Origin of the sequence: Paeniroseomonas aquatica (assembly GCF_030409335.1) — a bacterium.
Classification (GTDB): Bacteria; Pseudomonadota; Alphaproteobacteria; order Acetobacterales; family Acetobacteraceae; genus Belnapia; species Belnapia aquatica.
The window spans coordinates 1-55639 of record NZ_JAUFPN010000001.1; the positions used below are offsets into that span (position 1 = coordinate 1).

Sequence of the window (55639 nt, forward strand, 5' to 3'; positions counted from 1 at the left end):
GGGCGGGCGGCCGGGCGACCGGCGCCGGCCGGCTGCGCCGTGCCTGCGCCGCCGGGACGGCACGGCGCTGGCCCGCCTCGGCGGCCTGGCCACTGGCGCGCGCGGCCGCCGCCTGGGGCGCGAAGGAAAGTCCGGCGAGCAGGACGGCGACGAGGGCGAGCCGCGCCGAACGGCGGGCGGCGGAGACATGGGCGCAGGAGGAAAGGTCGCGCTGCGGGGGGGCAGCGTCGGCATCAATGCGGGTCAATCGAATGGTCTCCCTGGGGGGTAGCGGGAGGTCTGAGTCTCCGGGTGCAGCGGCGAGGGTTCGGCAAGTGACGCCGCGGCGGGGGGAGCCGCGGATCGCTCCAGGTCTAATCGACCGTACCGTACCGATAGTTCCCCTGCCGCCGCCCCGGCATCCGATGGCGCGACGATGCTTGGAGGATACCTTACCTGTAGTTGAATTTCCTCGGCTTGCGCCTTTTGTCCTTAGGTGGGACTTGCGCCCCCGGCGGCTCAGCGCATCCGGGCGCGGTCCTCCCAGGCGCGGCGGCGCGCCTCCTCCTCCATCCGGCCCTCCTCCCAGGCGCGGCGGCGCGCCTCCTCCTCGCGGCGGTGCTCCCGGGCCTCGCGCCGCGCCTCGGCCTCCTGCCGGCGCGTCTCCCAGTCCTGCCGCCGGGCCTCCTCCGCCCGGCGCCGGTCCTCCCAGGCGCGGCGGCGGTGCTCCTCCTCGCGGCCGTACCCGCCCTGGCGGCGGTCGCCGTCCCAGTCGCGGCGGTCGCCGCCGCGGCCGCGCTCCGCCTCGATCCGGGCGCGGTCCTGGTCGACCCGGAAGCGCTCCTCCTCGGCCCGGCGCCGGTTCTCCTCGTCGAGGCGGCGGTTGCGGTCGTCCTCGCGCCAGGGCTGGGCCTGGGCGGCGCCGGTCAGGGCGGGGGTCAGGGCGGGGGCCAGGGCGGCAAGCAGTAGGGCACGGCGATCCATGGCGGGGCATCCCTGTGGTTGTTGCGGCGGCAACGCGCTTGACCACGCCGCGGCGGCATCGGCATGGTCGCGGCATGGCCAAGCCAAGGCGGCGCCCGGCGCCGCAGCCGGCGCCGCCCGGGCTTGTGCCGGCGCGGCCGGACCGGCAGATAGGCGGCAGCATGACCCGGCGGGAGGTTCCCGATGCCTGACCCAGACACCAAGACCATCCCCCGCCTGAAGCCCGAGCTGAAGGTCGAGCGGCCGAAGCTGCACAAGGTGCTGCTGGTGAACGACGACTTCACCCCGCGGTCCTTCGTCGTGACCGTGCTGCGCACGCAGTTCCGGCTGGACGACAGCCAGGCCCAGCGGGTGATGATGACGGCGCACCAGCGCGGCGTCTGCGTGGTGGGCGTCTTCACCCGCGAGCTCGCCGAGGAGAAGGCGACGGCGGCGACCGACATGGGCCGCCGCCAGGGCTATCCGCTGCTGTTCACGACCGAGCCGGAGGAGTAGCCGCCCCGCCTCAGTCCATCGCCGCATGCGCCGGGTCGGCCGCGGCGGCCCTGGGCGGCCGCTGCATCAGCGGCAGCAGCACCAGCATCGACAGCGCCAGCACCATCAGCAGCCAGAAATCGTCGGCATAGGCGATGATGCTGGCCTGCCGCGTGATCTCCTGGTTCAGCAGGGCCGCCCCCTGGGTCGTCGCCGGGTTCCACCACTGATGCACCGCCGGCAGGTCGAAGGCCCGGTTGAGCGGCGAGGCATGCATCGCCAGGTCGGCATGCACCACCTGGGTGTTGCGCGTCAGCATCGCCGCCATGGCGGAGATCCCGATCGCGCTGCCGAGGTTCCGCATCAGGCTGATGAGCGAGGTCCCGTCGGTCCGCAGCTTCGGATCCAAGGTGGCGAAGGCCACCAGGTTCAGCGGGATGAAGACGAAGCCCAGGCCCATGCCCTGCACGATGGTCGTGGTCACCAGGGTGAACATCGAGACGTCGGGCGTCCAGCGCGTCATCTCCCAGAGCGTCCAGGACAGCATCAGCACGCCGACCGCCATCACCTTGCGCGGGTCGATCACACTCGCCAGCCGCCCGGCCAGGAACATCGCCGCCATGGTGCCGAGGCCGCGCGGCGCCATGGCCAGCCCTGCGGTGAAGACCGGGTAGTCCGCCAGCGTCTGCAGGTAGGGCGCCAGCAGCGCCGAGGTCGCCAGCAATATGGCGCCGACCGCGAACATGATGCCGAGCCCGGCGACGAAGTTGCGGTTGGCGAAGATCGGCGGCGGGATGAAGGGGCGCTCGGCGGTCGCCATGTGCACGACGAAGAGGTAGATGCCCAGCCCCGCCAGCACCGCCTCGACGATGATCTCGGTCGAGCCGAACCAGTTCAGCAGCTCGCCGCGGTCGAGCATGATCTGCAGCGCGCCGATCCCCAAGGCCAGCACGCCGAAGCCGAACCAGTCGAAGCCATGGCCGCGGGCGTTCTCCTCCCGAGGCAGGAACAGCCAGAGCCCGAGGAAGGCGAGGATGCCGAAGGGCAGGTTCACGTAGAAGACCCAGCGCCAGTTCCAGCTCTCGGTCAGCCAGCCGCCGAGGGTCGGGCCGAGGATGGGCCCGACCATCACCCCCATGCCCCAGATCGCCATGGCCGAGCCGCGCTGCTCCGGCGGGTAGATGTCGAGCATGGTCGATTGGCTGAGCGGCACCAGCGCCGCGCCGAAGGCGCCCTGCAGCAGCCGGAAGAAGACCATCTGTGGCAGCGACTGCGCCGCGCCGCACAGCACGGAGGCCAGGGTGAAGCCGCCGACCGAGGCGAGGAAGACCGCCCGCCGGCCGAACCGCCCGGCGAGGAAGCCGACCGGCGCGGTCAGGATGGCGGCCGCGGTGATGTAGCTGGTCAGCACCCAGGTGATCTGGTCCGAGGTCGCCGCCAGCCCGCCCTGCATGTAGGGCAGCGCGACATTGGCGATGGTCCCGTCGAGCGCCTGCATCAGCGTCGCCACCATGGCGCAGACCGTGATGATGGCGCGGTTCGGGACCTTCTCGCCCGGGCCCACGGCGGCCATCAGAAGATGTCCGACAGGTGCCGCACATGCCCCGTGTCGATGGAGACCACCGCGCTCATGCCCGCCCGCAGCTGCGGCCCGCCTTCCGGCTGCTCGACCCGGATCCGCACCGGGATGCGCTGCACCACCTTCACCCAATTGCCGGAGGCATTCTGCGCCGGCAGCACGCTGAAGGTGGAGCCCGAGGCCGGGCTGATGCTCTCGACCGCCGCCTTCCAGGTCACCCCGGGATAGGTATCGATCGTGACGGTCGCCGCGTCGCCCGGCTTCACATGCGTGAGGTCGGTCTCCTTCGGCAGCGCATCCACCCAGACCTGCTCGCCCGAGACCAGGGCGAAGGCCGGGGTCGCGGCGCCGAGGTACTGCCCGGGCTGCAGGGTCGAGACTTGCGTGACGATGCCGGAGAAGGGCGCCCGCAGGGTCGCGTGGTCGAGCTGGCGCTGCGCCTCGGCCAGCCTGGCCGCGGCCTCGAGGTAGTCGGGGTGCTGCTCGACCGGCGCATCCGCGGTGCCGCCGAGCTTGGCGAGCTGGACCTTGGCCTGGGCGCGCAGCGATTCCAGCGTCTGCTGCGCCTGCTGCAGCCCGTAGCGCCCCTGGTCGTAGGTCGAGCGCGAGACCGCGCCGCTCGAGACGATCTGGGCGCTGCGGTCGAAGGTCGCCTGTGCCAGCTGCACCGCCGCCTCCTGCGCCGAGACGTCGCGCTGCAGCCGGGTGTAGTCGGCCTGCATCGCCGCCAGGTTCAGCCCGGTCTGCTGCAGCTGCGCCTTCGCCTGGTCGAGCGCGTGGCGGAAGGGCGCCTCATCCAGCTGCACCAGCACCTGGCCGGCGGCGACGCGGTCGCCCTCATGCACCGCGATGCGCTGCACGATGCCGCTCACGTCGGTCGCCAGCAGCAGCCGGTCGGCCTGGACATAGGCGTCGTCGGTGCCGGCGTAGCGGCCGCCGTTCAGCCAGAACAGGCCGGAGCCGACCACCACGGCGACGACGCCGCCGGCCATCAGCGCCGGCCGCAGCCAGCGCGGCCGCCGCCGCGGCGCCTCGGCCACCGTCTCGGCCGGGGCGTCCGGCGTCTCCACGCGCATCGATCCTTCGGGCATTGTCGCTCTCTCAGGCAGCCGCGCCGGCGGCGTCGCTCTCGGCCCCGGCCAGCAGGTTGGTCTTCATCGCCAGCAGGGCCGCCATGGCCGCGGCGCGCTGCGCCTCGGGCAGGCCGCGGGTCGCCGCCGCGTCGAAGGCGCGGCGCGCGGCATCGATCTCGGCCAGCGCCAGCGCCGCCTCCGGCCGCAGGTGCAGCCGCCAGCAGCGGCGGTCGGCCGGGTCGGCCCGGCGCTCGATCATGCCGCGCGCCGCCAGCCTGTCGACCAGCCGGCCGACGGTGATCGGCTCGACCTCGAGCAGCTCGGCCAGCTCGCGCTGGGTCAGCCCGTCGTGCCGGCGCAGCCGGGCGAGGATCATCCACTGCGCCCGGGTCATGCCATGGGCGCGTGCCCGGCGGTCGGCCAGGGTGCGGACCAACCGGGCCACGTCGGTCAGCAGGATCAGCAGGTCGTCGGGCGGCGGGGAATTCGGCATCGGGGGTCACTCACGCGGCTGAAGATAAGCCACGTTATCATAACCGCAAGACCGGGTCGCGGTTGCCATGCGCTCGGCGCATCCCGCCGATGCGCTCAGCCCCGGCGGAAGCCCTCCCGGTCCGCGGTGACCAGCGCCGCCATCCGCCGGGCGGCGTCGCGCAGCCAATCCGCCGGCAGGCCGGCCAGCGCCGCCCGCACCGCCGCCGCCGCTGGCATGCAGGTTGGCCATCTCCCCGCCCATGGCGCCGAGCAGGGCGGCAGGGCATCGATCCCCGCACAGAATTTGGCCCGGGCGGCCGGCTCCGGCGCGGCGAAGGCGCGCAGCGCCACATGCGCCTCGTCCAGCACGAAGCCGCGCGGCGTCGCCAGCCGGGCGGCATGGCCCGCCAGCACCGCCGCCGCCGCCTCGCGCGAGCGCGGCGCGGCGCGGTGGGCGCCAGCAGGGCGCCGTCGTCGAGCCCGTTCACCCCCGGGCCAGCCGCCCCTCGGCATCCCGCCAGGTGCCGAAATTGGCGAGGTGCGCGTCGCCGCTGCTCGGCACCGACGGCGCCGCCGGCAGGCCGAGCGAGGGAGACTGCGCGGCGAAGCGGAAGCAGGTGGCACGGAGGAAGGCGAAGGCACCCTTCGCCATCTTCCGCCGCCTGGTCGCCAGCGCCCCCGGCACCACCGCGCAGTGGCGGCCGAGGCCGCGATGGAGTCAGTACTCGAACTCATACGAAAGCCCCACCCGGTCCCCCGCCGGCCCGGTCGCGGTCTGGCCCTCGAGCTTGATGTTCGGGGTGATCTCCACCTGCACCCCGACCCCGGTCTGGCCGCCGTTGGTGCCCTGCCGCACCCCGAGGAAGACCCCGGGCGCCACGTAGCGACCGGCCTCGACCGCCGCGGCGTTGCTGCCCTCGGCGCTGCTCACCCCGAGCCGGTCGAGGCCGAGCGCGTTGCGCACCCGGTCGAGCGGGTTCGAGCCGCCGCCGACGCCGGTGAGCTGCGCCAGCGCCGCCGCGAGCTGGGCGATCTCGAAGGGGCTGAGGTTGCCGGTCGCGCGGTCGAACAGCAGCCGGGCCAGCACCTCGTCCTGGGGCAGTTCCGGCGAGGAGGTGAACTTCACCTCCGGCGCCGTCGGGGTGCCGGTGATGGCGATGGTGATGGTCGTGCTCCGCACCGTCGACTGCGCCGCCAGGTCGAGCTGCGGCACCAGCGTGCCCGAGACGAAGCCGATGTTGCCGCGCTGGAAGGTCAGCTTCCGCGTGAGGATGTCGAGTGTCCCGCGCTTCAGGGTCAGCGCGCCCGAGGGCACCGGCGCGGCGGTGGTGCCGCCGACCTGGACCTCGCCGCCCATCTCGACGTCGATGCCCCGGCCGCGGATGAAGACCCGCTGCGCCACCACCTTCACCGCCAGGCTCAACGGTGGCCCCGGCGGCGGCGGGTGGGCGACGGGCGGCGGCGGCCGCACCACCCCCGGCGGGGTCCGGCCGCGCTCGCGCACGTTGGTCAGGGTCGGCACGCTGGCGGGCAGGGTGTTCGGCACCCGGATCTCCGCCTGGTCGATCCGCACCTCGCCGGCGATGGCGCCGCCGCCGGTCAGCGGCCCGGTCACCCGGAGGTCGGCGCCGATGGTGGCCGTCACCAGCTCGGAGTTCACCGGCCGGGCATTCCGCGCCCGGATGGTCAGGTCGGCCGGGAAGCCCGGCGCGCCGGCATCGACCGAGCCGGTGACGCCGATGGTCCCGCCGCCGACGGTCCTGCCCTCCAGCCGCTCGATCACCAGCCTCGTGCCGTCGCCGGTGACCACGCCGCCGATGTCCGACAGCCGCACCCCGGTGCTGGCATTGCGGTAGTCGCCGCCGCTCAGCGTGGCCCGGCCGCCGAAGCGCGGCGCGCCGAGGGTGCCGTCCGCGCGCAGGGCGAGGGCCAGCCGCCCGGTCGCCCGGTCGGCGCCGGCGGCCAGGAAAGGCCCGGCCAGCGGCGCCAGGTTCAGGCTGCCGTCCAGCGTCGCCGCCAGCGCCCCGCCCGGGCCGAAGCCGCCGGGGGCGAAGGCGCTCGGCAGCCGCGCCGTCGCGGTGATGCTGCCGGCCGGCCCGGCGCCGATCTCGGCGCGGGCCTGGGTGGTGTCGCCGACCATGCTGCCCTCCGCCTTCAGGGTCAGCAGCGGCAGGCCGCGCGCCCAGTCGGCGCCGAGCCCGATGCCGGTGCCGGCGAGCGTGCCCCGTATCTCCGGCCTGGCCACCGGCCCGGTCGCCCGCACCTCGCCGCTCAGCATGCCGCGCGGGGCGAGGTCCGGGGCGAAGCGCTGGGCCAGGGCGAGCGGCAGGGCGGCGATGGTCAGCCCCATGTCCGCCCGCTCCGGCCCCCAGCGCCCGGCCGCCTGCAGCCGCCCGCCCTGGCCGATGGCCAGCGCCAGCCCGGCCACCTCCACCCCGCCGTCGCCGCCGAGCTGCACCCGCGCCGGGCCGGCGAGGCGGATGGTCTCCTCCATCGCCCTGGCCTCCAGCGCCGCGAGGTCGAGCCGCCAGCCGCCATCCGCCGCCGTCACCTTACCGCGGCCCGAGAGGTCGCCCGCCGTCGCCCGGCCGCGGAGCGTCCAGTCCAGCGCCTGCGGGGTGCCGGCGACCGTCGCGGCGAGACTGCCTTCCTGCCCGGCATAGCCGAGGCGCGGCGCATCCAGCTTCAGGTCGAAGCCCTGCACCCCGTCGCGCGGCGCCAGCGCCGCCTCCAGCACCAGCCGTCCGGCGAGGCCGGCGACGCCGGCCAGCCGGCCGAGCGGCGCCAGGTCGGTCGCCTCCAGCCGGGCGGTGCCGTCGAACAGCTTCGCCGCCGCATCGAGCCGGCCGGTCGCGGTCAGCCGGGCCGGGCCGAGCCTGGCCTCGGCCGCTTCGATCTGCACCGCCTCGCCGTCGGGCCGGCCGCGGAAGTCGAGGCTCACCGGCATCCCGTCCAGGGTTGCCACCAGCCTAGCGGTGCCGCGCGGCGCCGAGGCCGGGGTCGCCACCTGCGCCTCGAGCTTCAGCGCCTCCAGCACCCGTCCCGCCGCGGCGATCCGCCCGGATTGCGCCGAGACGGTCAGGTCGGGGTCGGCCAGCCGGCCGGCGGCATGGACCCGCGCCTCCAGCGCCCCCTCCGAGCCGGCGCCGAGCACCTCCAGCCGCGGCAGCGAGGCCTCGAGGTCGAGGGCGATCGGCTCGGCCAGCGTTCCCTTCGCCGCCAGCCGTCCCTCGGCCCCGGTCAGCACCGCATCGAGGCTCGGGCCGGGCAGGGCGGCCTGCAGCGCCAGCCGCGGCGCCGGGCCGAGCACCGCATCGGCCTGGGCGACGCCGGTCGCCAGCCCCTGCGGCTGCGCGGTCAGGTCGATCGCCGGGGCGGCGATGGTGCCGGTGACCTGCGCCTCCGCGGCCACCCCGGTCCAGGCCAGCCCGGCCGGCAGCAGCGCGCCGAATTTCCGGGATTCGACCAGGGCCAGGACCAACCGCAGGTCCAGCGCCTCGGTGCCGAGATCGACGCCACCCTTCGCCGTCACCGTCCCGGCCGGCAGGGCCAGCGACAGGTCCCGCAGCGCCAGCCGCCGGTTCGCCGGCAGGTCGGCATCGAGCGCGAAGCCCAGCGGCATCGCCAGCGGCCGCAGCTCGGCCGGCAGCAGCGGTGCCGCCCGGGCCTCGCCGCGCAGGGTCGCGCCGAAGCCGCCATCCGGCGTCGCCCGCACCATCCCCGATGCCTGCAGCCCGACCGCCTCGCCGATGCCCGCCCGCAGGTCCAGCGCCGCGCCCGAGGCCGGGCCGTCCAGCGTCATCGCCAGGTGCAGCGGCGCCTCGCCCCAGCCGCCTTCGGGCGGCGGGATGAAGCCCGCCACCAGCCCGCCCGGCGCCTCGTCGAAGGTCAGCCGGGCCGAGAGCCGGTCCGCCGCCGGGGTCAGCGCCAGGTTCAGCGATGCCCGGGCCTCGGCGTCCAGCCGCCGCAGGTCGAGCGCCGCCAGCAGCCCGCCCGATTCCAGCCGGGCATTGCCGTCGAGTGCGAAGACCGCCGCCTGGCCCAGCACCGGGGCGCCGAGCTCGATCCGGCCGATCGCCAGCCGGTCGAGCGCGACGGCCACGGGCAGGCTGGGCAGGCTCGGCAGCACCGTCTCGCCCGGCGGCGTGGGCGGCGCCTCGGGCCCGGCCGCCGGCAGCCGCGCCAGCGCGACCCGCGCCGCCTCCAGGCGTTCGACGCGCAGGGTGCCCGAGAGCAGCGCCGTCAGGTCGAGCGCGACCTGGCCGTCCTCCAGCACCACCCATTCGCCTTCGGCATCGGCATAGCCGAGCCGGGCGAAGCCGAGCCGCCCCGGCAGCGGCCCGCGCAGCCCCTCGATCCGCAGCCCGGGGACGAAGCCCGCCGCCTGGCGCTGGAGGAACTCCCGGCCGCCCTCGGTATTCACCCAGGCCAGCCCGCCGGCGAGCAGCGCCACCGGCACGAGAATCAGCAGCGCCAGGGCGCCCATCACCCATTTCACGATGCGCATGCTCAGAACGCCTGGCCGATGCCGACGTAGAGACCGTAGCCGGAGGAACCGGGCTGCCGCACCACCGGCAGCGCCACGTCGGCCCGCACCGGGCCGATGGCGGTGTAGTAGCGGACGCCGAGGCCGGCACCGACCCGCAGGTTCGAGGTATCCGGCAGCGAGGAATTGCTGACCGCGCCGGCATCGACGAAGGCGACGGCGCCGAAGTCGCCGTAGACCCGCTGCCGCCACTCGAGGCTGCCCTCGACCAGGCTGGCGCCGCCATTGGGCCGGTTGCGCTCGTCGCGCGGGCCGATCGACTGGTAGTCGAAGCCGCGGACCGAGCCGCCGCCGCCGGCGTAGTAGCGCAGGTGGCGTGGCACGTCGGCTCGGCCGGCGCCGAGCAGCGAGCCGAGGCCGCCGCGCACCGCCAGGATGCTGCGGCGGTCGCCCAGCACGTCCCAGTAGGTGCTGGCGACCAGCCGCAGCGGCACAAAGGGGGCATTGTCCCGCAGGCTGTAGGAGGGGGTGACGGTGCCCTCGGCGCGCCAGCCCTTGGACGGGTCGAGCAGGCTGTCGGTGCCGTCGTAGCGGCCGCCGAACAGCACGCCGACGATCTGGTAGGGGGTCAGCGTCCCGCCGGGCGGGCCGATGCTGCCGAATTCGGCGGTCGGCCCGGCGCGGACCGTCCATTGCTCGGTCAGCCGGCGTTCGAGGAACAGCGAGGCGGTGGCGGCGTCCCGGTCGTAGGCCTCCAGCCGCTCGCGCAGCGCGCCGATGCTGGCGACCAGCGTCAGGTCGCGGCCGAAGACGCCGGGGCTGCGGTAGGTCGCGCCGGTGCGGTAGGTCATCTGGTCGAGCGCGCCGCCGGTGCCGATCCGCGCCACCTCGCCCTCGATGCGCAGCCGCTCGGCGCCGCCGAACAGGTTGCGGTGCTCCCAGTAGACCTTCACCGTCGGGCCGTAATTGGTCTCGTAGGCGGCGGTCACGCCGACCGCGTGCCGGGCCCGCTCGCTGACCGTGAAGGTGGTCGGCAGCCGGCCCTCGGCATCGAGCCGCTCCGCCGCCCGGGCCCGGACCGAGCCGAAGGGGCCGAGCGCCATCATCTCCCGCCGCGCCTTCTCGAGCGTCGCCGGGCTGTAGGGCTCGCCGGCGATCCGCCCGGCCTGGCGGCGCAGGAAGTCGGGGTCGACGCCGACCGCGCCCTCGACCACCGGCGGGGCGAAGGTCGCCGCCGGGCCGGGCGCGAGCCGCCAGGCGATCTCCATGGTCCTGGCGCCGTGGTCCACCGTGGTGTCCCGCCCGGCCTGCACCGCCAGCGGATGCCCCGCGGCCAGCAGCCGGTCGAGCAGGATCCGCTCCGCCGCCAGCACCGGCTCGGCCCGGGCGACGTCGCCGGGGGCGATGCCGAAGGGGGTGGCGACGGCGGCATCCACCACCGGCTGCTCCGCCGGCTCGGTGCCGCGCACGGCGATGCTGGAGACCCGGTAGGCCTGGCCGGGCTCGACCGTGATCCGCACCGGCACCGGGGTGCCCCGCGGCGCCGCCTCGAGCCGGGCGAGCAGCTCGGGGTCGCCGAGCGGGGTGCCGTCGATGGTGATGCGGGCGACCCCGGCCCAGTAGCCCTCCGAGCGCAGCGCCTGCTGCAGCCGCTCCCGGTCGCCCTCGGCGCGGCCGAGCACGCCGCCGACGCTGGTCGGCGCCTGCTCGCGCAGGCTGACCAGCTGGGACACCGCCGAGAGCGCCGCATCCAGCCGGGAATCGCCGCTCGGCACCACCTCCACGGCATAGGGCAGGGTCGCGTCCGCCGGCGGCATCGGTGCCGGCTCTGGCGCTTGTGCCCTGGCCTGGGCCAGGCCGGCGAGCAGGAACAGGGACGGCAGGGAGCGGAGGAATCGTTGCACGGCGTTCAAGCGATTTCCTGGCGCAAGGGTTTCCCGGCCGCGCCGCTTTCGCCGCGCCGGGGGCCGGCGGCACGGGACGGCGGCGCCGGCGTCTTGCCACGGATGCCGCCGCGGCCGAAGCCCCCCCCCCAAGGGGCCAACCCGGGCGCCATGCCAGACGCGGCGGAACCCGTTGGCGCGAGCCCGGGCGGGGAGGGGTTCTCCCGGCCGGAATCCCCATTAGGATATGGGCATGGATCAAGCCCTTGCCGAGACCCTCACCGGGTGGCGCCGCCACCTGCACGCCAACCCGGGGCTGACCCTGCACGAGGGGCAGACCGCCGCCTTCGTGGCGGAGAAGCTGCGCGCCATGGGCGTCGAGGTGACCGAGGGCGTCGGCGGCCATGGCGTGGTCGGCACCCTCCGCCGCGGCAAGGGCGGCGCCTCGAACCGCTCGGTCGGGCTGCGCGGCGACATGGACGCGCTGCCGATCCAGGAGCTGAACGCCCTGCTGCCGCACCGCTCCACCATCCCCGGCGTCATGCATGCCTGCGGCCATGACGGCCATACCACCGCGCTGCTCGGCGCCGCGGCGCTGCTGGCGGCCGACGAGAGCTGGACCGGCACCATCCAGCTGGTCTTCCAGCCGGCCGAGGAGGGCGGCGGCGGCGCCCGGTCGATGATCGCCGACGGGCTGTTCCAGCGCTTCCCGATGGAGCGGATCTTCGGCTGGCACAATTGGCCGGGGCTCGAGGCCGGGACCATCGCGGTGCACGACAGCGCGGTCATGGCCGCCGGCGCCCGCTTCGAGATCATCTTCGAGGGCCATGCCGGCCATGCCGCGCTGCCGCACCTGACGCGCGACCCGATGATCGGCGCCGGGCACTGCATCGTGGCGCTGCAGTCCATCGTCGCCCGCAACATCGACCCGATGCAGGCCGCGGTCGTCAGCGTGACGGTCGCCGAGGCCGGGGAGGCGCAGAACCAGGTCGCCGCCCGCGCCACGCTGAAGGGCACCGCCCGCTGGCTGACCGCCGAGACCGGGGAGGCGATCGAGACCGGCATGCGCCGGATCGCCGCCGGCATCGCCGCCACCTTCGGGCTGGAGGCCGAGGTGGTCTTCAAGGTCGGCGTCGCGCCGACGGTGAACCACCCGGCCGAGCGCGAGGCCGCCGCCGCCGCCGCCGGCGCCGTCACCCGGGTGCGGCGCGACCTGCTGCCGGCCATGACCGGGGAGGATTTCTCCTTCTTCCTGCAGCAGGTGCCCGGCGCCTTCGTCTGGATCGGCAACGGCCCCGGCGAGGGCGGCCGTGAGCTGCACAACCCGGCCTACGACTTCAACGACGCCATCCTGCCGGTCGCCAGCGGCTTCCTGGCCGAGGTGGCGAAGCGGGCGCTGGCCGGGGATTAGCTTGCCTTCGGCCGGTTTGTTAGGATATTGATCCTATGTCGCCGCCCTTCCCACGTCCGGGGCGGGGCCCGGCGGCGGGGTCGCCCAATTCCTCAATTCTAAAATTTCCGCGCCTTTTTGCCGGTTTCTCAAGGGGTTGAGGCCCGGCTGTTTTACGGATTTGAGCCGAATTGAGCGGAGTTGAGCCGAATTGATCGGCGCCCAGGCCCCCTCGGCCGGACGGATTCGCCGGCCGACCCGCGCCGGGCTATCCAGCCCGGATGGCTCCCGCCCCCCCGTCCTGGCGCCCGCTGACCCCGGCCGACCTGCCCGCCGTGCTCGCCCTGGCCGCGGCGATGCACCCGGGCTACCCCGAATCCCCGGCGGTCTTCGCCGACCGGCTGGCGCTGGCGCCGGGCTTCTGCCGCGTCCTGCCCGGCCCGGAGGCGCCCCTGGGCTACGCCATCGCCCATCCCTGGGCCGGCCCGGCGCCGCCGGCCCTGGACACGGTCCTCGGCGCGCTGCCGCCGCGGCCGGACCGGCTGCACCTGCATGACATCGTGCTGGCCCCGGCGGCCCGCGGCACCGGCCAGGCCCGGGCGGTGGTGGCGGCGCTGCTGCAGGCCGCCGCCGCCGCCGGCCTCGCCGGCGCCAGCCTGCTCGCGCTGCCCGGCAAGGCTGGGTACTGGGCCGGCCTCGGCTTCGCGCCGGACCCGCTGCCGCCCGGCCCGGCGCTGGCCAGCTACGGGGCCGGCGCCCTGCCCATGGCCCGGCGCCTCAGCCGAGGCGGGCCCTGAGCCAGGCGGCGGCCTCGGCCACCGCCCGCTGCGCCGCGCCGACCGAGCCCACCGCCCGCAGGAAGCCATGCACCGTGCCGGGGAAGACCCGGCTCTCGACCGTGACGCCGGCGGCGCGCAGCCGGGCCGCCATGGCATGGTTCTCATGCGCCAGCACGTCGAGCTCGGCGATGTGCAGCAGGCAGGGCGGCAGGCCTTCGAGCCCGGCCCGCAGCGGCGCCGCCAGCGGGTTCAGCCGGTCGGCCGGGCGGGGGGCATAGGCCTCCCAATAGAAGCGCATGCGTTCCTCGTTCAGCCCGTAGCCGCTGGCGAATTCGCGGTAGCTTGGGGTATCGAGTCGGCTGTCGAAAACGCCGTAGTTTAGCAGCAACCCGCGCAGCGGGACCGGTGCCGGCCCGTCGCGCAGGGACAGCGCGAGCCCGGCGGCGATATTGGCCCCGGCCGAATCGCCGCCGAGCACGATGCGCGCCGGGTCGAGCCCCCAGGCGGCACCGCCCGCCGGGCCCTCGGCGGCGATCCAGCGCAGCACCGCCTCGCATTCCTCGAGCGCCTGGGGGAAGACCGCCTCCGGGCTCAGCGCATAATCCGGGCCGATGACGGCGCAGCCGGCGGCGACGGCGTATTCGCGCATCAGCCGGTCGTGGGTGTCGATGCTGTTCCAGACCCAGCCGCCGCCGTGGACATAGAGCAGCACCGGATGCGGCCCCGGCCCGGCCGGCAGGTGCACCCGGCACTGGATCCGCCGGCCGCGCACCGGCAGCCAGCGGTCGCCGCTGACCGCGGGCTGCGGCCCGCCCTCGCAGAGCGGCAGGTTCAGTGCCTCGGTCAGGGCGCGCGGGGTGTCGAAGGGCAGCGCCAGCCGGATCGGCGGCAGGGCGGCGGCGCGGTCCTCCATCATCCGGTTGAAGGCCGCCATCTCCGGGTCCATCCGTCGATCCATCGCCATCGCTCCCTCGTCCTGCCCGGCCAGTGGAAAACGCCGCCGTCGCGGCGGCAAGGGACTATGCTTGCGGCGACCCTCCTCCAGGACCATGCTGCATCGCACCATGCCCGAGATGATTCCGCGCAGCGTTACCCCGGGCTACCAGGCCCGCGCCCTCTTCCGCCCCCGCAGCCTGGTGCTGGTGGCCGATCCGGCCCAGCCCGAGGCGGCGATCCTGGCCGCCAACATCGCCGCCGGCGGCTTCCAGGGCACCGCCTATGCCATCGGCCCGGAGGTGCCCGGGCTGGTCCCGGCGGCGGACATTGCCGGCCTGCCGCAGCCGCCCGACCTCGCGGTGCTCTGCCTGCCGCCGGCGGCGCTCGAGCCGGCGATGGCGGCGCTGGCCCGGCGCGGCTGCTTCGCCGCCATCGTGCCCGGCCCGGCCCCGGGGCTCGCCGCCGTCTCGGCCCGCACCGGCGTGCGGGCGCTGGGCCAGGGCAGCTTCGGCCTCTGCATCCCGGCGATCGGGCTGAATGCCTCGCTCTCCCATATCGCACCGAGCCCGGGGCGGCTGGCGCTGGTGACGCAGTCGGCGGCGCTGGCCCGCGCCGTGCTGGACTGGGCGGCGGCGGAGAAGCTCGGCTTCAGCCATGTCATCGGCATCGGCGGCAATGCGACGCTTGGCTTCGCCGCCTCGCTCGACTGGCTGGCGCGGGATGCCGGGACCGGCGCGGTGCTGCTCGACCTGCGCCGGGTGCGGAACCGCCGGCAGTTCGTCTCGGCCGCCCGGGCCACCGCCCGCACCCGGCCGGTGCTGGCGATCCGCGCCGGCAGCCGCGTCGCCGATCCCTCCGGCCTCGCCGATTCGGTGATGAATGCGGCGCTGCGCCGGGCCGGGGTGCTGCGCGTCTCGGGGCTGGAGGATCTGCTCTCGGCGGCCGAGACCCTGGCCCGGGTCCGGCTGCGCCCGGTCGCCACCCCGGCCGGCGGCGCCCTGCCGCAGACCCGGATCGGCGTGGTGACCAATGGCATCGGCCTCGGCCACCTGGCGGCTGATGCGGTCATCGCCGCCGGCGGCCAGCTGGCCGAGCTGCGGCCGGAGTCGCTGACCGCCTTCTCCCTGCTGCTGCCGCCGGGCTGGGGGCCCGGCAATCCGATGTCGCTCGGCCCCGCCGCCGGGCCGCGGCTGGCCGAGGCCGCCGCCATGCTGGCCGGGCTGCCGGAGGTCGACGTGGTGCTGGCCCTGCATGCCCCGGCGCCGGGGGAGGCGCCGCCGGGCGCCGCCGATGTCGCCGCCGAGGCGATGATCGCCGCCGCCCGCGCCGGGGCCGGCCGGGCGGCGCCGATCCTGGTCGGCTGGACCGGCCAGGCGACCGCCGGCCGCCAGCGCCGGGCCATGGCGGAGGCCGGGCTCGCGGTCTTCGCCACGCCGGAGGCGGCGGTGCGCGGCGCCCTGCATCTGGCCGCCGACCGCCGCAACCGCGCCGCCGCCGCCGAGCTGCCCTCGCGCGAGGTGCTCGAATTCGCCGCCGACCGCGGCGCCGTGCGGCAGGTCTTCGCGGCCGCCCGTGCCGCCGGCCGGCTGGAGCTGACCGAGGAGGCGGCGCTGGCGGTGCTTGCCGCCTATGGCATCCCGACGGTGCCCGGCCGCCGCGCCGCCGGCCCGGCCGAGGCGGCGGACGCCGCCGCCATGCTGGGCTTCCCGGTGGCGCTGAAGATCCTCAGCCCCGACGTGGTGCACAAGAGCGATATCGCCGCGGTGGTGCTCGGCCTCGCCAGCCCGCGGGCGGTGCGGGAGGCGGCGGCGGCCATGCTGGCCCGGGTGCGGGCGGCGCGGCCGGAGGCGCGGATCGAGGGTCTGCTGGTGCAGCGCCAGGCGGCCCGCGCCCTCGAGCTGCGGCTGCGGCTCGGCGAGGATGCAATGTTCGGCCCCTGGATCGGCTTCGGCCAGGGCGGCACCGCGGCCGACCTCGCGGCCGACGAGGCCTACGACCTGCCGCCGCTGAACCTGGCGCTGGCCGGGCAGCTCATCGGCCGGTCCCGCACCGCGCGGCTGATGGCGGGCTACCGCGACCACCGGCCGGCCAATCGCGGCGCCGTGGCGGAGGCGCTGGTGCGGCTCTCCCAGCTCGCGGTCGACTTCCCCGAGATCGCCGCGCTCACCATCAATCCGCTCTTCGCCGATGCCGATGGGGTGCTGGCGGTGGATGCGGCACTCGCCCTGCGCCCGGCGGGGGAGCATTCCGAGCTCTCCATCCCGCCCTATCCGGCGGAGCTCGCCCGGCCCTTCCGGACCCGCGCGGGCGAGGTGCTGACGATCCGGCCGATCCGGCCGGAGGATGCCGCGGCCCATGCCGAGGCCTTCCACCGGCTGGACCCGGAGGATGTGCGGCGGCGGTTCTTCTCGCCGCTGAAGGAGATGTCGCCGGCGCTGGTCGCCCGGCTGACGCAGATCGACTACGACCGCGAGATGGCCTTCATCGCCACCCGCCAGGCGGCCGACGGCACCGACCAGACCGTGGGCGTGGCCCGGCTGATCCGCGACCCGGGGGCGGCGGCCGCCGAATTCGCCGTGGTGGTGGAGCAGGCGATGAAGGGGCAGGGGGTGGGCCGCCACCTGATGGAGCGGCTGTTCGAATGGGGCCGCAGCGTCGGCGTGCAGGAGGTCGCCGGGCACGTGCTGGCCGACAACCGCCCCATGCTGGCCTTCGTCCGCGGCCTCGGCTTCACCCTGAAGCGCTCGGCCGAGGAGGAGGAGGTGATGGAGGCGCGCCTCTCCCTCTAGCCGGCCCCGTCAGTCGGCGCGGGCGGTGCGGATCAGTTCGCGCACCCGGGCGGCGGCGGCGGCGCCCTTCAGGGCGTCCCGCCAGGCGGCCTCGGCGACGCGCTGGTGCACGGCGATCGCCTCGTCCGCCGCGGTGATCATGGCGACGCCGAGGCCGGCGGTCGGCTGGGCATCGGGCGGGAAGGGGCTGCCGACCACATGGGCGCGGTCGCGCCCGCGCAGTACGATGAAGGCGCCGGAGGGGTCGGGGCCGTTGCTGAGGCCGAGCTGCAGGCCGATCGGCACGCTCTCCATCAGGCTGGCGATGCTCTCGGCCTCGGCCACGGCGGCGACCCGGCAGCGCGAGCGGCTGCGGTCGGGCAGCGGGATCCCGGCGGCGACGCCATCCTGCAGCAGGCGGCGCAGCGAGGCCTCGGACAGGATGCCGATGATGTTCGGCCGCCGCTGCTGGTGCAGCTTCTTGCGCGCGGTCAGCAGGCCGAGCGCCTGGTCGGCCATGGCCCGGGCCGGCACCCGGTCCGGCGAGGCGTCGGCGGCCTCGGTCCAGGCCTCGGCCAGGGCGCCTTCGAAGGCATCGGTCGAGACCTGGTAGCAGAGGGCGCCGCCGACCATGAGGATCTGGTCGGCCTGTTCCTCGACCTGGCGGAGCCGTTCCTGGAAGGCGATCGGGCGGGAGAAGTACTCGACCCCGATTCCCAGCAGCGAGAGCGGCGAGATCTTGAGCAGTTCCGCGAGGCGCCGGATGGTATCCAGCTTGATGACCTCGCCCTTCTCGTAGCGGTAGAGCGCCGCGCGGGAGACGCCGAGGCGCGCTGCGATCTCTTCGGCCCTGAGGCCCGATTCCAGGCGATAGGCCCGCAACTGCTGCCCGATATCCGCAAACCGCATCATCGCCTCCGACTCTTCCCGCACACCGGATTTTCCGGCCCAGAGAGTGAGCCTGGAAAAAGGTTAGGTTTTTGAGAAGACATCTCATGCCTCTGGCGGCACGCCAAAAACCTAGTCCCTCGCGCGTCGCAAAATCAAGCGCTGGGAACCATTGCGGCATCTCGGGCCGGTCTGCAAGCGCTGCGGGTGTGAACGGTGAATTTTCTGCCCGCCCTGCGTGTGGTGAGGCGGCGGGGGCCGCAGCGACCCCCGCCGTTCAGGACGTCAGTCCTGATCGGGGGCGACCGGGTGCGCCGCCATGGTCTCCAGCGCCTTGACCAGGCCGGAATGGTCGAGCTGGCCGCCGCCGGCGGCGACGCAGGCGGAGAAGAGCTGCTGCGTGGAGGCCGTGTTCGGCAGCGCCACGCCCAGCTCCCTGGCGGAGGTGAGCGCCAGGTTCAGGTCCTTCTGGTGCAGGGCGATGCGGAAGCCGGGGGCGAAGGTCCGCTTGATCATCCGCTCCCCGTGCAGCTCCAGGATGCGGGAGGTGGCGAGCCCACCCATCAGCGCCTGGCGCACCTTGGCCGGGTCGGCACCGGCCTTGCTGGCGAAGACCAGCGCCTCGCCCACCGCCTCGATGGTGAGTGCCACGATGATCTGGTTGGCGACCTTGCAGGTCTGCCCGGCGCCGGTGTCGCCGACCAGGGTAACGTTCTTGCCCATCTTGTCGAACAGCGGCCGGGCGCGGTCGAAGGCGGCCTGGCTGCCGCCGACCATGATGGTGAGGCTGGCCTGCTTGGCGCCGACCTCGCCGCCGGAGACCGGGGCGTCGAGGTAGTCGGCGCCCTTGGCCCGCACCTTGGCGGCGAAGTCCTTGGTCGCGGTCGGGCTGATCGAGGACATGTCGATGACCAGCTTGCCGGCCGAGAGCCCGGCGGCGACCCCGCCGGGGCCGAAGAGCACGGCCTCCACGTCGGGGGTGTCGGGCACCATGATGATGGTCACCTCGGCCGCGGCGGCGACCGCGGTCGCGTCGGCGGCGACGGTGCAGGCGCCGCGCAGCTCGGCGTCGAGGCTCTTCCGCTCCGGCACGGTGATCTCGTGGCCGGCCGCCTTGAGGTGCAGCGCCATGGGCTTGCCCATGATGCCGAGGCCGATGAAGCCGATTTTCATGTGGTCGTGTCCTTCTGGAATGTCGAAGAGGGGCGGGCCGTCCGATGGCCGCAGCGCCGCAGGGCGCGAAGGGCTGAATCGGCCGGCCGCGTCGGCAGGCGCATCACTGTCATGGGCGGGCCGTCCGATGNTCGGCAGGCGCATCACTGTCATGGGCGGGCCGTCCGATGGCCGCAGCGCCGCAGGGCGCGAAGGGCTGAATCGGCCGGCCGCGCGGCCGGGCGCATCACTTGTACGGCGCGAACCAGCCGAGGCCGGCCTCGGTCTCGCCGGCGGGGCGGTACTCGCAGCCGATCCAGCCGCGGAAGCCGAGCCGGTCGATCGCCTGGAAGACGAAGGGCCAGTTGACCTCGCCGGTGCCCGGCTCGTTGCGGCCGGGGTTATCGGCGACCTGCATGTGGGCGATGATCGGCAGGTGCTTCTCCACCCGCTTGACGATGTCGCCCTCGGTGATCTGGCAGTGGTAGAGGTCGAATTGCAGGCCGAGCTTCTCTGGCCCGACGGCCTCGATGATGGCCGCGCCCTCGGCCATGGTGTTGAGGAAGAAGCCGGGGATGTCGCGGTGGTTGATCGGCTCGATCACCGGCTTCACGCCCAGCTTGGCGCATTCCTCGGCGGCCCAGGCGAGGTTGGCGGCATAGGTCGAGAGCAGCGTGTCGCGCGGCACGCCGGCGGGGGCGAGGCCGGCCATCAGGTGCAGCCGCGGGCAGGAGAGGGCGGCGGCATAGTCGAGCGCCCGCTTCACGCCCTCGCGGAATTCGGCCTGGCGGCCGGGCAGGGCGGCCTGGCCGCGCTCGCCCTTGGCCCAGTCGCCCGGCGGGGCGTTGAACAGCACCTGGCTGAGGCCGTTGTCCTTGAGCCGGGCGGCGATCTCGGCCGCGGGGAAGTCATAGGGAAAGAGGAATTCCACCGCCTGGAAGCCGGAGGCGCGGGCGCGCGCGAAACGGTCGAGGAAGGGAACCTCGGTGTACATCATCGAGATATTGGCGGCGAAGCGCGGCATGGTCCCCCCGGGGCTTGGATGGAGCGCAAGCTAGCCAGCGGCCGGCGCCCTGGCTACAGCAAGGCGAGGCGCGCGCCGGCCAGCCGCCGAGGATACGCAACGACGATGACCGACCTGCCGATGCCTCCCCCGCGCCCCGCCACGCGGCCGTTCAGGCCGGAAGGCTTCAACGCTGCCCGGGTCCTCGGGCTGATCGCCGTGCTGGGCCTGGCCTTCGCCTGCCTGCTGGTGCTGCGCCCCTTCCTGTCGGCGCTGCTCTGGGCGGCGATCCTGGTCTATTCCACCTGGCCCGCCTACCGGATGCTGCGCGAGCGCGCCGGGCTCTCGGCCGGCTGGGCGGCGGGGCTGATGGTGCTGGCGGAATTCCTGCTGATCGGGCTGCCGCTGGTCTTCGCCACCCCGACCCGGCGCGAGGACATCGAGGGGCTGCGCAACGCGGTCGAGACCTTCCTCACCCAGGGCATGCCGGGCTTGGGCGACTGGCTGGGCCGGCTGCCGCTGGTCGGCGGCTATTTCCGGGACCACCTGGAAGGCGTCGACTTCGGCTTCTCCGGCATCACCGACCTGCTGAGCCCCTATGCCGGGACCCTGGCGCAGAACGCCCTGGCGGTGCTGCTGGCGGTGCTCTCGGGCCTGGCCGAGGTGCTGGTGGCGATCTTCCTCGCCTTCTTCCTCTACCGGGACGGGCCGGCGATCGCCCGCCGGGTGGAGGCGGCGCTGGAGCGGCTGGCCGGGGAGCGGACCCGCCAGCTGGTGGCGCTGACCGGGGACGTCACCCGCGGGGTGGTCTACGGGCTGCTCGGCACCGCCCTGGTGCAGGGGATCATGACCACCTTCGGCCTGTGGATCTCCGGGGTGCCGCGGCCGGTGCTGCTCGGCGTCATCGCCGGGGTCATCTCCATCATGCCGGTCGGGGCGCCGGTGGTCTGGATTCCCGCCACCCTCTGGCTGTTCAGCCAGGACCAGACCGGCTGGGCGATCTTCCTCGGGCTCTATGGATTCTTCGGCATCAGCAGCGCCGACAATGTGATCCGGCCCTGGCTGATCTCCCGCGGCGCCGACCTGCCGCTGCTGCTGACCCTGCTGGGCGCGCTCGGCGGGGTCTTCGCCTTCGGCTTCCTCGGGCTGTTCCTCGGGCCGGTCCTGCTCGCGGTCGGCTACTCCCTGCTGAACGACTGGGCCAAGGATGAGGCGAAGCCGGGCGGAACGGCCGGCTGAAACCCTTCCACCGCCCGGGGCCGCAGCCTATAGGGCGGGTTGATCCGGAAAACCGGGCTGGCGTGGGAGACAGTGGGATGCGTGATCGGGCGCGGGGGCTGGCCCTCGCTTTCGCCTTGGGGATGGCCTGGGTCGCCGGTGCCGGGATGGCGCCGGGCGCGGCGCAGGCGCGGAGCGTCCGCTGGGCCGCCAGCGGCGACCCCAATACCATGGATCCGCACAGCCAGAATGTCGGTACCGTGACGATGGTGCTGCAGCAGATCTACGACCCGCTGATCAAGCGCGAGCGCGACCTGTCGCTGGCCCCGGGCCTCGCCACCGCCTGGGTGCAGGCCGAACCGGGCCGCTGGCGCTTCACCCTGCGCGACGGGGTGAAGTTCCACGAGGGCGAGGCCTTCGGCGCCGAGGACGTCGCCTTCTCCCTGCAGCGGGCGCTGCAGCCGACCAGCAATTTCGGCATCTACGTCGACACCATCGAGCGGGCGGTGGTCGTCGACCCGCTGACCGTCGATATCCTCACCAAGACGCCGGACCCGATCCTGCCGAACAAGCTCGCCAGCGTCTTCATGATGTCGAAGGCCTGGGCCGAGCGGAACAATGCCGCCCGGCCGCAGAACACCCGGGCGCGGGAGGAGCTCTTCACCACCCGCAACACCAACGGCACCGGCGCCTACCGGCTGGCCAGCCGCGAGCCCGACGTCCGCACCGTGCTGGCGCGGAACGATGCCTGGTGGGGCTGGGCGGTCGAGGGCAATGCCGGCAACGTGACGGAGATCGTCTATCGCCCGATCGCCTCGGATGCGACCCGGGTGGCGGCGCTGCTCTCGGGCGAGGTCGATTTCGTGCTCGACCCGCCGCTGCAGGACCTCGGCCGGCTGCGCGCCGCGCCGGGGGTGAAGGTGCTGGAGGGGCCGGAGGTGCGCAGCATCTTCCTCGCCATGGATCTGTCGCGCGACGAGCTGCTCTATGCCGACGTGAAGGGCACCAACCCGTTCAAGGACATCCGGGTGCGCCGGGCGCTCTATCAGGCCATCGACATCCAGGCGATCCACCGCACCACCATGCGCGGCCAGAGCGTGGTGACCGGCACGCTGTTTCCCGAGCAGGTCAATGGCTACGCGAAGGAGGAGGACGTGCGCCTGCCCTTCGATGCCGCCCGCGCCCGGGCGCTGCTGGCCGAGGCCGGCTATCCCCAGGGCTTCGCGGTGACGCTCGACTGCCCGAACAACCGCTACATCAACGACGAGCAGATCTGTCAGAACATCGCCGCCATGTGGTCGCGCATCGGGGTGCGCACCGCGGTGAAGTCGCAGCCGCTGGCGCCCTTCTTCGCCCAGGTGCAGCGCGACGACACCAGCATCTACCTGCTCGGCTGGGGCGTGCCGACGCTCGATGCGCTCTATTCCTTCCAGTCGCTGCTGGCGACTAGGGCCGGGGCGCAAGGGGACGGCATCTGGAACTACGGCCGCTATTCCAACCCGGCGATGGATGCGTTGATCCAGCGCATGAAGGTCGAGACCGGCGAGACGCGGCAGGCGACCATCCGCGAGGCGCTGCGGCTCTACCGGGAAGACATCCCGCATATCCCGCTGCACCACCAGATGATCCCCTGGGCGATGCGGTCCAACATCACCATTCCCCACATGGCCAACAACCAGCCCTACTTCCGCTGGGCCGTGGTGAACTGAGAGGCCCCGTTGTTCGCCTTCATCATCTCGCGCATCCTGCAGGCCATCCCGGTGATGGCGGCGGTGGCGCTGATCAGCTTCGCCATGTTCGCCTATGTCGGCGACCCCGTCTCGATCATGCTGGGGCAGGACTTCACCGAGGCGCAGCGCCAGGCGCTGGTCGCCAGCCTCGGCCTCGACCAGCCCTTCTTCGTGCAATTCGCCAAATTCGTGGCGAATGCGGCGCAGGGGGAATTCGGCCTGTCCTACCGTCTGTCGCGGCCGGTGGCCGAGCTGATCGCCGAGCGGGCGCCGGCGACGCTGGAGCTGGCCTTCTGCGCGGCGGTCATCGCCATGTGCGTGGGCGTGCCGATGGGGGTCTATACCGGTCTGTATCGCAACTCCTGGCTCAGCCGCTTCTTCCTGACCTTCAGCCTGGTCGGCGTCTCGCTGCCGACCTTCCTCATCGGCATCCTGCTGATCCTGGTCTTCTCGGTCTGGCTCGGCTGGCTGCCGAGCTTCGGGCGGGGCGACGTGGTCCAGCTGGGCTGGTGGAGCACCGGCTTCCTGACGGTCTCGGGCCTGAAGGCGCTGATCCTGCCCTCGATCACCCTCGGGCTGTTCCAGCTCACGCTCATCATGCGGCTGGTGCGGGCGGAGATGCTGGAGGTGCTGCGGACCGACTACATTAAATTCGCCCGCGCCCGCGGGTTGCCGAACCGCGCGGTGCATTTCGGCCATGCGCTGAAGAACACGCTGGTGCCGGTCATCACCATCGCCGGGCTGCAGCTCGGCGGCATCATCGCCTTCGCCATCGTGACGGAGACAGTGTTCCAGTGGCCGGGGATGGGGCTGCTCTTCATCCAGTCGGTCGGCGCGGCCGATATCCCTGTCATGGCGGCCTACCTCATGCTCATCGCGCTGGTCTTCGTCGTCATCAACCTGGTGGTGGACCTGCTGTACTATCTGGTGGACCCGCGGCTCCGGGTCGACCGCGCCGCGGCGAAGGGGGCCTGAGCCGATGGCCGCGCAATCTGGCCCCCTGGGCCGCATGCTCGACAGCGACCTCTGGTGGTCCTTCAAGCGCTCGCCCGTCACCGTCGTCTCGGCGGTGGTGGCGCTCATCTGCATCCTCGGCGCGGTGCTGGCGCCGCTGCTGGCGCCGCACGACCCCTTCGACCTGGCGACGCTGAACCTCGGGGACGCCTTCAAGCCGCCGGCCTGGAGCCAGGACGGCGACATGGCCTTCCCGCTCGGCACCGACGACCAGGGGCGGGACGTGCTCTCGGCCATCATGTACGGCGCCCGGATCTCGCTGCTGGTGGGCGTCTGCGCGGTGGTCTTCTCGACCATCGTCGGCGTCGCGGTCGGGCTGGTCGCGGGCTACGTCGGCGGCGCGGTGGACGGGCTGCTGATGCGCATCGCCGACATCCAGCTGACCTTCCCCAGCATATTGATCGCGCTGCTGGTCGATGGCGTGGTGCGCGCCGCGGTGCCGCGGGAGGTGCACGACCGGATCGCCCTCTTCGTCGTCATCTTCGCCATCGGTATCAGCGCCTGGCCGCAATTCGCCCGCACCGTGCGCGGCTCGACCCTGGTCGAGCGCAACAAGGAATACGTGCTGGCGGCGCGCGTCATCGGCATCAGCCAGATCCGCATCATGCTGACCCATGTGCTGCCGAACGTGCTGGGGCCGGTGCTGGTCATCGCCACGCTGAACCTCGGCTTCGCCATCCTGGCGGAGGCGACGCTCTCCTTCCTCGGCGTCGGCGTGCCGCCGACCGAGCCCTCGCTCGGCACCCTGATCAGGATCGGCAACGACTTCCTGTTCTCCGGCGAGTGGTGGATCACCATCTTCCCCGGCGTCGCGCTGATCGCCATGGTGCTGTCGGTGAACCTGCTGGGCGACTGGCTGCGCGACGCGCTGAACCCGAGGCTCCGCTGATGGCCCCCATCCTCGAGGTCCGCAACCTCCGCGTCGAATTCCCGACCCGGCGCGGCACCCTGGTCGCGCTCGACGACGTCTCCTTCGACATCGCGCCGGGCGAGGTGCTGGGCGTGGTGGGCGAATCCGGCGCCGGCAAGTCGATGACCGGCGCCGCCATCATCGGCCTGCTGGAGCCGCCCGGGCGGATCGCCTCCGGGCAGGTCTTGCTGGCCGGGAAGCGGATCGACAACCTCGGCTACGAGCAGATGCGGCGCATCCGCGGGCGGGAGATCGGCGCCATCTTCCAGGACCCGCTGACCACGCTGAACCCGCTCTACACCGTCGGCCGGCAGCTGGTGGAGACCATCCAGACCCACCTCGGACTGAACGACGCCGAGGCGCGGCGCCGCGCCATCGGCTGGCTCGAGATGGTGGGCATCCCCGCCGCCTCGCAGCGCGTCGACAGCTACCCGCACGAGTTCTCCGGCGGCATGCGCCAGCGGGTGGTGATCGCCCTGGCGCTCTGCGCCGAGCCGAAGCTGATCGTGGCGGACGAGCCGACCACGGCGCTCGACGTCTCGATCCAGGCGCAGGTGATCGCGCTGCTGAAGGGGCTGGCGCGGGACAAGGGCACCGCGATGATGCTGGTCACCCACGACATGGGGGTGATCGCCGAGACCGCCGACCGGGTCGCGGTGATGTACGCCGGCCGCATCGCCGAGATCGGCCCGGTGCGGGAGGTGGTGAAGCACCCGAAGCACCCCTATTCGGTCGGGCTCATGGCCTCCATCCCGCCGCTCGACCGGCGGGTCGAGCACCTGGCGCAGATCGACGGCGCCATGCCGCGGCTCTCGGCCATCCCGCCGGGCTGCGCCTTCAACCCGCGCTGCCCCGAGGTCTTCGGCCGCTGCAGGGTGGAGCGACCGGACCTGCTGGATGCCGGGGCGACGCGGGCCGCCTGCTGGCTCTATGACCCCGCTTCGGAAAAGCGGGCACCGGAGGCGATGCGCCATGGTTGAGACCACGCCGATGTTCGAGGCCGACGACCTCGCGCGCTACTTCGACGTCTCCCGCCCCTGGCTGCAACGGGTGCTGGCCGGCGAGGGGCGGCGCACCCTGAAGGCGGTCGACGGCGTTTCCTTCCGGATCCCGAAGGGCACCACCCTCTCGCTGGTCGGCGAAAGCGGCTGCGGCAAGTCGACCGTGGCGCGGCTGGTGGTCGGGCTCTACCGCCCGACCCGCGGCCGGGTGCTGTTCGACGGCATCGACCTGGAGCAGGCCCGCGCCATGGCCGACCAGCGCCGGCGCATGCAGATGATCTTCCAGGATCCCTATGCCTCGCTCAACCCGCGCTGGCGGGTGCGCGACATCATCGCCGAGCCGATCCGCGCCTTCGGCCTGATCGAGGGCGGCGCGGCGCAGCAGAGGCGGGTCGGCGAGCTGCTGAGCCAGGTGGGGCTATCCCCGCTGGATGGCGAGAAATTCCCGCATGAGTTCAGCGGCGGCCAGCGCCAGCGCATCTCGATCGCCCGCGCCCTGTCCTCCAACCCGGAATTCTTGGTCTGCGACGAGCCGACGAGCGCGCTCGACGTCTCGGTGCAGGCGCAGATCCTGAACCTGATGAAGGACCTGCAGCGCCGGCTGGGGCTGACCTACCTCTTCATCAGCCACAACCTGGCGGTGGTGCGGCAGATCAGCGACCGCATCGGCGTGATGTACCTCGGCCGGCTGGTCGAGCTGGCGCCGGCCGAGACGCTGTTCGAGGCGCCGCGGCATCCCTATACGCGGGCGCTGATGGAGGCGATCCCCGACCTCGACATGACCGGGCGGCAGCGCATCCCGGTCGGCGGCGAGGTGCCGAGCCCGATCAGCCCGCCCTCCGGCTGCCCCTTCCACCCGCGCTGCCCGCTGGCCAACGACCGCTGCAAGGCCGAGCGGCCAGCACTGATCCCGGCACGCGGCACGCCCGAGACCGTGGTCGCCTGCCACGCGGTGGAGGAAGGCCGCGACGGGGCGGCCTTCGTCACGATGAATCAGCGGATGGGCACGACTGCCACGGCGTTGTAGGGCGAGCCATCCACCAGCTTGGTGCTCCAGGCCATGTAGACGACCACGCCGCGTTCCTCGTCGAGGAAGCGGACCACGCGGGTCTCCTTGAAGAACAGGCTGGTGTTGCTTTCGTAAACGTTCTCGCCGCGCTCGCCGCGATTGGCGCCGGGCGCGACCTGGACCGGGCCGGTGACGGAGCAGGACAGCCCGAAGCGCGCCGGGTCCTCGGCCAGGCCCACCATGCCGGAGACGCCGCCGGTGCGGGCCTGGCTGATGTAGCAGGAGACGCCCTTCACCTCCGGGTCGTCGAAGCGCTCGATCACCACGCGGTGGCTGCGGGTCAGGCCGAGGTTGGTCAGCGCCGTGTTGACGTGGCCGATCTCCTTGGTCTCCTGCGCCTGGGCGGCGGTGAGGGCGGGGATCGCGGCCAGCAGGCCGGCGGCGAACAGGGCAGGGATGCGCATCGGGTCGACTCCTCGGATTCGTGCAGCAGGACGCGGCAGCGTCCGATTGGTTTCACTCCCCCAACGCCATACCGTCGCGCCGCGGGTCGGCGCCGCCGAGCAGCCGGACGCCGTCCGGCCCGCGCAGGATGCGGATGGCATGCAGGCCGGAGTTCATCACCCGCACCTCCACCGGGAAGCCGCGGGCCTCGAGCGCCGGGGCCAGGGCGGCGGCGGCGGTGCCGGCCTCCAGCTCCAGCGTCGCGTTCAGGGCACCGATCCGCGGCAGGGAGACGGCGGCCTGCGGCTCCATCCCCCAGTCCAGCATGGCGACCAGCGCCTGGGCGACATGGCCGATGATGCGCGACCCGCCGGCCGAGCCAAGCACCGCCACCAGCTGCCCGTCCGGGCCGAAGACGATGCTGGGCGACATCGAGGAGCGCGGCCGCTTCGCCGGGCCGACGCGGTTCGCCACCGGCCGGCCGTCGACCTCGGGCAGGAAGGAAAAATCGGTCAGCTCGTTGTTCAGCAGGAAGCCGCGGACCATGATCCGGGCGCCGAAGACATCCTCGATGGTGGTGGTCAGCGCCACGGCATTGCCGGCGGCATCGACGATCGAGAGATGGCTGGTGCCCTGTTCCGGCTGCGGCGGCTGCGAGGCGAGCGGGGCGCCGCCCTGCCAGGGCGGGTTGCCCGGGCGCGGCGCGGCGATGGCGCGGTCGCGGTCGAGCAGCTGGGCGCGCAGCAGCAGGTAACCGGGGTCGAGCAGCCCGCGCAGCGGCACCGCGACATGGTCGGCATCGGCCAGGTAGCGGTTGCGGTCGGCGAAGGCGATGCGGCCGGCCTCGCCCAGCAGATGCGCGGCATCGACCGACCGCGGGTCGAGCGGCATGTCCTGGTGCGCCAGGACGCCGAGGATCTGCAGCAGGGCGACGCCGCCCGAGCTCGGCGGCGGCATGGAGCAGACGGTGAAGCCGCGATAGGGGCCGCAGACCGCCTCGCGCCGCACCGGGGCATAGCCGGCGAGGTCGTCGGTGGTGAGCAGGCCGGGATTGGTGGCATGGCCGCGGACCGCGCCGGCGATCTCGGCGGCGATCGGGCCGCGGTGCAGCGCATCGGCGCCCTGCTCGGCGATGGCGCGGAGGGTGGCGGCGAGGGCCGGGTTGCGCAGCCGGGCACCGTCGCCGACCGGCTTGCCCTCGGGCAGGAAATAGGCGCGGGCCTGGGGGTCGCGGCGCAGCCGCTCGGCCTCCGCCGCGACAAGCGCGGCCAGCCGCGGCGTCACGACGAAGCCGGCCTCGGCGGCGGCGATGGCCGGGGCGAAGAGCTGCGCCCAGGGCAGCCTGCCGCCCCGGCGATGCGCGGCTTCCAGCATGCGCATGGCGCCGGGCACGCCGACGGCGCGGCCGCCGACCGCCGCCTCGAGGAAGCCCATCGGCTGGCCGTCCCGGAGGAACAGCGTCGGCGGGGCGGCGGCGGGGGCGGTCTCGCGGCCGTCCCAGGCGGCGAGGCTCCGGCTGGCGGCATCCCACTGCAGCATCAGCGCGCCGCCGCCGAGGCCGGAGGATTGCGGCTCCACCAGCGCCAGCATGGCCTGGGCGGCGACGGCGGCGTCGATGGCGGTGCCGCCGTCGCGCAGCATGGCGAGGCCAGCCTCGGCCGCCATCGGATGCGCGGCGGCGACCATCTGGCGCTGGGCCTGGGCCGGGACGGTGAGGCAGAGGAGCAGCAGGACGAGGCGGATCATGGTGCTCCGGGCGGGCGGGAAGCCCTCTTCTAGCGAGGCGGTGGGCCGGCGGGAACCGGTCAGGCCGGCGCCGGCATGCCGCGGGTCGTGCCGCGGTGGCGGAAGGCCAGGGCCTCGGCCACGTGGCCGCGCTGGACCTGGGGGCTGCCGGCGAGGTCGGCGATGGTGCGGGCGACCCGGAGGGTGCGGGTATAGCCCCGGGCCGAGAGCCGCAAGCGCTCGGCCGCCTGTTCCGCCAGCTGCCGGGCCGGCTGGTCCGCCTCCAGGCAGGCCTCCAGCACGGCGCCTTCGGCCGCGGCGTTGCAGCGCGGGCCATCGGCGCCGTAGCGGGCCTGCTGGCGGAGGCGCGCCGCCTGGATGCGGGCGGCGACCACCGCGCTGGCCTCGCCCGCCGGGGCACGGGCCAGCTCGCTGGCGGGAACGGGGGTGACCTCGATCGCCAGGTCCATGCGGTCGAGCAGCGGGCCGGAGAGGCGCATCTGGTAGTCCTCGCCGCAGCGGGGGGCGCGGCCGCATTCGCGCGGGGCATCGCCGAGGTAGCCGCAGCGGCAGGGGTTCATGGCGGCGATGAGCTGGAAGCGGGCGGGGTAGGTGACATGGGCATTGGCCCGGCTGATGGTGGTGCGGCCGGTCTCCATCGGCTGGCGCAGCGCCTCCAGCGCCGCCCGCGGAAACTCCGGCCATTCGTCGAGGAAGAGCACGCCGTGATGGGCGAGGCTGATCTCGCCCGGCTTGGCGCGGCCGCCACCGCCGATCAGCGCCGCCTGGCTGGCGGAGTGGTGCGGGTCGCGGAAGGGCGGGCGGACCACGAGGCGGCCGCCGCGCAGCAGCCCGGCGACGGAATGCACCATGCTGACCTCCAGCGCCTCGGCCGGGGAGAGGTCCGGCAGCAGGCCGGGGAGGCGGGCGGCGAGCATCGACTTGCCGGCGCCGGGCGGGCCGGTGAATAACAGATTGTGGCCCCCGGCGGCGGCGACCTCGAGGGCGCGCTTGGCGGATTCCTGGCCCTTCACCTCGGAGAGGCAGGGGCCGCGCGGCGCCGCGGCCTCGGGGCCGGGCGGCTCCGGCGGGGTCAGCACCTGGGTGCCGCGGAAGTGGTTCATCAGGGCGAGCAGGTCGGGCGCGGCCAGAACCTCCACGCGCCCGGCCCAGGCGGCCTCGCCGCCCTGCGCCGCCGGGCAGATTAGCCCGAGGTCGCGCGCCGAGGCGCCGAGGGCCGCGGGCAGCACCCCGGCCACCGCGTTGATGCCGCCGTCGAGCGAGAGCTCGCCGAGCGCCGCGTAGCCGGCGATCTCCTCCCGCGGCAGCACGTCCATCGCCGCCAGCACGGCCAGGGCGATGGGCAGGTCGAAATGCGAGCCCTCCTTGGCGATATCGGCCGGCGCCAGGTTCACCAGCACCCGCTTCGGCGGCAGCGACAGGCCGAGGCCGACCAGGGCGGCGCGCACCCGCTCCCGGCTCTCGCCCACCGCCTTGTCGGGCAGGCCGACGACGAGGAAGGCGGGCATGCCGGGGGCGAGCTGGACCTGCACCTCGACCGGCATGGCCTCGATACCGGCGAAGGCGAAGGTGGCGACCCGGGCGATGGACATATCGGTAACGATACTATCCAGCCGGCGGGAACCTCAAGTCCTTCAGTCGGCGATCGCCTGGGCCTGCCGCCAGACGCGCAGGAAATTGCCGGACCACAGCAGGCCGATCTCGCGGGCACCGTAGCCGTGGCGGAGCAGGGCCTTGGTGAGGTTGGCGGTCTCGGCGGCATTCTGCCAGCCCTCCACCGCGCCGCCGCCGTCGAAGTCGGAGGAGAGGCCGACGTGTTCCAGGCCGATCCGCCGCACCGCGTGGTCGACATGGTCGACCATGGTCTCGACGCTGGCGGCGTTGCGCGTGCCCTCCGGCACCTTCTGCAGGAAGCTCGGCATGGCGGTGATCTGGGCAAGGCCGCCGACCGACTTCAGCATGTCGAGCTGCTCGTCGTCGATGCCGCGCGGATGGTCGCAGAGGGCGCGGCAGGCGGTATGCGTCGCGACGATGGGGGAGCGGGAGAGCTCGGCGGCCTGCATCATGCCGGATTTCGCCACATGCGAGACGTCGATCAGCATGCCCGCGGCATTCAGCGCGGCGACCGCCTGGCGGCCGAGCGGGGAGAGCCCGCCATGCTCGACGGTGGCATCGCCGAGCCGCGCCTGCGGCCGGGCGCTGTCGGCGAGGTCGTTGTGGCCGTCATGGGTCAGGGTGAGGTAGCAGGCGCCGAGCGCCCGCCAGCGGGCCGGGGCGCCGAGGTCGTGGCCCATGCCGTAGCCGTTCTCGACCGCCGAAAGCACCGCCAAGGCGCCTGCGGCGTGGGCTGCTTCCAGCTCGTCCGGCGTGGCGCAGAAGCGGCGCGCGACGCCATCGGCGCGGCCCTGGATGTGGCGGAGCATGGCCTCGACGCGCTCGGCGGCGGCGGCATGGCCGGCCTCGTCGCGCTTGCCCTGGCCGACATAGGCGATGAAGATCGCGGCGCGCAGGCCGCCGCGCTGCATCTTGGGGAAGTCGACGCGCATCACCCCCTCGGCGAGCGGGTCCGGCGGGTTGGGCCAGCGGATGTCGATGTGGCTGTCGAGGGTCAGCGTCGCGGCGTGGATATCCATCAGACGTCGCCCCAGCCGGTGAGGAATCGCTCGAGCAGGCTGCCCATGATCTCCACGTTGTAGCCGCCCTCCTGGATGATGGCGGCGGGCAGCCCGAACGCCGAGATGGCGGCGCCGGCGCGGGCGAAGCCATCCGCGGTGACCTTCAGCAGGCCCAGCGGCTCGTGCTCGCTGGCATCGAAGCCGAGCGAGACGACCAGCGCCTCGGCGCCGAAGCGGCGGGCGGCGGCGATGCCGGCGTCGATGGCGGCGAGCCATTCGGCATCGCCGGTCCCGGCCGGCATCGGCAGGTTGAGGTTGTGGCCGGCGCCGGCACCGCCGCCGGTCTCCTCCCGGTAGCCGGTGAAGAAGGGGTAGTAGGCGGAGGGGTCGCCATGGACCGAGACGGTCAGCACGCCCGGGTCCTCCCAGAAGATCCCCTGGGTGCCGTTGCCGTGGTGGCTGTCGATGTCGAGGGTGGCGACGCGCTTTGTCCCGGACTGGCGCAGGGCGGCGACGGCGATGGCGGCGTTGTTGAGGTAGCAATGGCCGCCGGCCCGCGCCGCATAGGCATGATGGCCGGGCGGGCGGCAGAGCGCGTAGGCGGTGCGGCCGGCACCGGCCTCGGCCGCGGCGGCGAGGGCCACGCCGGCGGCGGCGAGGCTCGCCTCCCAGGTGCCGGGGCCGATCGGGCAGGAGGTATCCGCGGTGTACCAGCCGGCCTGGCCGACGATGCCGCTCGGGCGGCGGCCGCCATTGGCCATGGCATCGGCCGTCGCGTGGGTATTGCCCACCACCTCCGGCCCCGGGTCGGGCAGGGCCTGCCAGGCGGCCAGCGCGCCCTCGAGGAAGTCGAGGTAATCCGGCGCATGCACCGCCTCCAGCGCGGCCCGCGGGGGCAGGGCGGCGGTCTCCGGCGCCAGGCCGAGGCGCTGCAGCCCGGCGAGCAGGGCGGTCGCCCGCTCCGGCACCTCGAAGTTCGGGCGGAGCTGGCCGCGTTGCAGGAAGAAGCGCGGCGTGTGCCGCATCTGGTCCGGGTGGGAAAAAGCGCGCATGGCCGGGAGGCTAGCAGCGGATGCGCCCTTGTCCATGCGCCGAACGGGCCGTTAGCATACGCACAATCATATTGGGGGCTTGCAATGACCGTTTCGCGCCGTGGCCTGCTGGCCGCGACTGCCGCCGTACCTGGGCTCATGCGGGTGCAGGATGCACAGGCCCAGGGGATCGCCCCCCGGCGTGGCGGGACGCTCACCACCATGCTGACGCCGGAGCCGCCGGTGCTGCAGATCGGGGTGAACAACCAGGGGCCGACCCTGGTCATCGCCAGCAAGATGTTCCAGAGCCTGCTGAGCTTCACCCCGGCGCTGGAGCCGATCCCGGTGCTGGCGAAGAGCTGGACCATCAGCCCGGACGGGAAGGAATACGTCTTCACGCTGCAGGAGGGCGTCAAATTCCACGACGGCCAGCCGATGACGGCCGAGGATGTCATCTTCTCCATCATGAAATTCCATACCGAGCTGGCGCCGCGCGCCCGGGCGGTCTTCGCGCTGATCGAGAGCGCCACGGCGCCGGACCCGCTGACGGTGCGGATCGTCCTCAAGCAGCCCTTCCAGCCCTTCCTGCTGATGTTCGATGCCAGCGCCTGCGCCATCGTGCCGAAGCATCTCTTCGACGGGCAGGACTACCGCACCGCGCCGGCGGTGCAGCGGCCGGTCGGCACCGGGCCCTTCCGCTTCGCCGAATGGCAGCGCGGCAATTTCGTCCGGCTCGAGCGCTTCGCCGACTACTGGAAGCCGGGGCAGCCCTATCTCGACGCGATCATCTATCGCGTGGTGCCGGACAGCCAGAGCCGCCGCCTGGCGATCGAGACCGGGCAGGCGCAGCTCACCCAGGCCAACGACATCGAGCCCTTCGACGTGCCGGCGCTGCGGGCCAAGCCGAACCTCGAGGTGAATGTGAAGGGCTGGGAGTATTTCTCCCCGGTCTCCTGGATCGAGCTGAACCACCGGGTGAAGCCGCTGGACGACATGCGGGTGCGGCAGGCGATCAGCATGGCGATCGACCGCAACTTCATCGCCCAGCGGCTATGGTTCGGCGTCGGCAAGCCGGCGACCAATCCGGTCGCCTCCACCACGCGCTTCCACGATGCCGGCGCCAAGGTCGCGGCCTATGACGTGCGCGCGGCGAATGCGCTGCTGGATGCGGCGGGGCACAAGGCGAATGCGCAGGGGGTGCGCTTCACCCTGAAGCACCTGGTGCTGCCCTACGGGGAGATCTGGTCGCGCTTGGGCGAGTATCTGAAGCAGGCCTTCCGCCAGGTCGGCATTGCCCTGGAGCTGGAGAGCACCGATGCCGGCAGCTGGGCGCGGCGGGTCGGCGCCTGGGAATACGAGACGACCATCAACTTCGTCTATCAGTTCGGCGACCCGACGCTGGGCGTCGAGCGGACCTATGTCTCCACCAACATCCAGAAGGTGACCTTCACCAATACCGGCGGCTATTCCAATCCGAAGGTGGATGAGCTGTTCGCCACGGCACGGGGCTCGGCCGACCCGAAGGACCGGCAGGCGGCCTTCAGCGCGGTGCAGAAGATATTGTGCGAGGAGGTGCCGCAGATCTGGCTGATGGAGATGGCCTTCCCCACCATCCACGACAAGAAGCTGCGGAACGTCATCACCACCGGCCTCGGCGTGCATACCAGCTTCGACGACGTGTTCCTGACCGCCTGATGGAGGTCTCGAAGCTGCTGGGCTTCCTGCTGCGGCGGGGGGTGAAGGCGGCGGTCGTCGTGCTGGCGATCGTCGTCTGCAATTTCCTGCTGGTGCATGCGGCACCGGGCGATCCGGCGAGTGTCATCGCCGGGCAGTCGGGCGCGGCGGATGCGGTGTTTCTCGAGCAGCTGCGCCGCCAGTTCGGGCTGGACCAGCCGCTGCATGTGCAGCTCTGGATCTATGTAAAGAGCGTCCTCAGCCTCGACCTCGGCTTCTCGCACCGGCAGCAGCAGGCGGTCTCGCTGCTGGTGCTGGAGCGGCTGCCGGCGACCCTGCTGCTGACCGGGGCGGCCTTCGTCTTCGCGGTCACGCTCGGCGTCACGCTCGGCGCGCTGGCGGCGCAGCGGGTGGGCAAGTGGGCCGACAGCCTCATCACCGTGGTGGCGCTCACCTTCTATGCGACGCCCTTGTTCTGGGTCGGGCTGATGCTGGTGCTGGTCTTCTCGGTCTGGCTGGAATGGCTGCCGAGCTTCGGCATGAGCAGCGTCGGCGCCGACCTGCATGGGCTGGCCGTGGTCTGGGACGTGGCGCAGCACCTGCTCCTGCCGGCACTCACCCTCGGGCTGTTCTACCTGGCGGTCTATGCGCGGCTGACGCGGGCGACGATGCTGGAGGTGGCGGACCAGGATTTCGTCAAGACGGCCCGTGCCAAGGGCGTGCCGGAGGGGCGCATCCTGCGCTCCCACATATTGCGCAATGCCCTGCTGCCGGTGATCACCTTCGCCGGCATCCAGGCGGGGCAGCTGCTGGGCGGGTCGATCCTGGTGGAGACGGTCTTCGCTTGGCCGGGCATCGGGCGGCTGGCCTTCGAGGCGCTGCTGGCGCGGGACTATCCGGTGCTGCTCGGCGTCTTCTTCTGCACCAGTGTCATGGTGGTGCTGTTCAACCTGGTGACCGACTTGCTCTATGCGATCATCGATCCTCGGGTGGAGGTAGCGGGATGAGCGGCCCTGATCGCGGAGCACCGCAGCGTAGCGAGGAGCGTAGCGTGAATCAGTGCCGGCTTTCACTGTGAAGGATTTCTGGCGGCGCTACCGGCGCAACAAGGGCGCGGTGGTGGGCTTGGTCGTCCTGCTGCTGGTGATGCTGATGGCGGCGACGGCGCCCTGGCTCTTCCCCGGCAGCCCCTGGGACATGGCCAGCGCACCCTTCTTGCCGCCGGGCGAGATGGGCATGCTGCTCGGCACCGACAGCCTCGGGCGGGACGTGGCCGCGGGCATCGCGCATGGGGCGCGGATCTCGCTGCTGGTGGGGGCCGTGTCCACCGCGGCGGCGCTGCTGGTGGGCGTGACGCTCGGCGCCATCGCCGGCTATCTCGGCGGCTTCGCCGATGATGCCATCATGCGCTTCACCGAATTCTTCCAGACCATCCCGAGCTTCGTGCTGGCCATCCTGCTGGTGGCGATCTTCACCCCTTCCATCGGCTCGGTGGTCTTCGCCATCGCGGTGGTCTCCTGGCCGCCGGTGGCGCGGGTGGTGCGGGCGGAGTTCCTCTCGCTGCGTGGGCGGGAATTCGTCCAGGCGGCGGAGGTGCTGGGCAAGTCGCGCGTCAGCATCGTGCTGACGGATATCCTGCCCAATGCGCTCTCGCCCATCGTCGTGCTGTCGTCCCTCATGGTGGCGACGGCGATCCTGCTGGAGAGCGCGCTGAGCTTCCTCGGCCTGGGCGATCCGAACCTGATGACCTGGGGCTTCCTGATCGGCTCCGGCCGCAGCGTCATCCGCCTCGCCTGGTGGATGAGCGTCTTTCCCGGCATCGCCATCTTCCTGACGGTGCTGGCGCTGAACCTGGTGGGGGAGGGGCTGTCGGATGCGCTGAATCCGCGGCTCGCCCGGCAGCGGGGGGGCGCGGCATGAGCCTGCTCTCGGTCGAGGGCCTGACCGTCGCGCTGCCGCCGGGCGGCGACCGGGCCGATGCCATCGAGGATGTGTCCTTCAGCGTCGATGCGGGGGAGATCCTTTGCGTCGTCGGCGAGAGCGGCTCGGGCAAGTCGATCACCGCCAATGCGGTGATGGGGCTGCTGCCGAAGGGGCTGCCGGTGCGCGCCGGCGCCATCGCCTTCGAGGGCACCGACCTGCTGCGGCTCGGCGCCGAGCCGATGCGGAAGCTCCGCGGCCAGCGGCTGGCGATGATCTTCCAGGAGCCGATGACCGCGCTGAACCCGCTCATGCGCGTCGGCGACCAGATCGCCGAGGTGCTGCAGGTGCATGGCGCCGCGGCCGATGCGGCGCGGCGGGTGCCGGAGCTGCTGGCGGCGGTGAACCTGCCGGACCCGGCGGCGATCGCCCGCAGCCATCCCTTCCGCCTTTCGGGCGGGCAACGGCAGCGGGTGATGATCGCCATGGCGCTGGCGCTGGAGCCGGCGCTGCTGATCGCGGATGAGCCGACCACGGCGCTGGATGTCACGACGCAGATGCAGATCCTGCGGCTGATCCGCGAGATCCAGTCCCGCCGCGGCATGGGCGTGCTCTTCATCACCCATGACTTCGGCGTGGTGGCGGAGATCGCCGATCGCGTCGCGGTCATGCAGCATGGCCGCATCGTCGAGCAGGGCCCGGCGGCCGAGGTGCTGAACGCGCCGCAGCACCCCTACACGCGCGGGCTGATCGCCGCGGTGCCGCATGGCGCGGCGCCGGAACGCGCCGCGATCACCGGGGAGGAGGTGCTGCGGGTCACCGATATCGCCAAGACCTATCGCCGCGGCGGGATCTTCGGCGCCAAGGCGGTGGTGCGGGCGGTGCACGACGCGGATTTCACCCTCAAGCGCGGCGAGACGCTGGGGCTGGTGGGCGAGAGCGGCAGCGGCAAGTCGACGCTGGCACGCTGCGTGGTGAAGCTGGTGACGCCGGAGCAGGGCGAGATCGCCTATGACGGCACCAATCTCCGGCTGCTGTCGCGCGCCGCCTGGAAGCCGTACCGGCAGCGCATCCAGATGATCTTCCAGGACCCCTATGCCTCGCTCAACCCGCGCCGCACGGTGGGGGATACCATCGCGGAGGGGCCGGTGACGCATGGCACCCCGCGGGCCGAGGCGCTGGGCCGGGCGCGGGAGCTGCTGCGGCTGGTCCAGCTCGATGCCGGGGCGATGGACCGCTACCCGCATGAGTTCAGCGGCGGGCAGCGGCAGCGCATCGGCATCGCCCGGGCGCTGGCGATGCGGCCGGACCTGCTGATCGCGGATGAGCCGGTCTCGGCGCTGGACGTCTCGGTGCAGGCGCAGGTGCTGGCGCTGCTGGCCGAGATCAAGGCGCGGCTGGGGCTGACCATGCTGTTCATCACGCATGACCTGCGGGTGGCGGCGCAGATCTGCGACCGGGTGGCGGTGATGCAGCGCGGCGCCATCGTGGAGCAGGGGCCGACGCGCCAGGTATTCTCGGCGCCGCAGCACGCCTATACGCGGCAGCTACTGGACAGCATCCCGGGAAGGGGCTGGACTCCGCCGCAGCTGTGAGGGAATGCCATGACTGAGACCCTGGACCCGGGCGCCCGGCGGGCGATCCTGGAGGCGGTGGATGCGCTGCGGGACGAGGGCATCGAGACGCTGAAGCGGCTGGTGCGCTGCCCCTCGACCCTGGGCCACGAGCAGAGCGCGCTGGAGGAGATGGCGCGGATCTACGCGGGGCTGGGCCTGGCGCCACGGCGGGTGCCGACGGTGCCGGCGGAGCTCGCATCCCATCCCGGCTTCTCGCCGCCGCTGATCGCCTATGAGGGCCGCGACAACGTGGTCGCCGTCCATCAGCCCAAGGCGAGGCGCGGCCGCAGCCTGACCCTGCAGGGCCATGTGGACGTGGTGCCGGAAGGTGCCGCCGACATGTGGGTCACGCCGCCCTATGAGCCGGATATCCGCGAGGGCCGGATGTATGGCCGCGGCGCCGGCGACATGAAGGCAGGCATTATCTCCTATGTGATGGCCTTCAAGGCACTGCGCCTGGCCGGGCTGCAGCCGGCCGCCGAGGTGCAGATGCAGTCGGTGATCGAGGAGGAATGCAGCGGCAATGGCGCGCTGGCCTGCATGCTGGCGCTGCCGAAGACCGATGCGGTCATCATCCCCGAACCCGGGCCGGGCATGGATGCGCTCTATACCGCCGAGGTCGGCGTGGTCTGGGCCTGGGTGACGGTCTCGGGCCGTCCCGCGCATGTGCGGGACATGCAGGCGGGGCTGAATGCGATCGAGGCGGCGACCATCATCGCCGGCGCCTTCAAGGACTACGAGCGGGAGATGAACGATGGCTCCCGCATCCATCCGGCCTTCCGCGGCATCAACCATCCGGTCAACGTCAACCTCGGCACCATCGAGGGCGGCGAGTGGAATTCCTCCGTCGCCACCCGCTGCCGCATCGGCATGCGGGTCGGCGTGATGATGGGCTATACCGCGGCGCAGACCAAGGCGGATATCGAGCGGCTGGTGGAGCAGGCGAAGCAGCATGAGCGGCTGCGCGGCGCGCACGTGCGCCTCGAGTTCAAGGGCTTCATGGCCGATCCCTGCGTCTTCGACACCGACGCCGCCATCGTCCAGCTGGCGCGCCGCAGCTATGCCGAGTTGACCGGCGGCAGCCTGCGCGACTACCCCGCGACCGGGCTGACCGATGGGCGGTTCTTCACGCTCTATCAGGATACGCCGGTCGCCTGCTTCGGCCCGGATGCGGTGGATATCCACGGCATCGACGAGAATGTCGGGCTCGACAGCATGCATGGCATCACCCGCACCATCGCGCTCACCATGGCCGAGTGGTGCGGCATCGAGAAGGCGTAAGACCATGTCCGCATCGAACCTGCCGCTCTCCGGTCCCCGGCTCTGGGACAGCCTGATGGAGATGGCGACAATCGGCGGCACCCCGAAGGGCGGCAGCAACCGGCAGACCCTGACCGACGTGGATGCCGAGGGGCGCGCCCTTTTCCAGCGCTGGGGGGAGGCCTGCGGGCTGACGCTGAGCGTCGACCGGCTCGGCAACATGGTCTTCCGGCGGGAGGGGCGCGATCCGACCCGCGCCCCGGTCGCCATCGGCAGCCATCTGGACACCCAGCCTACCGGCGGCAAATTCGACGGCGTGCTCGGCGTGCTGGCCGGGCTCGAGGTGATGCGCGCGCTGCACGAGGCCGGCGCCGAGACCGAGGCGCCGCTGCTGCTGATCAACTGGACCAATGAGGAAGGCGCCCGCTTCGCCCCGCCGATGATGGGCAGCGGCGCCGCCATGGGGCTCTTCACCGAGGCGGAGATCCTCGCCAAGCGCGACCAGGCCGGGCTGGCCTTCGGGGACGAACTCAAGCGCATCGGCTGGCAGGGCGAGGCGGACCCCGCCGAGCTGCAGAAGGTCGGCGCCTATCTCGAGCTGCATATCGAGCAGGGCAAGCAGCTGGAGGACGCCGGGCTCGACGTCGGCGTCGTCACCCATGCGCTAGCGCAGAGCTGGTACGAGGTGACGGTGGAAGGCGAGGATGCGCATGGCGGCTCCCCCATGGCCGGGCGGCGGGATGCGATGATGGCGGCGGCGCCGCTGATCGCGGCGGTGGAGGAGCTGGCGCTCACCACCCTCGCGCCCGATGGCGAGAAGGGCCGCGGCACGGTGGGGGTGGTCGAGGTCTATCCCTCCTCGCGCAACGTCGCGCCGAGCCGGGTCTTCTTCAGCGTCGACTTCCGCCATTCCGACCCGGAGGCGCTGGCCCGCATGGGCGCGGCGCTGACGGCGCGTGCGGCGGAGATCTCTGCCGCGCGGAAGGTCACCGCAACCGTCACGCCCTTCTGGCACTCGCCGCTGACGCCGTTCGATGCGGCGCTCATCGAGCGCGCCCGGGCCAGCGCCACGGCCCGCGGGTTGAAGTGGCAGGACATGCCGACGGCGATCGGGCATGACGCGGTCTACATGGCGCGCAAGGTGCCCTCGGTGATGATCTTCTGCCCCTGCCACGGCGGCCTCTCGCACAACGAGGCCGAGAGCATCACGCCGGAATGGGCGACGGCCGGGCTGCAGGTGCTGGCCGATGCGGCACTCGCCACGGCCGGCCTGGTCCGGCGCTGAGACGGAGATTCCCATGCGCATCGCCATCGGCGGCTTCCAGCACGAGAGCCATTCCTTCGCCCCCATCCCGACCGGCTGGCAGGAATTCATCAAGCCCGGCGGCTTCCCCGGGCTGCAGCGCCCGGCGACCCTGGTGGAGACGCTGCGCCACACCTCCGTCCCCTGCGCCGGGGCGATCGAGGTGGCGGAAGCAGCGGGGGCCAGCATCGCGCCGCTGACCTGGTGCTTCGCCAACCCGGCCGGGCCGGTGACGGCGGAGGCCTTCGAGCGCATCGCCGCCCTGCTGATCGGCGCGCTGTCCGATGCGCTCGACGCAGGGCCGCTCGACGGCATCTTCCTCGAGCTGCACGGCGCCATGGTCGCGGTCGGCTTCGACGATGCGGAGGGCGAGCTGCTGCGGCGGGTGCGCGCCGTGGTCGGCGAGGCGATGCCCATCACCGTCAGCCTCGACCCGCATGCCAACATGACGCGCGCCATGACCGGCCTGGCGGATGCGCTGGTGCCCTACCGCACCTATCCGCATGTGGACATGAAGCCGGCCGGCGCCCAGGCGATGCGGCTGCTGCTGGAACGGATCCGGCGCGGCCGCCCCTGGGCGCGCGCCTTCGCCGAGGTCGATTTCCTCATCCCGCTGACCATGCAATGCACCATGGTGCCGCCGATGTCCCTGGTGCTGGAGGCGCGGGAGGCGCTGGCGGCCGAGCACGGCTGTGCCGAGCTCGCCTTCTGCTTCGGCTTCCCCTACGCCGACTTCCCCGGCTGCGGCGTCGCCATCGCCGCCTATGCGGAGACCCAGGGCGCAGCGGATGCGGCGGTCGCCGGGCTGAAGGCCTACATGGATGCACACGAGGCCGAGTTCGCCGGCGGCGTCGCCCCGGCGGCGGAGGGCGTGGCCGAGGCCATCCGGCTGGCCGCCGGCGCATCGAGGCCGGTGGTCATGGCGGATACCCAGGACAATCCCGGCGGCGGCGGCCATGGCGATACCACCGGGCTGCTCGCCGAGCTCATCGCCCAGGATGCCCAGGGCGCGGTGCTCGGGCTGATCAACGATGCCGAGAGTGCCGCGGCCTGCCACGCGGCCGGCGTCGGCGCCACCATCCCGCTCAGCCTCGGCGGCCGCAGCGACGGCGTGCCGCTGGCGGTGACGGCGGTGGTGGAGGCGCTGACCGATGGCCGCTTCGTCTCGACCGGGCCGATGAGCAAGGGCAATCCCGCCGACCTCGGACCGACGGCGCTGATCCGCGTCTCCTCCGGGGTGCGGGTCATCGTCGTGACGCGGAAGATGCAGGCGCTGGACCAGTCGCTGTTCACCCATATCGGGGTGGAGCCGCGCGCGCAGAAGATCCTGGCGCTGAAGTCGAGCGTGCATTTCCGCGCGCATTTCCAGCCGATCGCCGAGCAGGTCATCGTGGTCGCCGCGCCGGGGCCGGTGGTCGCCGACCCGGCGACCCTGCCCTTCAGCAATCTCCGCCCCGGTCTCCGCCTCAGGCCGGGGGCGAACCGCTAGGCGGCGGGCCGACGGGAGGCTGCGCCCCGGCTCAGTGGAGGCTCGCCAGGGTCGCCTCCGCCCGGAGCAGCAGCGCATCGCCCGACCGGCCGGTGAGGAAGCCATCCGCCCGGGCGATCTCCGCCTGCCTGGCGGCGCACCAGGCCGCCCTGTCGGCGCCGCCCTGCCGCGGGTCGAAGCTGGGCGGGGCCATGGAGCGGAGGAAGTCGTCGCGCGCCGCGGTCCCCCCCTGGCGCCGGTGCAGCTCGATGACCGCCGCCTCGATCCGGGCGGCGCGGTCGAGCGCGGCGGTCGAGACCGCGATGCCGCAGACCTGGCCCGCCCGCACGAGGTCGCCGAGGATCGGCGCGCTGGCCTCCAGCTCCTGCCGGCCATCGGCCTGGCCGGAGCGGGGCACGGCGCCGCCCCCGGCGCAGCCCGACAGGGCAGCCAGGAGCAGGAGCATCGGCAAGGGGCGCGGGGCGCGGGGCATGGCCCCAGGGATACGCTGCTTATTGCCGGAAAGTAAACGGGGCCGCCAAGCGGGGTGGGCTCAGCCGGGGCCGGCCAGGAAAGCCTCCACGGCGGCGCGGCGGGGGATGGGGGCGACCGCGCCGTAGCCGGTGGTCGAGAGCGCCGCCGCGGCATTGGCATAGCGCGCCGCCTCGGCCGGCTCCGCCCCGGCGGCCAGCCGGGCGAGGAAGGCGCCGGCGAAGGTGTCGCCCGCGCCGGTCGCATCCACCGCGGCCACCTGGCGCCCGGGGATGGCGAGGCGCCCCTCGGGGCTCGCCAGCAGCACGCCCGCGGCGCCGAGCTTCAGCACCACCAGCGGGCAGCCGAGCCGGAGGTAGAAATCGGCAATGGCCTCCGGCGACTCCAGCCCGGTGAGCGCGCGCGCGTCGTCCAGCGAGGGCAGGGCGATATCCGCCTGGGCGATGGCGGCATGGATCACCGCCGCGGCCCGTGCCGCCGGCCAGAGGCGCAGCCGCAGGTTGGTGTCGTAGGAGACGCGCACCCCGGCGGCGCGGGCGACCGCTATGGCGTGGAAGCCGGCGTCGCAGGCGCTGTCCGAGATGGCCTGGCTGATGCCCGACAGATGCAGCAGCTTGGCGGCGCGGATGGCATCCTCCGGCACGTCCTCGGGCCGGTACCGGCTGGCGGCGCTGCCGCTGCGGTAGAAGGTGAAATCGTGGCCGCGCGCGTCATGGGTGACGATGTACATCCCCGTCGGCGCCTCGGCGCGGCGGAGCACCGTGGCGGTATCCACGCCTTCCCTGGCCCAGAGCGCCATGAAGGCATCGCCCGGGCGGTCCTGGCCGATGGCGGTGACGTAGCCGGTGCTGGCGCCGCTGCGGGCGGCGGCGATGGCGGCGTTGCTGGTGTCGCCGCCCTGGCCTTCCAGGTACAGCACCCGGCCGTCCGGCCCGGGCGGCTGCTGGTTCAGCTCGAGCATCGGCTCGCCCAGGCAGAGGATGTCGGGCATCAGGCCTGCTCGATGCCGAGCGCCTCGCGCGCCGCGCGGAGGATGGCGGATTTGTCGCCGGCGGCGATGCGGGCCTCGTCCACCAGCCGGCCGCCGATGCCGACGAAGGCGGCGCCGGCCGCGAGATAGGCCGGGGCATTGGCGGCATCGACGCCGCCGGTCGGGCAGAAGGCGACATCGGGGAAGACCGCCCGCACCGCCTTCACATGCGCCGGGCCACCCGCCGAGCTGGCCGGGAAGATCTTCACCACGTCGGCGCCGGCGGCCAGCGCGGCGCGGATCTCGGTGGGCGTCATGGCGCCCGGCATGGCGCAGGCCCCGGCGGCGCGGGCCAGGGCGATGACGCCCGGGTCGACCCAGGGCGTCACCAGGAAGCGGGCGCCGGCGGCGAGGCAGGCCTCGGCCGCGGCCTCGTCCGGGACGGTGCCGGCGCCGACCAGCAGCCCGGGCTCGGCGGCGAATTCACGGATAAGCGCCACCGCATCGGGGGTGGTGAGGGTGATCTCCAGCACCGTCATCCCCGCCTCCCGCAACCAGGCGCAGGCGGTCGCGGCCAGCGCCGCGGTGGAGGTGCGGATGACCGGGACCACGCGGGCCCGGCGCAGCACCGGCAGCAGGGGGTGGCTCATCGGCTTGGCGCTCCGCTCCCGCGGCACAGGGGCGGCCGCCGCCTATGGGGAGCGCGAATCGCCGCGCCCCGCAAGGGGGTGTCGTCAGCGCGCCGCGGCGGCGAGCATGGCGTCGGCGGTGGCCTCCAGCTGGCGCGCCTGGTCGCCGGCCCCGGCCAGGGCCTCCTTGGTCTCCTGCAGCCCCTCCGCATAGGAGTCGAAGGAGCCGCCCAGGCCATCCACCGCCTCGGCGAGCGCGCCGAGCTCGCGGCGGAGCCCGGCCACCGCCTCGGCCTGCTCGGCCAGCGCCGCCTCCAGCCCGTGCAGGGCCCGGCGCAGCCGGTCCTCCGGCTTCTCGGGAAAGGGGAGGATGGCGGCGGTGGCAGGGGCGGATTGGGGCATGGGGGGAGCCTTCGGCGAATGTCTAATAAAAGGTAAATCGTCTCCTATTTCGTGTCGAGTGATCATCGATCCCAATCGCGTCAACCTCCGCCCGCCGCCGTGGCCGCCCCGCCCAGCAGGGCCAGGGCGGCGCCCAGGCTGAGCGCCCAGCGGAGGCGGAGGTACTCCGGCGGGACCAGGCCGCGCCGTGCCGCCAGGGTCTCGGCCGCGGCCGTCGCCAGGATGGCCAGGGCCAGCATGCTGAGCCCCGGTACCGGCGGCAGCATCAGCGCCGCCCAGGCGATCAGCGCCGGCAGGACGCCGAGGCCGTGGCGCTGCGCGGCATAGCCGGCCTCGGCCTCGGGCGCCCGCAGGGCGAGGCCCCAGTGGACGGCGCCGAGGAAGCTGAGGATGACCATGCCGTAGGTGGCCAGGGCAAAGAGGGCGATGCCCCGCCACTCCGCCGGACCGGCCCAGGCGGCGAGGAGGGTGAGGTAGAAAGGCAGCAGTCCGGCGGCGCCGAGCCAGCGGGCGGAGGAAGGCATGGGCGGTATCCTTGGAGCCTAGCGGGAAGATCGGCGGTGCCGCCGGCGGTGCAAGCCCCGCCGGCGGCAGCCTCCTCAGCCCTGGCGCAGGAGCAGCGCCGGGGCGGTGGCGGGCCGCGCCACCGGCCGCTTCGCCGGCCAGGCGGCGACCAGGCTGACGCCGACCGAGGCGAGGTAGGGCACCGACTGCACCAGCAGCACCAGGGTCCAGAGCACCGCCTCGGCCGTCGCCGCCTTGTGCACCACCGTGATGCCGGCCGCGGCGCCCCAGAGCAGCACCGCCAGCGCCGCCTCCTGCCAGGCCATGCCGAGGCCGCGCAGCAGCGCCGGGGCATCGGCCAGCTTCGGCGTGCGGATGAAGGGCAGCCGCCTAGTGAACAGGCCGAGGATGACCGCCTTGCCGATGGTATGCGTCAGCGCCAGCCCGGCCAGCGCCGCGCCCAGCCTATCCCGCCAGCCGCAGGGCACCCGGGCGGCATAGAGCGCCCAGATCTGCCCGAGCTTGAACAGGAACAGCCCGAGGCTCGGCGCCATGAAGAGCAGGATGGGAAACTCCGTCCGCACCGGTGCCAGGATCAGCCCGGCCGACCACACGAGGCCGAGCAGGACGAAGACGAGGCCCAGCGCATCGCCGAACCAGGGCGCCCAGCCGGTGGCGAAGTGCCAGCGCTGGCCGAGGGTCAGCTCCCGCCGGAAGGGGTTGATGATGGCGGGCCAGTGCTGCTTCAGGATCTGCACCGCGCCATAGGCCCAGCGCAGCCGCTGCTTGCGCCAGGCGGCGAAGTCGTCCGGCATGACGCCGCGGCCCATGCTCTCCGGGCTGTAGACGGCCTCCCAGCCGTGCCGCATCAGCTTCAGGCCGAGCTCGCTGTCCTCGCAGATGCACCACTCGGCCCAGCCGTTCGCCATGCGCAGCGCCTCGCGGCGGATCAGCGTCATGGTGCCGTGCTGGATGATGGCGTTGCGCTGGCTGCGGGTAACCATGCCGGCCTGGAAGAAGCCGGCGTATTCCCAGAACATCAGCCGCTTGAAGGCGCTGTCGGCGCCGTCGCGGTAGTCCTGCGGGTTCTGGGTGAAGCCCACCTTGGGGTCGGCGAAATGCGGCACCATGCGGCGCAGCCACTCCGGGCTGACCATGTAGTCGCTGTCGATGACGCCGATGATGGCGGCATCGGGGGCGGTCTGGGCGAGCGCGAAGTTCAGCGCGCCCGCCTTGAAGCCGGGCCAGCGGCCGAGGTGGAAGAAGCGGAACCGCGCGCCGAGCCGGGCGCAGTGCTGCGCCACCGGCTCCCACAGCGCGGGGTCCTGCGTGTTGTTGTCGACGACCAGCACCTCGAAGTCGGGGTAGTCGAGCCCGGCCAGCGCATCCAGCGTCTGGCGCACCATGTGCGGCGGCTCGTTGCAGATCGGCAGGTGGATGGAGACCTTGGGCAGCGGCGCATCCTCCGGCGGCGCCGGGCGCGGGCGGGTGCGGGCCCAGACCGTCTCGGCCAGCTCGAAGCCGTCGGCCAGCAGCACGCCGAGCAGCAGCACCTGGCCGAGGACGAGGGCGCCCCAGACCAGGCCGGCCGACCAGCTCAGGTAGGAGCCGGCCATGGTCAGCAGCACCGCCACGATGCCGGTGGTGAAGGCCTGGGCCAGGCCGGCCAGCAGCAGCTTGCCGGGCAGGCGGATGTCCGGCCGGCGGCGCAGCAGGGCGAAGACGGCGAGGAAGGAGAACAGCGTGCCGCCGGCCGCCCACCAGGCCCAGCCCGGCGTCTCCCGCACCGCGCCGGTCAGCGGCCACTTGGCGATGCGGTCGAGGTCGAACATGCCCCAGTGGCCGGCGGCGCGGCCCTCGAAGCTGACCTTCCAGGGCTGGTCGAAGGCCTCCATGACGAAGTAGTCGAGGCGGCGCTTCTCGGCCTCGGCGAAGAAGCCGCGCAGGAAGGCCGCCTGGTTGACGCGGGAGGCGCGCGCCGCGCCGATGTCGCGGCCATCCGAGGGCCAGCCCACCTCGCCGATGACGATGCGCTTGCCGGGGAAGCGGGCGGCGACCGCCTGGTACTTCTCCAGGGTGAAGCGCAGCGCGTCCTGGACCGGCAGGCCTTCCCAGTAGGGCAGCAGGTGGATGGTGACGACGTCGACCGCCGCCGCCAGCTCCGGGTGCTTGAGCCAGACATGCCAGGGCTCGGCGGTGGAGATCGGCTGGCGCACGCCCATGCCGCGGAGGGTGCGGATCTGCGCGGCGAGCTTCGCCGGGGTGAGGTCGCCGCGCAGGATCGCCTCGTTGCCGACCATCAGCAGGTCGACGTTGCGGGCCCGGGCGGCGACCGCCAGCCGGCGCAGCTCCGCCGCGTCGCGCGGCTTGCCGTCCAGCCAGGCGCCCAGGGTGACCCGCAGGTCGAGCCCCTGCTCGCTGGCCAGCGCCGGGATGCGGTCGAAGCCGCCGTCCACCGTATAGGTGCGGATCCGGCGGGTCAGCGGCGCGATGGTGCGGAGGTCGCCGGCGATCTGCTCGGCGGTCGGCCAGTCCCCGGCCTCGCCGCTCTGGCCGCGCTGGTAGGGGGCGAAGGCGAAGCCGGCGATCGGGCCGCGCCAGTCGGGCAGGGCGGCCGGGCGGTTCCAGGCGAACCAGGCGGCGCCATGCAGCGCCGCGACCAGCAGCAGGGCGCAGAGCGTGGCCAAGCGGCCCCTGGCCGGCTGTGGGCCAGGGGAGGGTGGTCCGTGGGGCGCGGCAACGGCGCGGGCGGCCATGGATCGAATGCTCCGGCAGGGTCCGGCGCCGGGGTGGCGCCGGAAGCGATGCCGATGAAGCGCCCCGGACAAGGCGCCATCCGGCCCGCCGCGTGGCGCGATTGCGGCGGTGCGATCCTGTCGCGCTGCTGTGATGCCGGGCTGCCCGCTACCGCCGGCCGATCACCCGACGTAGAAGGCCTCCGAGGTTGGGGGCTTTGCGCGTGATCTTCTTCGAATTGGCGGTCCTGGCGCTGCTGGTGGTGCTGAACGGGCTTTTTGCGATGAGCGAGCTGGCCATCGTCTCGGCCCGGCGCGGCCGGCTGATGGCGATGCAGCGGCGCGGCAGCCCCGGGGCCGAGGCGGCGCTGGCGCTGGCCGAGGACCCGCAGCGCTTCCTGCCGACGGTGCAGATCGGCATCAGCCTGGTCGGCATCCTGGCCGGCGTCTTCGGCGGCGCGCGGCTGGCCGGGCCGATGGGGGAGGCGCTGGCGCTGATCCCCGGCCTTGCCCCCTTCGCCACCGAGGCCGCCTTCGTGCTGGTGGTGCTGCTGATCGCCTATGCCAACCTGATCCTGGGCGAGCTGGTGCCGAAGCAGCTGGCGCTGCGCGACCCCGAGCGGGTGGCGGTCGCCGTCGCCCGGCCGATGACCCTGCTGTCGCGGATCACCGGCCCGGTGGTCTGGGTGCTGAGCCAGTCCTCCAGCCTCGTGCTGAAGCTCTTCGGTGCCTATACGCCGGTCGAATCCTCGGTGACGGAGGAGGAGGTCAAGGCGGTGGTCGCCGAGGGCGCCGAGGCCGGGGCGCTCGAGCACGAGGAGCGCCACATGATCGAGCGCGTGCTGCGGCTGGCCGACAAGCCGGTGCGGGCGCTGATGACGCCGCGCAACGACGTCGCCTGGCTCGACCGCAACGCCTCGCCGGAGGAGATCGTCCTGGCGCTGAAGACCCAGAGCGTGACCCGCTTCGTCGTCGCCGACCGGCGGATCGACAACGTGGTCGGCGTGGTCGTGGCCAAGGACCTGCTGGACCAGGCGCTGGAGGGAGCGCCGCTGTCGCTGGCCAAGGTGCTGCGCCAGCCGCTGGTGCTGCCGGACAACCTCAATGCGCTGGATGCGCTCGACCGCATGCGGCACGACACCATCGGCATCGCGGTGGTGCTGGACGAGTACGGCAGCTTCGAGGGGGTGGTCACCGCCTTCGACCTGCTGGAGGCGATCATTGGCGAGCTGGGCCCGTCGGAGGCGCCGGAGACGCCGGGGGCGCTGGTCACCCGGGCCGACGGCAGCCTGCTGCTGGAGGGGATGATGCCGAGCGACGAGCTGCGCGCCCGGCTGGACCTGCCGCCGCTGCCGCACCAGGGCAGCTACCATACCGTCGCCGGGCTGATGCTGGCGCTGCTGCGCCGGGTGCCGCGCGAGGGCGACCGCATCGTCTGGGCCGGCTGGCGCTTCGAGATCGTCGACATGGACGGCCGCCGGGTCGACAAGGTGCTGGCCAGCCGGGAGGAGGCGGGGGCGGCCTGACCCGGCGCTGGCTGGGCTAGCGGCCGGTGCCGCGGGCGATCGGGGGGATGAACTGGGCCTCGGTATCCCAGGGGAAGAGGATCCAGGTATCCTGGCTCACCTCGGTGACGAAGGTCTCGACCAGCGGCTTGCCCGCCGGCTTGGCATAGACGGTGGCCAGATGCGCCTTCGGCAGCAGGGCCCTCACCACCCGGGCGGTGGTGCCGGTATCCACGAGGTCGTCGATCACCAGCCAGCCGGCGCCGTCCCCGGCCGCGGCCGGGGGCTTGACCACCTGCGGCTGGCCGCGGTCCTCCTCGTCGTAGGTGACGACCGAGACGGTCTCGACCAGCCGGCATTCCAGCTCGCGGGCGATGATCGCCGCCGGGATGAGCCCGCCGCGGGTGATCGCGACGATGCCGGCGAAGGGGCGGTGGTCCATCAGCCGCCAGGCTAGCGCCTTGCTGTCGCGGTGCAGCTGGTCCCAGCTGACCGTGAAGTACTTCTCCGCCACCTCAGAACATCCGCCCGCCGAGGGGCACCGCGAGGTCGGGCTTCAGCAGCACCACCGCGCCGTTCTCGTCCGGCACGCCGAGCACCAGCACCTCGCTCAGCACCGGGCCGATCTGCCGGGGCGGGAAATTCACCACCGCCAGCACCTGCCGGCCGATCAGCCGGTCCGGGGCGTAGTGGACGGTGATCTGCGCGGCAGACTTCTTCACCCCGATGCTGCCGCCGAAGTCCACCCAGAGCCGGATGGACGGCTTGCGTGCCTCGGGGAAGGGCTGGGCGTCGACGATGGTGCCGACGCGCACGTCGACCTTCTCGAAATCCGGGTAGCCGATCTGGTCCGCCATGCCCGAGGCATAGCGCGACGGGACCCCTAGCGGCAAGGCGCAGGAGGCGGGTTGCCGTCCGCCTGCGGCCATGCAAGAGGGACGATCCCTGGCGAAGCTGCCTGCATCAGAAGCACCAAACGTCCCGAGAACGGAACAGCATCATGAAGCGCGATTTCCATGCCCCCGGCCGCAGCGCCGTCTATGGCTCCCGCGGCATGGCCGCGACCTCGATGCCGATCGCCACCTTCACCGCCCTCGAGGTGCTGCAGAAGGGCGGCAACGCGCTGGATGCCGCCATCGCCGCCGTCGCGGTGCTCGGCGTGGTGGAGCCGCAGAGCACCGGCATCGGCGGCGACTGCTTCTGCCTCTATGCCCCGGCCGGCACCGGCCGCGTCATCGCGCTGAACGGCTCCGGCCGGGCCCCGGCGGCCTCGACGCCGGAGGCGCTGCGGGCGCGGCAGGTGAGCAGCCTGGTCAATACCTCGGCCCATGTGGTGACCATCCCGACCGCCGTCTCCGGCTGGGAGCTGCTGAACAAGACCTATGGCCGGACCGAGCTGGGCGAGCTGCTGCGCCCGGCGATCCGCTGCGCCGAGGAAGGCTGGCCGGTGCATGCCCGGGTCGCCTCCGACTGGGCCTCGGCCGCGGCCAAGCTGCGCGGCAACGAGGCCTCGGCCCGCCGCTTCCTGGTGGATGGGCAGGCGCCCGCCATCGGCCACCGCTTCACCCAGCCGGAACTCGGCCGGACCCTGCGGGCCATCGCCACCCATGGCGCCCGGGCTTTCTACGAGGGCGAGATCGCCGCCGACATGGTGGCGACGCTGCGCGCCCTCGGCGGCCTCCATACCGAGGAGGATTTCGCCAAGGGCCTGCGCAACGCCGATTTCGTCGAGCCGATCAAGACGGCCTGGCGCGGCATGGAGGTCTACCAGTGCCCGCCGAACGGCTCGGGCCTGCATGTGCTCCAGCTGCTCGGCATCCTCGACGGCTTCGAGACGCCGGCGCAGGGGCCGCTGAGCGCCGAGCGCTACCACCGCCACATCGAGGCGGCGCGGCTGGTCTACCGCGACCGCGACGCCTTCCTCGCCGACCCCTCCCAGGTGGATGTCCCGGTCGGGATGCTGACCGACCGCGGCTACCTCGACCGGCTGCGGGCGCTGATCAGCGACGAGCGGGCGATGAAGGCGATGCCGCCGGCCGGGACCAGCGACCTCGCGAAGCACAAGGACACCGTCTACCTCTGCGTGGTGGATGAGGAGGGCAATGCCTGCTCTTTCATCAACTCGCTGTTCGAGAGCTTCGGCAGCGGCATCCTGGCGGAGAAGTCCGGCGTGATGCTGCACAACCGCGGCTACGGGTTCCGCCTGCAGGAAGGCCACCCGAACTGCATCGCGCCCAACAAGCGGCCGATGCACACCATCATCCCGGGGATGGTGATGCAGGATGGGCCGAGGGGCCTTGAGGCCATCATGCCCTACGGCGTCATGGGCGGGCATTTCCAGCCGATGGGCCAGACCCTGTTCCTGACCAACCACTTCGAATTCGGCCTCGACGTGCAGGAGGCGATCGATTGCCCGCGGCTCTTCCCGGCGCCGGACAAGGGCGTGGTCGAGGTCGAGAAGCGCATCCCCGCCAGCGTCGTCGACCGGCTGAGCCGGATGGGCCACGACATCGCGCTGATGGAGAAGCCGCATGGCGGCGGCCAGGCGATCTTCATCGACCGCAAGGCCGGCACGCTGGTGGGCGGCAGCGATCCGCGCAAGGACGGCTGCGCGCTCGGGTTCTGAGCCGATGCGGGCGATCCGGGCGGATATCACCACCCTCGATGTCGATGCCGTGGTGACCGCGGCGAACGAGGCGCTGGCGGGCGGCGGCGGCGTCGACGGCGCGGTGCATCGCGCCGCCGGGCCCGAGCTGCTGGCCGCCTGCCAGGCGATCGGCGGCTGCCCGACCGGGGAGGCGCGCATCACCCCGGGCTTCGGCCTCAAGGCGCGGCACGTCATCCACGCCGTCGGCCCCATCTGGCGCGGCGGCACCGAGGGCGAGCCGGGGCTGCTGGCCGGCGCCTACCGCGCCAGCCTGGCGCGGCTGCGCGAGGTCGGCGGCAGCTCCATCGCCTTTCCCGCCATCTCCACCGGCACCTATGGCTATCCGCCGCAGCAGGCGGTGCGGATCGCGGTGGTGACGATGCGGGAGGAATTCCTGGCGCATGGCCCGCTCGACGTGACCTTCGCCTGCTTCGACGATGCCAGCCTGGCGCTCTACCAGAAGGAACTCGAGCCGTGACCGAACCCTGCGACCTCCCCGCCGTCGAAGCCCGCCGGATGATCGGGCGCAAGACGCTCTCGCCCGTCGAGCTGCTGGAGAGCTGCCTCGGCCGCATCGGCGCGGTGAACGGGGCGGTGAATGCGATGGTGGCGCTGGATGAGGGCGGGGCGCGGCTGGCGGCGAAGCAGGCCGAGGCGGCGGTGATGGCCGGCGAGACGCTGGGCGCGCTGCACGGCCTGCCGGTCGGCATCAAGGACCTGGAGGAGACCAGGGGCCTCCGCACCACCTACGGCAGCCCGATCTTCGCCGACTTCGTCCCCGAGGCGGATTGCGGCATGGTCGCGCGTATCCGCGCCGCCGGCGGCATCGTCATCGGCAAGACCAACACCCCGGAATTCGGCCTGGGCGCCAATACCCGCAACCGGGTCTATGGCGCGACCGGCAATGCCTTCGACAACACCAAATCCGCCGCCGGCTCCTCCGGCGGCTCCGGCGTGGCGCTGGCGACCGGCATGGCGCCGCTCTGCTCGGGCTCCGATACCGGCGGCTCGCTGCGCAACCCGGCCGCCTTCAACGGCATCGTCGGCTACCGGCCAAGCGCCGGGCTGGTCTGCTCCGAGAAGCGGGCGCATGGCTGGTCGCCGCTGCCGGTGCTGGGCCCGATGGCGCGCAGCGTGGCGGATGCCTGCCTGCTGCTCTCGGCCATGGCCTCCGACGATGCCCGCGACCCGCTGGCCTATACGCTGCACGCCCGTCCGGTGCGGGGCGAGCCGGCGCTGTTCCACCCGCCGCGCGGCCTCGACCTCGGCTCCCTCAGGCTGGCCTTCTCCGAGGACCTGGGCCAGGCGCCGACCGAGCGGGTGGTGCGCCAGGCCTTCCAGGCCCGGGTCGCCGCCATCGCCCCGATGTTCGCCCGCGCCGAGGCGGCCCACCCCGACTGCGCCGGCGGCGACGAGGCCTTCGAGGTGTTGCGCGCCGGCATGGTGCTGACCGCGCATGCCGAGAAGGTGCGGACCCGGCCGCAGGATTGCGGCCCGAACATCATCGCCAACGTCGAGGAGGGGCTGCGCTACAGCCTGGCCGACGGCGCCCGGGCGAATGTGCTGCAGACGAAGATCTACCGCGACTTCCAGCGCTTCTTCGGCGAGCACGACGTGCTCATCACCCCGGCGATCACCATCAGCCCGCGCAACTGGCGGGAGCTCTACCCGAAGGAGATCGACGGGCAGACCACCCGGACCTACTTCCACTGGCTGGCGCTGGCCTATTACGTGACCCTGACCGGGCATCCGGCGATCAGCCTGCCGCTCGGCCTCGATGCCCATGGCATGCCCTTCGGCCTGCAGATCGTCGGGCCGCGCGGCGGGGATGCCTTCGTCCTCGGCGTGGCGGCGGCGATCGAGGCGGCCTTCGCCGGGGATGCGACCCTCGGGCGGCCGGTGCCGGACCTCGCCCGGCTGCGGACGGCGCCGCCGATCGGCGGCATGGCGGAATTCCGCAGCTTCGACTGAGGCGGGACGGGCGGCTCGCGCGGCCTACCAGCCGCCGCGGTAGCCGCCCCCGTACCCGCCGCCATAGCCGCCACCCCGGCCGTAGTAGGGCTGGTGATAGCCGGCGCCATACCGGTCGCCGCGGCCGTAGCCGCCACGGTAGGGACGCGGCTTGTCGCTGAGCGCGCCGACCGCCAGCGCGGCGGCGGCCCCGACGCCCACGCCCAGCAGGGCGGTGCGGCCGTAATCGACCCGTCCGTAGTTGTCCGTGCAGCCGGCGGCCAGCAGCAGGGCCGCGGCGGCGATCGAGGGCAGGGCGCGCATGTCTTCTCCGGCATTGCATCGAGTGTCTGGTGTCGCCGCGGCAGCCCTGGCCCAGGCTCCCTCGGGAAGCCGGGCTGCACGCAGCGGCGGGATCCATCCGCTACGAAGGATCCTGAACCCGGGTTAAGGCGAGGTTATGCCGGCATTGCGGCAGGCCTGTGGAGCCTGGCCGGCTACCGGCCGCCACCGGAGAAGGCGTTGAAGGTCTGCAGCGTATAGGTGTCCTTCACCCCGGGCACGGTCTGCAGGGTCTCGACCACGAAGAGGCCGATGTCCTGGTCCGGCTCGAGGTAGAATTTTCCCATCAGGTCGTACTGGCCGGAGATGGAATGCATCTCGGACAGCTGCGGGATGGTATCCGCCATCTCCCGGGCGACGCGGTAGGCATGGCCCATCTCGCATTTGATCTGGACGAAAATGGCGCGCATCGGGGCCTCCTGGTTCGCCGGTCCAGTATAGCCTGCTTCAGCCCCGCTCCCCAGTCCCGGCGGCCGGCGTCTCGCCCGGAGCCGCCTCCAGGCCATAGGGGCGGACCAGGGCCCAGACATGGGCGGGAACCATGGACTTCAGCCGCCGCGGCGCCTCCCGCCGCAGGTGCAGCACGGTCTCCACCGCCTTCATCTCCACCCGGGTCCGGGCGAATTCCAGGCCGCGCGGGCCGATCCGCGGCATCAGCCAGCCGACCAGCGGCCGCAGCCAGCCCGGCATCCGCCGCAGCGGCAGCCCGCCCGCGGCACGCTCCACATTGGCGAGGAAGCCGCGCACCGGGCCCTGCCGCTTGCCCGCGCTGCCGAGCTCCGAGGTCCGCAGCTCGTCGCCGAGCAGGGCGACCAGCTCCTCGCCCCGCTGGTTGCGGACCAGCAGCCATTGCTCGCCCTGGCCGGCCATGTAGCCCACCGTCACGTCGGCCAGCACGTTGGTGTAGTCGACGCAGGTCCGGCAGGTGAGGGGGAAGAAATCCGGCGGCAGCTTCGAGATGGGCAGCTGCAGGAAGGGGATGGTCTTCACCCGGCCATCGGTGAAGCGCAGCTCCACGTGGTAGTCGGCGCGGAATTCGAGGTAGGTGATCGTCGCCGGGTCCTCGGCCAGCAGCGCCAGGAATTCATGGAAGCGCTCGGTCGTGGTGTTGTCCGAGCAGGGCGTGCCGATGACGAACAGCCGCTCGAAGCCCAGCTCCGCCTCCAGCGCCCGCAGCGCATAGACCTGGCAGGGGATGCCGATGACGGCGAGGCGCCGGTGCCCCGCGGCGCGGGCGGGCTGCAGCAGCGCCAGCAGCGGGGCATAGCCCATGCGCATCCCGCGGCACGCCGCCATGCCCTCGGGCTTGGTCACCAGGACGGGCACCGGCCGCCAGCGGTCCGCCGGGTCGGCCGCCATGGTCAGCACCGCATCCACCGCCCCGGTCTCCAGCAGGCGTTCGGCGAGGCGGGTGGTGATGCCGGTCCATTGCGCCCCGGGGCGGGGGGCGGCGAGGGAGGCCCGCAGCATGCGGCGGAAGGGGCCGAAGAAGACCTCGTCCGGTCGCGCCGGGTCGCGGGCGCGGCCATGTACCTGTAGCTCCAGCCTGGGATAGTCGGGCCGGATGAACTGGCAGGCGCGGCCGCAGGCCTTGGGCTCGGCGCTGCGGGAGATGCCGCAGTCGGTGCAGAGGCCGCGGGGCCGGGCGGGGCCGAC

General features: G+C 73.0%; 50 protein-coding genes (1 of these 50 cut by a window edge). 21 read left to right on the plus strand and 29 right to left on the minus strand.

Annotated features, from left to right (window positions below; all coding sequences use genetic code 11):
* Positions 1-247: hypothetical protein (locus QWZ14_RS00005; protein WP_290314492.1), on the minus strand; the 247-nt coding region annotated here is incomplete at its 3' end.
* A 251-nt stretch (positions 248-498) separates the two neighbouring features.
* Positions 499-963 carry a hypothetical protein gene (locus QWZ14_RS00010; RefSeq protein ID WP_290314493.1) on the minus strand — a complete coding sequence of 155 codons (465 nt, stop codon included), beginning with the start codon at positions 961-963 and terminating at the stop codon, positions 499-501.
* A 183-nt stretch (positions 964-1146) separates the two neighbouring features.
* On the opposite strand from QWZ14_RS00010, the gene clpS reads away from it, so the two are divergent.
* On the plus strand, positions 1147-1458 hold the full coding sequence (gene clpS / locus QWZ14_RS00015) for an ATP-dependent Clp protease adapter ClpS (protein WP_290314494.1): 312 nt from the start codon (positions 1147-1149) through the stop codon (positions 1456-1458).
* A 10-nt stretch (positions 1459-1468) separates the two neighbouring features.
* Here the strand turns inward: clpS and QWZ14_RS00020 are convergent, their stop codons facing one another.
* The 7 genes from QWZ14_RS00020 to QWZ14_RS00050 all read right to left on the minus strand — a co-directional run bounded on the left by QWZ14_RS00020 (position 1469) and on the right by QWZ14_RS00050 (position 10953).
* Positions 1469-3010, minus strand: coding sequence for a DHA2 family efflux MFS transporter permease subunit (locus QWZ14_RS00020; protein WP_290314495.1), 1542 nt, complete (start codon positions 3008-3010; stop codon positions 1469-1471).
* Positions 3010-4086: an HlyD family secretion protein gene (locus QWZ14_RS00025; protein ID WP_290314496.1), complete on the minus strand. Its 1077-nt coding sequence runs from the start codon at positions 4084-4086 to the stop codon at positions 3010-3012. The genes QWZ14_RS00020 and QWZ14_RS00025 overlap by 1 nt, the downstream gene beginning before the upstream one ends.
* A gap of 31 nt (positions 4087-4117) precedes the next feature.
* Complete coding sequence (locus tag QWZ14_RS00030; protein WP_290314497.1) at positions 4118-4582, minus strand: MarR family winged helix-turn-helix transcriptional regulator; 465 nt, start codon at positions 4580-4582, stop codon at positions 4118-4120.
* 95 nt (positions 4583-4677) lie between these two features.
* Entirely contained in the window at positions 4678-4977 is a 300-nt protein-coding gene (locus tag QWZ14_RS00035; protein ID WP_290314498.1) for a hypothetical protein, read from the minus strand.
* Positions 4978-5047: 70 nt separating this feature from the next.
* Positions 5048-5251, minus strand: coding sequence for a DUF2252 family protein (locus QWZ14_RS00040; protein ID WP_353959244.1), 204 nt, complete (start codon positions 5249-5251; stop codon positions 5048-5050).
* A 30-nt stretch (positions 5252-5281) separates the two neighbouring features.
* Positions 5282-9070, minus strand: coding sequence for a translocation/assembly module TamB domain-containing protein (locus tag QWZ14_RS00045; protein WP_290314500.1), 3789 nt, complete (start codon positions 9068-9070; stop codon positions 5282-5284).
* A 2-nt stretch (positions 9071-9072) separates the two neighbouring features.
* On the minus strand, positions 9073-10953 hold the full coding sequence (locus QWZ14_RS00050) for an autotransporter assembly complex protein TamA (protein WP_290314501.1): 1881 nt from the start codon (positions 10951-10953) through the stop codon (positions 9073-9075).
* 232 nt (positions 10954-11185) lie between these two features.
* On the opposite strand from QWZ14_RS00050, the gene QWZ14_RS00055 reads away from it, so the two are divergent.
* Both QWZ14_RS00055 and QWZ14_RS00060 read left to right on the plus strand, forming a co-directional pair.
* Positions 11186-12343: an amidohydrolase gene (locus QWZ14_RS00055; protein ID WP_290314502.1), complete on the plus strand. Its 1158-nt coding sequence runs from the start codon at positions 11186-11188 to the stop codon at positions 12341-12343.
* Positions 12344-12603: 260 nt separating this feature from the next.
* Entirely contained in the window at positions 12604-13119 is a 516-nt protein-coding gene (locus QWZ14_RS00060; protein ID WP_290314503.1) for a GNAT family N-acetyltransferase, read from the plus strand.
* On the opposite strand, the gene QWZ14_RS00065 is transcribed toward QWZ14_RS00060, so the two are convergent.
* Entirely contained in the window at positions 13100-14059 is a 960-nt protein-coding gene (locus tag QWZ14_RS00065; protein ID WP_290314504.1) for an alpha/beta hydrolase, read from the minus strand. The two genes, QWZ14_RS00060 and QWZ14_RS00065, sit on opposite strands and share 20 nt — an antisense overlap.
* A gap of 106 nt (positions 14060-14165) precedes the next feature.
* On the opposite strand from QWZ14_RS00065, the gene QWZ14_RS00070 reads away from it, so the two are divergent.
* Positions 14166-16826 carry a bifunctional acetate--CoA ligase family protein/GNAT family N-acetyltransferase gene (locus QWZ14_RS00070; RefSeq protein WP_290314505.1) on the plus strand — a complete coding sequence of 887 codons (2661 nt, stop codon included), beginning with the start codon at positions 14166-14168 and terminating at the stop codon, positions 16824-16826.
* A gap of 9 nt (positions 16827-16835) precedes the next feature.
* Here QWZ14_RS00070 and QWZ14_RS00075 read toward each other — a convergent pair whose 3' ends face one another.
* The 3 genes from QWZ14_RS00075 to otnI form a co-directional block, all read right to left on the minus strand.
* On the minus strand, positions 16836-17714 hold the full coding sequence (locus tag QWZ14_RS00075; RefSeq protein ID WP_290314506.1) for a helix-turn-helix domain-containing protein: 879 nt from the start codon (positions 17712-17714) through the stop codon (positions 16836-16838).
* 264 nt (positions 17715-17978) lie between these two features.
* Positions 17979-18866, minus strand: coding sequence for a 2-hydroxy-3-oxopropionate reductase (locus QWZ14_RS00080; RefSeq protein WP_290314507.1), 888 nt, complete (start codon positions 18864-18866; stop codon positions 17979-17981).
* Between the two features lie 226 nt (positions 18867-19092).
* Positions 19093-19869 carry a 2-oxo-tetronate isomerase gene (otnI, locus tag QWZ14_RS00085; protein WP_290314508.1) on the minus strand — a complete coding sequence of 259 codons (777 nt, stop codon included), beginning with the start codon at positions 19867-19869 and terminating at the stop codon, positions 19093-19095.
* A gap of 105 nt (positions 19870-19974) precedes the next feature.
* Between otnI and QWZ14_RS00090 the strand changes: the two genes are divergently transcribed.
* From QWZ14_RS00090 to QWZ14_RS00115, 6 genes are all read left to right on the plus strand, one after another.
* Positions 19975-21087, plus strand: a complete 1113-nt coding sequence (locus tag QWZ14_RS00090; protein ID WP_290314509.1) for an AI-2E family transporter — start codon at positions 19975-19977, stop codon at positions 21085-21087.
* A gap of 77 nt (positions 21088-21164) precedes the next feature.
* On the plus strand, positions 21165-22775 hold the full coding sequence (locus tag QWZ14_RS00095) for an ABC transporter substrate-binding protein (protein WP_290314510.1): 1611 nt from the start codon (positions 21165-21167) through the stop codon (positions 22773-22775).
* A 9-nt stretch (positions 22776-22784) separates the two neighbouring features.
* Positions 22785-23771, plus strand: coding sequence for an ABC transporter permease (locus tag QWZ14_RS00100; RefSeq protein WP_290314511.1), 987 nt, complete (start codon positions 22785-22787; stop codon positions 23769-23771).
* Between the two features lie 4 nt (positions 23772-23775).
* Positions 23776-24699: an ABC transporter permease gene (locus tag QWZ14_RS00105; RefSeq protein WP_290314512.1), complete on the plus strand. Its 924-nt coding sequence runs from the start codon at positions 23776-23778 to the stop codon at positions 24697-24699.
* Positions 24699-25700 carry an ABC transporter ATP-binding protein gene (locus QWZ14_RS00110; protein ID WP_290314513.1) on the plus strand — a complete coding sequence of 334 codons (1002 nt, stop codon included), beginning with the start codon at positions 24699-24701 and terminating at the stop codon, positions 25698-25700. The genes QWZ14_RS00105 and QWZ14_RS00110 overlap by 1 nt, the downstream gene beginning before the upstream one ends.
* The gene (locus QWZ14_RS00115) at positions 25693-26748 is read left to right on the plus strand and encodes an ABC transporter ATP-binding protein (RefSeq protein ID WP_290314514.1); all 1056 of its coding nucleotides are present in this window, start codon (positions 25693-25695) and stop codon (positions 26746-26748) included. The genes QWZ14_RS00110 and QWZ14_RS00115 overlap by 8 nt, the downstream gene beginning before the upstream one ends.
* Here QWZ14_RS00115 and QWZ14_RS00120 read toward each other — a convergent pair.
* From QWZ14_RS00120 to QWZ14_RS00140, 5 genes are read right to left on the minus strand one after another with little or no spacing between them, the layout of a single operon-like run.
* On the minus strand, positions 26715-27194 hold the full coding sequence (locus QWZ14_RS00120; RefSeq protein WP_290314515.1) for a CreA family protein: 480 nt from the start codon (positions 27192-27194) through the stop codon (positions 26715-26717). The two genes, QWZ14_RS00115 and QWZ14_RS00120, sit on opposite strands and share 34 nt — an antisense overlap.
* A 52-nt stretch (positions 27195-27246) precedes the next feature.
* Entirely contained in the window at positions 27247-28920 is a 1674-nt protein-coding gene (gene ggt / locus QWZ14_RS00125) for a gamma-glutamyltransferase (protein WP_290314516.1), read from the minus strand.
* Between the two features lie 59 nt (positions 28921-28979).
* Positions 28980-30512 carry a YifB family Mg chelatase-like AAA ATPase gene (locus QWZ14_RS00130; RefSeq protein ID WP_290314517.1) on the minus strand — a complete coding sequence of 511 codons (1533 nt, stop codon included), beginning with the start codon at positions 30510-30512 and terminating at the stop codon, positions 28980-28982.
* 42 nt (positions 30513-30554) lie between these two features.
* Positions 30555-31553: a dipeptidase gene (locus QWZ14_RS00135; RefSeq protein WP_290314518.1), complete on the minus strand. Its 999-nt coding sequence runs from the start codon at positions 31551-31553 to the stop codon at positions 30555-30557.
* A complete protein-coding gene (locus QWZ14_RS00140; RefSeq protein ID WP_290314519.1) occupies positions 31553-32587 on the minus strand; it encodes a histone deacetylase family protein in 1035 nt (344 codons plus the stop codon). The genes QWZ14_RS00135 and QWZ14_RS00140 overlap by 1 nt, the downstream gene beginning before the upstream one ends.
* Positions 32588-32671: 84 nt before the next feature.
* Between QWZ14_RS00140 and QWZ14_RS00145 the strand changes: the two genes are divergently transcribed.
* The 7 genes from QWZ14_RS00145 to QWZ14_RS00175 are packed head-to-tail and all read left to right on the plus strand — an operon-like array spanning position 32672 to position 41828.
* Complete coding sequence (locus QWZ14_RS00145; RefSeq protein ID WP_290314520.1) at positions 32672-34261, plus strand: ABC transporter substrate-binding protein; 1590 nt, start codon at positions 32672-32674, stop codon at positions 34259-34261.
* Complete coding sequence (locus QWZ14_RS00150; RefSeq protein WP_290314521.1) at positions 34261-35247, plus strand: ABC transporter permease; 987 nt, start codon at positions 34261-34263, stop codon at positions 35245-35247. Before QWZ14_RS00145 ends, QWZ14_RS00150 begins: the two co-directional genes overlap by 1 nt.
* A 52-nt stretch (positions 35248-35299) precedes the next feature.
* Positions 35300-36160, plus strand: coding sequence for an ABC transporter permease (locus tag QWZ14_RS00155; RefSeq protein WP_408903396.1), 861 nt, complete (start codon positions 35300-35302; stop codon positions 36158-36160).
* Positions 36157-37755, plus strand: a complete 1599-nt coding sequence (locus QWZ14_RS00160) for an ABC transporter ATP-binding protein (RefSeq protein ID WP_290314522.1) — start codon at positions 36157-36159, stop codon at positions 37753-37755. Before QWZ14_RS00155 ends, QWZ14_RS00160 begins: the two co-directional genes overlap by 4 nt.
* A 9-nt stretch (positions 37756-37764) precedes the next feature.
* A complete protein-coding gene (locus tag QWZ14_RS00165; RefSeq protein ID WP_290314523.1) occupies positions 37765-39057 on the plus strand; it encodes an ArgE/DapE family deacylase in 1293 nt (430 codons plus the stop codon).
* A 4-nt stretch (positions 39058-39061) separates the two neighbouring features.
* Positions 39062-40321, plus strand: a complete 1260-nt coding sequence (locus QWZ14_RS00170; protein ID WP_290314524.1) for a Zn-dependent hydrolase — start codon at positions 39062-39064, stop codon at positions 40319-40321.
* 13 nt (positions 40322-40334) lie between these two features.
* Positions 40335-41828, plus strand: coding sequence for a M81 family metallopeptidase (locus tag QWZ14_RS00175; protein ID WP_290314526.1), 1494 nt, complete (start codon positions 40335-40337; stop codon positions 41826-41828).
* A 31-nt stretch (positions 41829-41859) separates the two neighbouring features.
* On the opposite strand, the gene QWZ14_RS00180 is transcribed toward QWZ14_RS00175, so the two are convergent.
* The 6 genes from QWZ14_RS00180 to QWZ14_RS00205 all read right to left on the minus strand — a co-directional run bounded on the left by QWZ14_RS00180 (position 41860) and on the right by QWZ14_RS00205 (position 47491).
* Positions 41860-42273, minus strand: coding sequence for a hypothetical protein (locus QWZ14_RS00180; protein ID WP_290314527.1), 414 nt, complete (start codon positions 42271-42273; stop codon positions 41860-41862).
* A gap of 87 nt (positions 42274-42360) precedes the next feature.
* On the minus strand, positions 42361-43290 hold the full coding sequence (locus QWZ14_RS00185) for a sugar kinase (RefSeq protein ID WP_290314528.1): 930 nt from the start codon (positions 43288-43290) through the stop codon (positions 42361-42363).
* Complete coding sequence (locus QWZ14_RS00190; RefSeq protein ID WP_290314529.1) at positions 43290-43919, minus strand: bifunctional 4-hydroxy-2-oxoglutarate aldolase/2-dehydro-3-deoxy-phosphogluconate aldolase; 630 nt, start codon at positions 43917-43919, stop codon at positions 43290-43292. Before QWZ14_RS00190 ends, QWZ14_RS00185 begins: the two co-directional genes overlap by 1 nt.
* An 84-nt stretch (positions 43920-44003) precedes the next feature.
* Positions 44004-44300: a hypothetical protein gene (locus QWZ14_RS00195; protein ID WP_290314530.1), complete on the minus strand. Its 297-nt coding sequence runs from the start codon at positions 44298-44300 to the stop codon at positions 44004-44006.
* An 80-nt stretch (positions 44301-44380) separates the two neighbouring features.
* On the minus strand, positions 44381-44824 hold the full coding sequence (locus QWZ14_RS00200; RefSeq protein WP_290314531.1) for a DUF3429 domain-containing protein: 444 nt from the start codon (positions 44822-44824) through the stop codon (positions 44381-44383).
* A 75-nt stretch (positions 44825-44899) separates the two neighbouring features.
* Positions 44900-47491 carry a glycosyltransferase gene (locus tag QWZ14_RS00205; RefSeq protein WP_290314532.1) on the minus strand — a complete coding sequence of 864 codons (2592 nt, stop codon included), beginning with the start codon at positions 47489-47491 and terminating at the stop codon, positions 44900-44902.
* A gap of 275 nt (positions 47492-47766) precedes the next feature.
* Here QWZ14_RS00205 and QWZ14_RS00210 point away from each other — a divergent pair, with 275 nt between their 5' ends.
* Positions 47767-49065, plus strand: coding sequence for a hemolysin family protein (locus tag QWZ14_RS00210; protein ID WP_290314550.1), 1299 nt, complete (start codon positions 47767-47769; stop codon positions 49063-49065).
* Between the two features lie 16 nt (positions 49066-49081).
* Here QWZ14_RS00210 and gpt read toward each other — a convergent pair whose 3' ends face one another.
* Positions 49082-49558, minus strand: a complete 477-nt coding sequence (gpt, locus tag QWZ14_RS00215) for a xanthine phosphoribosyltransferase (protein WP_290314533.1) — start codon at positions 49556-49558, stop codon at positions 49082-49084.
* A gap of 1 nt (position 49559) precedes the next feature.
* The gene (locus tag QWZ14_RS00220; RefSeq protein WP_290314534.1) at positions 49560-49901 is read right to left on the minus strand and encodes a tRNA-binding protein; all 342 of its coding nucleotides are present in this window, start codon (positions 49899-49901) and stop codon (positions 49560-49562) included.
* 143 nt (positions 49902-50044) lie between these two features.
* Here QWZ14_RS00220 and ggt (QWZ14_RS00225) point away from each other — a divergent pair, with 143 nt between their 5' ends.
* Genes ggt (QWZ14_RS00225) through QWZ14_RS00235 form a run of 3 tightly spaced genes read left to right on the plus strand, consistent with a single transcriptional unit; the run spans position 50045 to position 53662 of the window.
* Positions 50045-51670 carry a gamma-glutamyltransferase gene (gene ggt / locus QWZ14_RS00225; protein ID WP_290314535.1) on the plus strand — a complete coding sequence of 542 codons (1626 nt, stop codon included), beginning with the start codon at positions 50045-50047 and terminating at the stop codon, positions 51668-51670.
* A gap of 4 nt (positions 51671-51674) precedes the next feature.
* The gene (locus QWZ14_RS00230; RefSeq protein ID WP_290314536.1) at positions 51675-52169 is read left to right on the plus strand and encodes an O-acetyl-ADP-ribose deacetylase; all 495 of its coding nucleotides are present in this window, start codon (positions 51675-51677) and stop codon (positions 52167-52169) included.
* Positions 52166-53662, plus strand: a complete 1497-nt coding sequence (locus QWZ14_RS00235; protein ID WP_290314537.1) for an amidase — start codon at positions 52166-52168, stop codon at positions 53660-53662. Before QWZ14_RS00230 ends, QWZ14_RS00235 begins: the two co-directional genes overlap by 4 nt.
* Before the next feature lie 24 nt (positions 53663-53686).
* On the opposite strand, the gene QWZ14_RS00240 is transcribed toward QWZ14_RS00235, so the two are convergent.
* The 3 genes from QWZ14_RS00240 to QWZ14_RS00250 form a co-directional block, all read right to left on the minus strand.
* Positions 53687-53965: a hypothetical protein gene (locus QWZ14_RS00240; RefSeq protein WP_290314538.1), complete on the minus strand. Its 279-nt coding sequence runs from the start codon at positions 53963-53965 to the stop codon at positions 53687-53689.
* A 173-nt stretch (positions 53966-54138) separates the two neighbouring features.
* Positions 54139-54393 carry an Lrp/AsnC ligand binding domain-containing protein gene (locus tag QWZ14_RS00245; protein WP_290314539.1) on the minus strand — a complete coding sequence of 85 codons (255 nt, stop codon included), beginning with the start codon at positions 54391-54393 and terminating at the stop codon, positions 54139-54141.
* Positions 54394-54430: 37 nt separating this feature from the next.
* Positions 54431-55639 carry the 3' portion of a Coenzyme F420 hydrogenase/dehydrogenase, beta subunit C-terminal domain gene (locus QWZ14_RS00250; RefSeq protein ID WP_290314540.1) on the minus strand. The gene runs 60 nt beyond the window's last position, so the window shows 1209 of its 1269 coding nt (coding positions 61-1269); its start codon lies off the right edge, out of view; the stop codon is at positions 54431-54433.

Coding starts and splice junctions, on each gene's coding strand:
- QWZ14_RS00185 (WP_290314528.1), bottom strand. CDS start 43,290: ATGCCCGACATCCTCTGCCTGGGCGAGCCGATGCTCGAGCTGAACCAG.
- QWZ14_RS00180 (WP_290314527.1), bottom strand. CDS start 42,273: ATGCTCCTGCTCCTGGCTGCCCTGTCGGGCTGCGCCGGGGGCGGCGCC.
- QWZ14_RS00095 (WP_290314510.1), top strand. CDS start 21,165: ATGCGTGATCGGGCGCGGGGGCTGGCCCTCGCTTTCGCCTTGGGGATG.
- QWZ14_RS00195 (WP_290314530.1), bottom strand. CDS start 44,300: ATGCCCCAATCCGCCCCTGCCACCGCCGCCATCCTCCCCTTTCCCGAG.
- ggt (WP_290314535.1), top strand. CDS start 50,045: ATGAAGCGCGATTTCCATGCCCCCGGCCGCAGCGCCGTCTATGGCTCC.
- QWZ14_RS00030 (WP_290314497.1), bottom strand. CDS start 4,582: ATGCCGAATTCCCCGCCGCCCGACGACCTGCTGATCCTGCTGACCGAC.
- QWZ14_RS00080 (WP_290314507.1), bottom strand. CDS start 18,866: ATGAAAATCGGCTTCATCGGCCTCGGCATCATGGGCAAGCCCATGGCG.
- QWZ14_RS00245 (WP_290314539.1), bottom strand. CDS start 54,393: ATGCGCGCCATTTTCGTCCAGATCAAATGCGAGATGGGCCATGCCTAC.
- QWZ14_RS00175 (WP_290314526.1), top strand. CDS start 40,335: ATGCGCATCGCCATCGGCGGCTTCCAGCACGAGAGCCATTCCTTCGCC.
- QWZ14_RS00150 (WP_290314521.1), top strand. CDS start 34,261: ATGGAGGTCTCGAAGCTGCTGGGCTTCCTGCTGCGGCGGGGGGTGAAG.
- QWZ14_RS00075 (WP_290314506.1), bottom strand. CDS start 17,714: ATGCGGTTTGCGGATATCGGGCAGCAGTTGCGGGCCTATCGCCTGGAA.
- otnI (WP_290314508.1), bottom strand. CDS start 19,869: ATGCCGCGCTTCGCCGCCAATATCTCGATGATGTACACCGAGGTTCCC.
- QWZ14_RS00115 (WP_290314514.1), top strand. CDS start 25,693: ATGGTTGAGACCACGCCGATGTTCGAGGCCGACGACCTCGCGCGCTAC.
- QWZ14_RS00230 (WP_290314536.1), top strand. CDS start 51,675: ATGCGGGCGATCCGGGCGGATATCACCACCCTCGATGTCGATGCCGTG.
- QWZ14_RS00070 (WP_290314505.1), top strand. CDS start 14,166: ATGCCCGAGATGATTCCGCGCAGCGTTACCCCGGGCTACCAGGCCCGC.
- QWZ14_RS00135 (WP_290314518.1), bottom strand. CDS start 31,553: ATGGATATCCACGCCGCGACGCTGACCCTCGACAGCCACATCGACATC.
- QWZ14_RS00055 (WP_290314502.1), top strand. CDS start 11,186: ATGGATCAAGCCCTTGCCGAGACCCTCACCGGGTGGCGCCGCCACCTG.
- QWZ14_RS00190 (WP_290314529.1), bottom strand. CDS start 43,919: ATGAGCCACCCCCTGCTGCCGGTGCTGCGCCGGGCCCGCGTGGTCCCG.
- QWZ14_RS00220 (WP_290314534.1), bottom strand. CDS start 49,901: ATGGCGGACCAGATCGGCTACCCGGATTTCGAGAAGGTCGACGTGCGC.
- QWZ14_RS00170 (WP_290314524.1), top strand. CDS start 39,062: ATGTCCGCATCGAACCTGCCGCTCTCCGGTCCCCGGCTCTGGGACAGC.
- QWZ14_RS00090 (WP_290314509.1), top strand. CDS start 19,975: ATGACCGACCTGCCGATGCCTCCCCCGCGCCCCGCCACGCGGCCGTTC.
- QWZ14_RS00145 (WP_290314520.1), top strand. CDS start 32,672: ATGACCGTTTCGCGCCGTGGCCTGCTGGCCGCGACTGCCGCCGTACCT.
- QWZ14_RS00120 (WP_290314515.1), bottom strand. CDS start 27,194: ATGCGCATCCCTGCCCTGTTCGCCGCCGGCCTGCTGGCCGCGATCCCC.
- QWZ14_RS00110 (WP_290314513.1), top strand. CDS start 24,699: ATGGCCCCCATCCTCGAGGTCCGCAACCTCCGCGTCGAATTCCCGACC.
- QWZ14_RS00200 (WP_290314531.1), bottom strand. CDS start 44,824: ATGCCTTCCTCCGCCCGCTGGCTCGGCGCCGCCGGACTGCTGCCTTTC.
- QWZ14_RS00020 (WP_290314495.1), bottom strand. CDS start 3,010: ATGGCCGCCGTGGGCCCGGGCGAGAAGGTCCCGAACCGCGCCATCATC.
- ggt (WP_290314516.1), bottom strand. CDS start 28,920: ATGATCCGCCTCGTCCTGCTGCTCCTCTGCCTCACCGTCCCGGCCCAG.
- QWZ14_RS00045 (WP_290314500.1), bottom strand. CDS start 9,070: ATGCGCATCGTGAAATGGGTGATGGGCGCCCTGGCGCTGCTGATTCTC.
- QWZ14_RS00010 (WP_290314493.1), bottom strand. CDS start 963: ATGGATCGCCGTGCCCTACTGCTTGCCGCCCTGGCCCCCGCCCTGACC.
- QWZ14_RS00165 (WP_290314523.1), top strand. CDS start 37,765: ATGACTGAGACCCTGGACCCGGGCGCCCGGCGGGCGATCCTGGAGGCG.
- QWZ14_RS00060 (WP_290314503.1), top strand. CDS start 12,604: ATGGCTCCCGCCCCCCCGTCCTGGCGCCCGCTGACCCCGGCCGACCTG.
- clpS (WP_290314494.1), top strand. CDS start 1,147: ATGCCTGACCCAGACACCAAGACCATCCCCCGCCTGAAGCCCGAGCTG.
- QWZ14_RS00140 (WP_290314519.1), bottom strand. CDS start 32,587: ATGCGCGCTTTTTCCCACCCGGACCAGATGCGGCACACGCCGCGCTTC.
- QWZ14_RS00160 (WP_290314522.1), top strand. CDS start 36,157: ATGAGCCTGCTCTCGGTCGAGGGCCTGACCGTCGCGCTGCCGCCGGGC.
- QWZ14_RS00240 (WP_290314538.1), bottom strand. CDS start 53,965: ATGCGCGCCCTGCCCTCGATCGCCGCCGCGGCCCTGCTGCTGGCCGCC.
- QWZ14_RS00130 (WP_290314517.1), bottom strand. CDS start 30,512: ATGTCCATCGCCCGGGTCGCCACCTTCGCCTTCGCCGGTATCGAGGCC.
- QWZ14_RS00105 (WP_290314512.1), top strand. CDS start 23,776: ATGGCCGCGCAATCTGGCCCCCTGGGCCGCATGCTCGACAGCGACCTC.
- QWZ14_RS00065 (WP_290314504.1), bottom strand. CDS start 14,059: ATGGATCGACGGATGGACCCGGAGATGGCGGCCTTCAACCGGATGATG.